The sequence below is a fragment of the Streptomyces sp. NPDC044719 genome (assembly GCF_056433405.1).
Window position 1 is genome coordinate 1 of sequence record NZ_JBWKHE010000008.1, and the last position, 57,671, is coordinate 57,671.

At 71.3% G+C, this 57,671-nt stretch carries 43 protein-coding genes and 1 pseudogene; 19 read left to right on the forward strand and 25 right to left on the reverse strand.

The window, feature by feature from the left end; translation table 11 throughout:
- Positions 1 to 128: 128 nt before the first annotated feature.
- From AC07DF_RS29560 to AC07DF_RS29570, 3 genes are all read right to left on the reverse strand, one after another.
- A complete protein-coding gene (locus AC07DF_RS29560) occupies positions 129 to 884 on the reverse strand; it encodes an isocitrate lyase/PEP mutase family protein (RefSeq protein WP_478977979.1) in 756 nt (251 codons plus the stop codon).
- Between the two features lie 101 nt (positions 885 to 985).
- Positions 986 to 2,689 (reverse strand): DUF2264 domain-containing protein, encoded by a 1,704-nt coding sequence (locus tag AC07DF_RS29565; protein ID WP_478977982.1) that lies wholly within the window; start codon positions 2,687 to 2,689, stop codon positions 986 to 988.
- A gap of 100 nt (positions 2,690 to 2,789) precedes the next feature.
- A complete protein-coding gene (locus tag AC07DF_RS29570) occupies positions 2,790 to 3,818 on the reverse strand; it encodes a rhamnogalacturonan acetylesterase (protein WP_478977985.1) in 1,029 nt (342 codons plus the stop codon).
- A 189-nt stretch (positions 3,819 to 4,007) separates the two neighbouring features.
- On the opposite strand from AC07DF_RS29570, the gene AC07DF_RS29575 reads away from it, so the two are divergent.
- Positions 4,008 to 5,672, forward strand: a complete 1,665-nt coding sequence (locus AC07DF_RS29575; RefSeq protein WP_478977988.1) for a rhamnogalacturonan lyase B N-terminal domain-containing protein — start codon at positions 4,008 to 4,010, stop codon at positions 5,670 to 5,672.
- Between the two features lie 15 nt (positions 5,673 to 5,687).
- Here the strand turns inward: AC07DF_RS29575 and AC07DF_RS29580 are convergent, their stop codons facing one another.
- The 3 genes from AC07DF_RS29580 to AC07DF_RS29590 all read right to left on the reverse strand — a co-directional run bounded on the left by AC07DF_RS29580 (position 5,688) and on the right by AC07DF_RS29590 (position 9,416).
- Positions 5,688 to 7,097: a family 43 glycosylhydrolase gene (locus AC07DF_RS29580; RefSeq protein ID WP_478977991.1), complete on the reverse strand. Its 1,410-nt coding sequence runs from the start codon at positions 7,095 to 7,097 to the stop codon at positions 5,688 to 5,690.
- A gap of 1 nt (position 7,098) precedes the next feature.
- A complete protein-coding gene (locus AC07DF_RS29585) occupies positions 7,099 to 8,196 on the reverse strand; it encodes a glycoside hydrolase family 43 protein (RefSeq protein WP_478977994.1) in 1,098 nt (365 codons plus the stop codon).
- Positions 8,197 to 8,354: 158 nt separating this feature from the next.
- Positions 8,355 to 9,416: a hypothetical protein gene (locus tag AC07DF_RS29590; RefSeq protein WP_478977997.1), complete on the reverse strand. Its 1,062-nt coding sequence runs from the start codon at positions 9,414 to 9,416 to the stop codon at positions 8,355 to 8,357.
- Positions 9,417 to 9,521: 105 nt separating this feature from the next.
- Here AC07DF_RS29590 and AC07DF_RS29595 point away from each other — a divergent pair, with 105 nt between their 5' ends.
- On the forward strand, positions 9,522 to 11,630 hold the full coding sequence (locus AC07DF_RS29595; protein ID WP_478978000.1) for an autotransporter: 2,109 nt from the start codon (positions 9,522 to 9,524) through the stop codon (positions 11,628 to 11,630).
- A 3-nt stretch (positions 11,631 to 11,633) separates the two neighbouring features.
- Here the strand turns inward: AC07DF_RS29595 and AC07DF_RS29600 are convergent, their stop codons facing one another.
- From AC07DF_RS29600 to AC07DF_RS29610, 3 genes are read right to left on the reverse strand one after another with little or no spacing between them, the layout of a single operon-like run.
- Positions 11,634 to 12,461: an MOSC domain-containing protein gene (locus tag AC07DF_RS29600; protein WP_478978003.1), complete on the reverse strand. Its 828-nt coding sequence runs from the start codon at positions 12,459 to 12,461 to the stop codon at positions 11,634 to 11,636.
- A gap of 22 nt (positions 12,462 to 12,483) precedes the next feature.
- The gene (locus AC07DF_RS29605) at positions 12,484 to 13,599 is read right to left on the reverse strand and encodes an aminoglycoside phosphotransferase (protein WP_478978006.1); all 1,116 of its coding nucleotides are present in this window, start codon (positions 13,597 to 13,599) and stop codon (positions 12,484 to 12,486) included.
- 9 nt (positions 13,600 to 13,608) lie between these two features.
- Positions 13,609 to 15,006: an amino acid permease gene (locus AC07DF_RS29610; RefSeq protein WP_478978009.1), complete on the reverse strand. Its 1,398-nt coding sequence runs from the start codon at positions 15,004 to 15,006 to the stop codon at positions 13,609 to 13,611.
- A gap of 128 nt (positions 15,007 to 15,134) precedes the next feature.
- Between AC07DF_RS29610 and mmuM the strand changes: the two genes are divergently transcribed.
- Positions 15,135 to 16,046 (forward strand): homocysteine S-methyltransferase, encoded by a 912-nt coding sequence (gene mmuM / locus AC07DF_RS29615; RefSeq protein ID WP_478978012.1) that lies wholly within the window; start codon positions 15,135 to 15,137, stop codon positions 16,044 to 16,046.
- 154 nt (positions 16,047 to 16,200) lie between these two features.
- Entirely contained in the window at positions 16,201 to 17,259 is a 1,059-nt protein-coding gene (locus AC07DF_RS29620; protein WP_478978015.1) for a LacI family DNA-binding transcriptional regulator, read from the forward strand.
- Between the two features lie 5 nt (positions 17,260 to 17,264).
- Here AC07DF_RS29620 and AC07DF_RS29625 read toward each other — a convergent pair whose 3' ends face one another.
- Positions 17,265 to 17,945 carry a TetR/AcrR family transcriptional regulator gene (locus tag AC07DF_RS29625; protein WP_478978018.1) on the reverse strand — a complete coding sequence of 227 codons (681 nt, stop codon included), beginning with the start codon at positions 17,943 to 17,945 and terminating at the stop codon, positions 17,265 to 17,267.
- A gap of 101 nt (positions 17,946 to 18,046) precedes the next feature.
- Positions 18,047 to 21,901 carry a type I polyketide synthase gene (locus AC07DF_RS29630; protein WP_478978021.1) on the reverse strand — a complete coding sequence of 1,285 codons (3,855 nt, stop codon included), beginning with the start codon at positions 21,899 to 21,901 and terminating at the stop codon, positions 18,047 to 18,049.
- Between the two features lie 260 nt (positions 21,902 to 22,161).
- Between AC07DF_RS29630 and AC07DF_RS29635 the strand changes: the two genes are divergently transcribed.
- Positions 22,162 to 22,980: an AfsR/SARP family transcriptional regulator gene (locus tag AC07DF_RS29635; protein ID WP_478978024.1), complete on the forward strand. Its 819-nt coding sequence runs from the start codon at positions 22,162 to 22,164 to the stop codon at positions 22,978 to 22,980.
- Here the strand turns inward: AC07DF_RS29635 and AC07DF_RS29640 are convergent.
- From AC07DF_RS29640 to AC07DF_RS29655, 4 genes are all read right to left on the reverse strand, one after another.
- Complete coding sequence (locus tag AC07DF_RS29640) at positions 22,957 to 23,730, reverse strand: thioesterase II family protein (RefSeq protein ID WP_478978027.1); 774 nt, start codon at positions 23,728 to 23,730, stop codon at positions 22,957 to 22,959. The genes AC07DF_RS29635 and AC07DF_RS29640 overlap by 24 nt on opposite strands.
- A 99-nt stretch (positions 23,731 to 23,829) precedes the next feature.
- Positions 23,830 to 25,062, reverse strand: a complete 1,233-nt coding sequence (locus AC07DF_RS29645; RefSeq protein WP_478978030.1) for a beta-ketoacyl-[acyl-carrier-protein] synthase family protein — start codon at positions 25,060 to 25,062, stop codon at positions 23,830 to 23,832.
- Positions 25,062 to 25,301, reverse strand: a complete 240-nt coding sequence (locus AC07DF_RS29650) for an acyl carrier protein (protein ID WP_020272690.1) — start codon at positions 25,299 to 25,301, stop codon at positions 25,062 to 25,064. The genes AC07DF_RS29645 and AC07DF_RS29650 overlap by 1 nt, the downstream gene beginning before the upstream one ends.
- 76 nt (positions 25,302 to 25,377) lie before the next feature.
- On the reverse strand, positions 25,378 to 26,388 hold the full coding sequence (locus tag AC07DF_RS29655) for a beta-ketoacyl-ACP synthase III (RefSeq protein WP_478978034.1): 1,011 nt from the start codon (positions 26,386 to 26,388) through the stop codon (positions 25,378 to 25,380).
- A 355-nt stretch (positions 26,389 to 26,743) separates the two neighbouring features.
- On the opposite strand from AC07DF_RS29655, the gene AC07DF_RS29660 reads away from it, so the two are divergent.
- From AC07DF_RS29660 to AC07DF_RS29675, 4 genes are all read left to right on the forward strand, one after another.
- Positions 26,744 to 27,736: an aldo/keto reductase gene (locus AC07DF_RS29660; RefSeq protein ID WP_478978037.1), complete on the forward strand. Its 993-nt coding sequence runs from the start codon at positions 26,744 to 26,746 to the stop codon at positions 27,734 to 27,736.
- A gap of 57 nt (positions 27,737 to 27,793) precedes the next feature.
- Positions 27,794 to 28,492 carry an HAD family phosphatase gene (locus AC07DF_RS29665; protein WP_454366373.1) on the forward strand — a complete coding sequence of 233 codons (699 nt, stop codon included), beginning with the start codon at positions 27,794 to 27,796 and terminating at the stop codon, positions 28,490 to 28,492.
- Positions 28,493 to 28,626: 134 nt separating this feature from the next.
- Complete coding sequence (locus AC07DF_RS29670; protein ID WP_478978041.1) at positions 28,627 to 29,322, forward strand: HAD family hydrolase; 696 nt, start codon at positions 28,627 to 28,629, stop codon at positions 29,320 to 29,322.
- 28 nt (positions 29,323 to 29,350) lie between these two features.
- On the forward strand, positions 29,351 to 30,919 hold the full coding sequence (locus AC07DF_RS29675) for an MFS transporter (RefSeq protein ID WP_478978044.1): 1,569 nt from the start codon (positions 29,351 to 29,353) through the stop codon (positions 30,917 to 30,919).
- A 56-nt stretch (positions 30,920 to 30,975) separates the two neighbouring features.
- Here the strand turns inward: AC07DF_RS29675 and AC07DF_RS29680 are convergent, their stop codons facing one another.
- A complete protein-coding gene (locus AC07DF_RS29680; RefSeq protein WP_478979232.1) occupies positions 30,976 to 31,971 on the reverse strand; it encodes a ScbA/BarX family gamma-butyrolactone biosynthesis protein in 996 nt (331 codons plus the stop codon).
- Positions 31,972 to 32,403: 432 nt separating this feature from the next.
- Between AC07DF_RS29680 and AC07DF_RS29685 the strand changes: the two genes are divergently transcribed.
- Both AC07DF_RS29685 and AC07DF_RS29690 read left to right on the forward strand, forming a co-directional pair.
- Positions 32,404 to 33,183: a LysR family transcriptional regulator substrate-binding protein gene (locus AC07DF_RS29685; RefSeq protein ID WP_478978047.1), complete on the forward strand. Its 780-nt coding sequence runs from the start codon at positions 32,404 to 32,406 to the stop codon at positions 33,181 to 33,183.
- 71 nt (positions 33,184 to 33,254) lie between these two features.
- Positions 33,255 to 33,308: a hypothetical protein gene (locus AC07DF_RS29690; protein ID WP_382596355.1), complete on the forward strand. Its 54-nt coding sequence runs from the start codon at positions 33,255 to 33,257 to the stop codon at positions 33,306 to 33,308.
- Positions 33,309 to 33,447: 139 nt separating this feature from the next.
- Here the strand turns inward: AC07DF_RS29690 and AC07DF_RS29695 are convergent.
- From AC07DF_RS29695 to AC07DF_RS29725, 7 genes and pseudogenes are all read right to left on the reverse strand, one after another.
- Positions 33,448 to 34,845: pseudogene (locus AC07DF_RS29695) on the reverse strand (carboxylesterase/lipase family protein); the annotation flags it as partial.
- A 38-nt stretch (positions 34,846 to 34,883) separates the two neighbouring features.
- Positions 34,884 to 36,131: an alginate lyase family protein gene (locus AC07DF_RS29700; RefSeq protein WP_478978050.1), complete on the reverse strand. Its 1,248-nt coding sequence runs from the start codon at positions 36,129 to 36,131 to the stop codon at positions 34,884 to 34,886.
- 27 nt (positions 36,132 to 36,158) lie between these two features.
- On the reverse strand, positions 36,159 to 39,488 hold the full coding sequence (locus tag AC07DF_RS29705; RefSeq protein WP_478979237.1) for an alginate lyase family protein: 3,330 nt from the start codon (positions 39,486 to 39,488) through the stop codon (positions 36,159 to 36,161).
- A 26-nt stretch (positions 39,489 to 39,514) separates the two neighbouring features.
- Complete coding sequence (locus AC07DF_RS29710) at positions 39,515 to 41,044, reverse strand: glycosyl hydrolase family 28 protein (protein ID WP_478978053.1); 1,530 nt, start codon at positions 41,042 to 41,044, stop codon at positions 39,515 to 39,517.
- A 34-nt stretch (positions 41,045 to 41,078) separates the two neighbouring features.
- On the reverse strand, positions 41,079 to 41,942 hold the full coding sequence (locus AC07DF_RS29715) for a carbohydrate ABC transporter permease (RefSeq protein WP_478978055.1): 864 nt from the start codon (positions 41,940 to 41,942) through the stop codon (positions 41,079 to 41,081).
- Positions 41,939 to 42,934: a carbohydrate ABC transporter permease gene (locus tag AC07DF_RS29720; RefSeq protein WP_478978058.1), complete on the reverse strand. Its 996-nt coding sequence runs from the start codon at positions 42,932 to 42,934 to the stop codon at positions 41,939 to 41,941. Before AC07DF_RS29720 ends, AC07DF_RS29715 begins: the two co-directional genes overlap by 4 nt.
- The gene (locus AC07DF_RS29725; protein ID WP_478978061.1) at positions 42,931 to 44,280 is read right to left on the reverse strand and encodes an extracellular solute-binding protein; all 1,350 of its coding nucleotides are present in this window, start codon (positions 44,278 to 44,280) and stop codon (positions 42,931 to 42,933) included. The genes AC07DF_RS29720 and AC07DF_RS29725 overlap by 4 nt, the downstream gene beginning before the upstream one ends.
- Before the next feature lie 605 nt (positions 44,281 to 44,885).
- Here AC07DF_RS29725 and AC07DF_RS29730 point away from each other — a divergent pair.
- From AC07DF_RS29730 to AC07DF_RS29760, 7 genes are all read left to right on the forward strand, one after another.
- Entirely contained in the window at positions 44,886 to 45,899 is a 1,014-nt protein-coding gene (locus AC07DF_RS29730; protein WP_478978064.1) for a hydroxyacid dehydrogenase, read from the forward strand.
- Positions 45,900 to 46,238: 339 nt separating this feature from the next.
- Positions 46,239 to 47,327: a LacI family DNA-binding transcriptional regulator gene (locus AC07DF_RS29735; protein ID WP_478978067.1), complete on the forward strand. Its 1,089-nt coding sequence runs from the start codon at positions 46,239 to 46,241 to the stop codon at positions 47,325 to 47,327.
- A gap of 375 nt (positions 47,328 to 47,702) precedes the next feature.
- Positions 47,703 to 49,040, forward strand: coding sequence for an ABC transporter substrate-binding protein (locus tag AC07DF_RS29740; protein ID WP_478978070.1), 1,338 nt, complete (start codon positions 47,703 to 47,705; stop codon positions 49,038 to 49,040).
- An 8-nt stretch (positions 49,041 to 49,048) separates the two neighbouring features.
- Positions 49,049 to 49,933, forward strand: coding sequence for a carbohydrate ABC transporter permease (locus tag AC07DF_RS29745; RefSeq protein ID WP_478978073.1), 885 nt, complete (start codon positions 49,049 to 49,051; stop codon positions 49,931 to 49,933).
- Positions 49,933 to 50,850 (forward strand): carbohydrate ABC transporter permease, encoded by a 918-nt coding sequence (locus AC07DF_RS29750; RefSeq protein WP_478978076.1) that lies wholly within the window; start codon positions 49,933 to 49,935, stop codon positions 50,848 to 50,850. The genes AC07DF_RS29745 and AC07DF_RS29750 overlap by 1 nt, the downstream gene beginning before the upstream one ends.
- An 84-nt stretch (positions 50,851 to 50,934) precedes the next feature.
- Positions 50,935 to 52,566, forward strand: a complete 1,632-nt coding sequence (locus AC07DF_RS29755; RefSeq protein WP_478978079.1) for a glycoside hydrolase family 43 protein — start codon at positions 50,935 to 50,937, stop codon at positions 52,564 to 52,566.
- Positions 52,567 to 52,737: 171 nt separating this feature from the next.
- Entirely contained in the window at positions 52,738 to 54,162 is a 1,425-nt protein-coding gene (locus AC07DF_RS29760; RefSeq protein ID WP_478978082.1) for a Gfo/Idh/MocA family protein, read from the forward strand.
- Positions 54,163 to 54,177: 15 nt separating this feature from the next.
- Here the strand turns inward: AC07DF_RS29760 and AC07DF_RS29765 are convergent, their stop codons facing one another.
- A complete protein-coding gene (locus tag AC07DF_RS29765) occupies positions 54,178 to 54,831 on the reverse strand; it encodes a hypothetical protein (protein ID WP_478978085.1) in 654 nt (217 codons plus the stop codon).
- A gap of 13 nt (positions 54,832 to 54,844) precedes the next feature.
- Entirely contained in the window at positions 54,845 to 56,293 is a 1,449-nt protein-coding gene (locus tag AC07DF_RS29770) for an alpha/beta hydrolase (RefSeq protein WP_478978088.1), read from the reverse strand.
- A 261-nt stretch (positions 56,294 to 56,554) separates the two neighbouring features.
- Between AC07DF_RS29770 and AC07DF_RS29775 the strand changes: the two genes are divergently transcribed.
- Positions 56,555 to 57,598 (forward strand): LacI family DNA-binding transcriptional regulator, encoded by a 1,044-nt coding sequence (locus AC07DF_RS29775; RefSeq protein ID WP_478978091.1) that lies wholly within the window; start codon positions 56,555 to 56,557, stop codon positions 57,596 to 57,598.
- The last annotated feature ends 73 nt before the right edge of the window (positions 57,599 to 57,671 follow it).

Here is a 57,671-nt window from a genome sequence, read left to right on the forward strand (position 1 = left end):
CGGCGTCTGGTGCGTGCGATCGCAAGGCGCCGGAGCGTCCTCGTGGCGGAGCCACGTGGGCGGTTCGGCAACGCGGCGAGCGTGCGTGCCAGACGTCGCGGAGCAGGCGTGGATTTGTCAGACAGGCCCTAGCGGGGCGGGGGCAGGGCCACCTCGTCGTACGACGGCGTCATGCCCTTCGGTGGCCGTCCCGCCCGGATGTCCGCCGCCGCCTCCAGCGCCGCGCCCAGCGCCCTCCGGTACAGCAGCGAGCCGAGGCTGATCCGGCGGACGCCGACGTCGGCGAGGTGCGGGACGGTCGGACCGCCGGGCGCGTAGAGGACGTTGAGGGGGATGTCCACGTGGCGCACCAGGGCGGCGATCCGCCGTAGGTCGGTGAGGCCGGGGACGAACACGCCGTCCGCGCCCGCCTGCCGGTAGGCGTCGAGGCGGGTGAGCGTGTCCGTGGTGTCGCCGTCGCCGAGCCAGTGGGTGTCCGTGCGGGCGTTGACGAAGAGGGCGGGTGCAGCCTTTTTGACCGCGGCGATCTTCGCCGCGTGCCGGGCGACGGGCCCGAGGCCGTCCTCCAGGTTGATGCCGGCCGCTCCCACGGCGTGCAGCTCGCGCGCGAACTCCGCCACCTCGTCCGGGTCGTCACTGAAGCCGCCCTCCGCGTCGACCGACAGCTGGAACGGTTCGGATCCCAGGGCGAGGGCCAGCCGGAGCGTCTCCTCACGGGTCGCCGCCACACCGTCGGGCAGTCCGGCGACCGCGGCGACGCCCAGGCTCGTCGTCGCGATCGCCCGGAACCCCTGCCCGGCGAGGGCCCGGGCCGAGGCGTGGTCCCAGGCGTTGGGCAGCAGGAGGGGCTCGTCCTCGTGGTGCAGGCCGGCGAAGTCAGACATGGCGCCACGCTAGGCGCGGATCGCTTCGGCGCGGACCGAACCATGGCCTCCGAGTGCCGTGGCAACCTCCCCCGCCGCCGCGATCCTGAGGATCGCCGGTCTCAAGCCGTGACGTCCACGCCCGACTCCGTCAGCAGGACCCGTGTCACGCCGCCGTCGCTCCAGCGGACCTCCAGTGCTCCGGCATCGTCCGCGCGTACGGAGACCGACTCCTCCAGCGGGGCCGGATCGGGCTCGGCCGTCAGCCGGGCCAGGGCGACGAACAGGGTGGCGTTCTCGCCCACGACGCCCGTCAGGGAGTCCGTGAGTCCGATCGCGGGTACGAGTTCGGCCCGCAGGCCCTCCCCGGCCGGCCAGCCGGTCACCCGGACCGGCGTGCCGGGATCCGCGCCCGTCACCAGATGTGCCCGGACCTCCGCGGCCCCGCGCGCCAGCACGGCGCTCGTCACCCGCGCCCCTCCGCCCGCCGTGTGCCGGGAGGCCACCCAGCCCTCGCCCGCACCGAGGGGTTCGATGCCGGTGCGGCTCGGGTCGCCACCGACGATCACGCTGTTGTCGGGCGGGGCGGACGACGAGGGCGACGCGACCGGGGCCGTCACCGTCGAGTACGCCAGACGCGTGTAGTACGGGTCGTAGCGGACGTCCTCGCTGCCGTGGTTGTGGAGGCGGACGACGCCGTCGGAAGAGGTGGACTGGAGCAGCCAGTTGGGCGGGCCGACGGGAATGACGGCGTCCGCGCGCTCGGCCGGGCCGGGTTCCTCCGCCGCCGTCCACACCTCGTGGTCCGCCGGGAGCAGCAGACCGATGAAGCCCTTGCTCGCCCAGTACGGGGAGGCCGGGCCCGAGTAGCCCTGGAGGACGGAGGCGTCGGGGCCGTGCCAGCCCAGGGACAGCAGGCCCTTGTCGTCCACCGCGCCCCGGTCGAGGAAGTACCGCAGCGCTCCCGAGGCCAGGCGCCGGGTCTCCCCCGGCGACAGCGGCGTGCGGCCGGTCAGCGCGCCCAGCCACAGGGGGGCCGTCGTCGCGAAGCGGTACGTCAGGGAACGCCCCTGTCGCATCGGGGCGCCGTCGCCGCCGAACAGCCGGGCATAGTCGCAGAGGTGACGCGACAGCCGGTCCCCGTACAGGTCCAGCAGGCGCTCGTCGCCCTCCAGCCAGGCGTGCAGCACCGGGTAGAGGTGCATCGCCCAGCCGTTGTAGTAGTCGAACTTGCGGCCGTCGCCGTCGCTGTACCAGCCGTCGCCCACGTACCACTGCTCGATGCGTTCCAGGCCGCGGTCGATCGCCGCGCGGGACGCCTCCGGCTCGTGGCCGACCTCGGCCAGGAAGCCGCCCACCGTGACCGGGAACAGCTCCCAGTTGCAGGGCCACGCCTCGGCGGTGAGCGCGTCGCCGAGCCAGGCGGCCGCCCGCTGCCGTACGCCGTCGTCCAGCCGGTCCCACAGCAGCTCCCGCGTCAGGCGCAGGGCGAGCGCGATCGACGCCGCCTCCACCAGGGGCTGGCCGCGGTCCTCGATGCGGGGCCAGACCCCCGAGACACCGGCGGTGAGGCCGGTGGCGTAGCGCTCGAGAGCCTTCTCGTCGCGGCGGAAGGCGGCCAGCAGCAGGGTGCGGGCGTAGCCCTCCAGGCCGTCGGAGAGCCGCCCCGACCAGCTGGTCCGGTCGCCGGGCAGGTGGTAGAGCGCCCGGTCCTCGGTGGCGTAGGGCTCGACGGCGGTGAGCAGGGCGTCGGCCGCCGCCTCCCAGTGGGCGCGGGTGTAGCCGGTGAACGCAGACGTCGTGCCGTCGGCCGGAGGCAGGTGCATCGGTTCTCTTTCGTACGCGAGGTCGTGCTCAGACGCTTGGATCGGCCGGAACGGGTCGGACCTGGAGCGCCCCGGTTCCGGTCGGGGCGCCCCAGGGGCTCTATCCCACCCGCACCTTGCCCTTCGGCACCAGACGCTGGGTGACGAGTTCGTCGCGGACCAGGCCCGCGTAGGCCGTGGCACCGCTCACGGAGGTGTGCGTGTTGTCCCGCGCCTCGTTGTAGAGGTACAGCGCCTTCGAACCCTCCACGCCGAGGGACTCCACGAGCGCCTTCGTCTTCGCGGTGAGGTCGATCAGCGGGACGTTCCGCGCGGCGGCGACGGAGCGGGTGACCGCGGGGTGGTCGACACCCAGGCCGTTGACCAGGAGCGCGGTTCCGTTGTTCAGCGTGCCGTCCGGGTTGAACCAGCGTCGCACGACGGGAGTGACAAGGACCGGCTGTCCGCCCCGCGCCCGGACGCCATCCACCAGGGTCTCCAGGTTGGCCCGATAGGTGGCCTCGTCCGTGGTCTTGTCGTTGTGGGCGAGCTGGACCAGGACCAGATCGCCGGGGCGGATCAGGGGCCGTACGGTGGCCCACAGTCGTGGGTTCCCCAGATACGAGACCGTACTCTCGCCGGAATCGGCGTAGTTGGCGACGGACACGCCCTCGCGCAGGAACCGGGGCAGCTGCTGGCCCCAGCCGGAGTACGGGTCGCCGGGCTGGTCGCAGACGGTGGAGTCGCCGACGAGGAAGATCTGGCGGGCGTGCCGGGCCGGGGTGACCCTGATGTCGGCGAGGGCGGGTGCGGAGCCGCCGATCCGCAGGTCGAGGCCGGGGGTGCCCTCGGGGCCGGTGGGCTCGCCCTCAGGGGTGCGGACGTTCACGGTGAAGCCGCGGGTGACGCGCTGGCCCGCCGGGACGGCCGTCTCGGGGAGCAGGGCACGGCGGGTCTCGCCGCTGACGCTGGTGGCGGACGCGGATTCCCCCCCGAGCACGACCCGCACGTCGTACGTGCCCGGGGGGACGTCGAAGTGGCAGGTGTCCGCGGCGCACTGTGCGAGGCCGGTGTGGGCCTGAGCCGGTACGGACGGCAACGCGCTCCCGAGGGCCACCGCCGCCACGACGGCGATGCTGAAACGTCTCACTCGGTGCTCCTCCCAGCGGACGACAAGACCTGGAGGTGGACCGTACCGCTCCGGACAAGCGCTTTCTAGACCTCGAGCAGCATTCACGAGATGGACAACTTCACATGACCGAAAGCCCTTTCGCGAAATCGATTCAACTGTCACCCTCACTCCCACCCGAACTCCCCCCACCTCCCGAGGAGGCCCCCCATGTCCGGATCCGCGAACAGACCGGTCGGCCGCCGCGCCTTCGTCCTCGCCGCCGGCGCCGCCGCGGGCACGGCCCTCACCGGCACGGCACACGCCGCCGCCTTCGGCTACAGCGACGACGGCTCGAACTACGTCGTCGACACCGGCGCCCAGCTGGTCTTCAAGGTCAGCAAGTCGACCGGCGACCTGACCTCGCTGGTCTACCGGGGCACGGAGTACCAGGGCTACGGCGGCATGAACTCGCACATCGAGTCCGGGCTCGGCGCCTCCACCGTCGGCATCAGGCAGTCCGGTTCGACGATCCTGGTCTCCGTCACGCACGGCACGCTGAAGCACTACTACGCGGCCCGCAGCGGCGAGAACAACGTCTACCTGTGGACCCACAAGGCCGACACGTCCGTGTCCGCGACCCGGTACATCGTGCGCGTGAAGAAGGGCGCGTTCCTCAACGACGAGCCCGACTCGTACACCTACGCGCCGACCACCATCGAGGCCTCGGACGTCTTCAGGAAGTCCGACGGCCAGACCCGCTCGAAGCACTACTCCAAGCGGCGTGTCATGGACTACGACTACGTCGGCTGGTCCGCCGGCGGCGTCGGACTCTGGGTCGTGCGCAGCAACCACGAGAAGGCCTCGGGCGGCCCCTTCTACCGCTCCCTGCTGCGCCACCAGAGCGCGGACGGCGGCGGCCTGTACGAGATCCTCTACTACGGGCAGAACCAGACCGAGGCCCAGCGCTTTGGCCTCCAAGGCCCGTACGTCATCGCCTTCACGGACGGCGGGGCGCCCTCCTCGGCACTGTTCCCGGGGACGCTGACCACCCCGTGGGCCGACGCGCTCGGCATCTCCGGGTACGTGCCGGCGAGCGGCCGGGGCAAGGTGGCGGGTGTCGGGATCTCCGGCCGGAACACGGCCTACCCGTACACCGTCGGGCTGGCCAACGGGGCGGCACAGTACTGGGGTCCGGCGCGTTCCTCCGACGGCTGGTTCTCGATCGCGGGCGTGCTGCCGGGGACGTACACACTGACCGTCTTCAAGGGCGAGCTGGCGGTGTACACGACGTCGGTGAGCGTGTCGGCGGGCGGGACGACCACCCTGAACACGATCGCCCTGCCGTCCTCCAACGACCCCGCGGGCGCGAGCGCGATCTGGCGGATCGGCGATTGGAACGGCACGCCGGGCGGGTTCAAGAACGCGGACCTGATGACGTACGCGCATCCGTCGGACGTCAGGGCCGCGTCCTGGACCGGGAACGTGGTGATCGGCAGCGGCGGGGAGACGGCGGCCTTCCCCTGCTACCTCTGGAAGGACGTCAACAGCGGCATCCTCGTGTACTTCAAGCTGACCGCCGCGCAGGCCGCCGCCGCGCACACCCTGCGCATCGGCGTGACGACGGCGTACGCGAACGGCCGCCCCCAGGTCACCGTCAACGACAGCTGGACCTCGGCCGTCCCCTCGCCGCCCACCCAGCCGAACACCCGGTCGCTGACCAACGGTTCGTACCGCGGCAACAACCACACGTTCACGTACAGCGTCCCGGCGTCCGCCTGGAAGACGGACCCGAGTCAGTACAACGTGCTCAGGCTCGACGTGGTGAGCGGGTCGGGGGCGGCCGGTTTCCTCAGCGCGGGGACGGCGATCGACGCGATCGACCTGCTGGCCTAGAACCTCTGCGGCTTGTCATGTCCCGCGCGTCCACTGCTGGTTGGTTCCGCCGTTGCACGTGTAGGTGATGAGGGCGGCGGAGCCGGCGGTGGACGCGCCGTTCACGTCCAGGCACTCGCCGGTGGCACGCGACTTGACGTTCACGTACGAGCCGGTGGTGGTCAGCGACCACTGCTGGCTCGTCGTGGAGGAGCAGTTCTCCTGCGTGACCGTGCTCGCGTTCTCCCGCACGCACAGGGAGCTGTTGCGGACCACCAGTTGGTAGTAGCCGCCGCCGACGGACTTGAACCAGTACTTCTGGTTGGCGCCGCCGTTGCAGTCGTACTGCTTGAGCTGGGCACCGGCCCAGAGCGACTGACTCGTCACGTCCGCGCACTTGGAGGAGTGGCGGGCGATGAGGGTGTTGTACGTGGCGCTGGTGCCGGAGACGGTCCCGGCGGCGGTGTCGATGGTGACCTCCGGCGACCAGGACATGGACATCGTGGTCGCGTTGGAGAAGGTCAGGGGCAGCCACACGTACCGCGAGTCGTTGACGGTCCCGCCGAAGGAGTTGCCCCAGCGGTCGCCCAGGTAGAGGTACGAGGTGCCCGAGGTGCCCTGCACGGGCAGGACGAACGCGGTCTGCGAGCCGTAGGTCGTCGAGTCGCCGATGTTCTTCATGGCCGACCAGGGTCCGGCGAGGTTCGTGGCGGTGGCGTACTGCTGCTGGTTGGGGTTCCAGCCCGTGGCGCCCGAGGTCAGCATGAAGTACACGCCGTTCCGCTTGAACAGGGCCGGGGCCTCGCGGTGGCCGCCGGGCCAGGGGTTGGCGACCAGGCTCGCGATGCCGGTGTAGTCGGCGGTGAGGCGGTAGATCTGGAGGTCGTAGTTCTCGCGGGCGGCGGAGATCATGTAGCCGGCGCCGTCGGTGTCGACGAAGACCGTGATGTCCCGGGACATGTGCTGGCCGAGCGGCCGGAAGCTGCCCTTCCAGGTGTAGTCGCCGTCGACCGTGTCGGAGACGGCGACGGCGGCGCGGGCCTCGCTGTAGTCGGTGCCGTTCTCCTTGTGCATCCACATCACGAACTTGCCGGTGGACGCGTTGTACATGACCTTGGGCCGCTCGATGTTGGCGGTCGCCAGCTCCGGGTCACTGGCCTCGGTCAGGACGTGGTTGCGGAACTCCCAGTTCTTCAGGTCGGTCGAGCGGTAGGCGTCGACGTACCGGAAGGTGTTGTCGGCGTTGCGGTGCTCGCCGAACCAGTAGTAGTAGGAACCGACCTTGAGGACTCCGCCGCCGTGCGCGTGGACGGGGTTGCCCGAGGTGTCCGTGAACTGGGTGCCGTTGGCGATGTTCTGGGGCGCGGCCTGGGCGGGGCCGGCGGTGGCGAGGGCGCCGAACAGCCCGAGGCACAGGGCGAGGAGGGCGGTGTAGGCACGTCTCATCTCAGTCACCCGCCGTGGCCGTGTCGGCGACCGGGATGCCGAAGTCCGGGGTGCCGTCCGCCTTCCAGCCGAGCTTCTGGACGCGGGTGTGGCGGTTGGGGTCGTTCAGCGGGTCGCCGTTGATCTCCTTGTACTGGCGGGCGTGGTAGACGAGGACGTCGGTGCGGCCGTCCTCGGCGACCGTGAAGCAGTTGTGGCCGGGGCCGTACTGCTTGGTGGTGTCGTTGCTGGTGAAGACCGGGGTCGGCGACTTGGACCAGCTGATCGGGTCCAGGAGGTGGCTGTCGGCGTCGGCCGTCAGCAGGCCCATGCAGTAGTTGAAGTCGGTGGCGCTGGCCGAGTACGTCATGAAGAGGCGGCCGTTGCGCTTCAGCACGTAGGGGCCCTCGTTGACCTTGAAGCCGATGCGCTCCCAGTCGTACTCCGGGGTGGAGAGCCGCACCTGCGGGCCCTTCAGGGTCCAGGGGTTCGCCATCTCGGAGAGGAAGATGCCGGTGTTGTTGTCCATGCCGGGCTCGTGCTGCGCCCAGGCGAGGTAGCGCTTGCCCCGGTGCGTGAAGGTGGTGGCGTCCAGGGAGAAGGTCTCCCAGGCCGTCTTGACCTGGCCCTTCTCCACCCAGGTGCCCTTGAAGGGGTTGGGGTGGGCGTTCTCCAGCACCCAGATGCGGATGGCCCAGACGTCCTCGGCGGGCGCGGAGGCGAAGTAGATGTACCACTTGCCGCCGATGCGGTGCAGTTCGGGCGCCCAGATGTGCGCGCCCATGTTGCCGGTCGGGTGGGCGCGCCAGATGACGGACTCGGCGGCCGTGCCGAGGCCGTTGAGGGTGCGGGAGCGGCGCAGGATGATGCGGTCGTACTCGGGGGCCGTGGCGGTGAAGTAGTAGAAGCCGTCCTTGTGCCGGTGGATGTGCGGATCGGCCCGGTTGCGGACGAGCGGGTTCACGAAGGGGGCCGGCTTGGGGTGCCCGGCCGGGGTGGCGGCCTGTGCCACGCCGGGGAGGGCGGGGACGGCGGCCAGGGCGCCGGCGGCTGCGGCACCCTTCAGCAGCAGTCTGCGGCTGGGGGATTCGGGCAGAGCGTGGTCGCGGTCGCGGCTCATGCGGGGGGCTGCCTCTCACTGGGGGACACACGGCGTTGCTGGTGCCTGATGCTGCGGCGTCTGATATTTCGAACACCATCTGTCATTACGAACGCCGAAAAGGTAAGGGGGTGACACGTGGAGGTCAACGGGTCTGACGGGACGAAGGCGGCCGGGCCTCAGAAGGGGCGGCTGTAGGGGTACTTGTCCACACGGTCGTGGATCGCGCGCAGCCATGGCTCACGGACGGCGGGCAACCGGGCCAGGGTGTGGAGGAGGATGCCCGGGTCGGGCCGGAACAGCGTCCGCGGGCGCAGTGGGAGGGGATCGTCGCGCTCGACTCCGTCGGGCAGGCCACCGGTGCTGGGCGCGGGCAACCGGTCGGGCCCAAGCGCCAGGTGGAGCCATACGCCGGCGGGCACCGGCACGGTGGGCGCGCTGCCCGACGGCGCCCGCCACACCTCGCCGGTCCGCGGGTGCCGGGGGACGAGGAGGATGTCGGGGGCGGGGCCGGGGACGGGCAGGCCCGGCCCGGCGAGCGCCGCCGCCTTCCTCGGTGCACGCCCCGGCGGGAGCAGCAGGTCCAGCGCACTGCCCAGCGTCTCGGCGAGGAGGCCGTCGGGAACGCTCACCCACCTGCCGGCCGAGGCGGCCAGCAGGTGGGCGAGGGCCGACCCGAGGGCCGCCTCCCACCGGGGTTCCCACCACCCGCCCTGCTGGACGGGTGGGACGGCCTCGCACTCCCGGCCCATAGCCTCCCAGTCCGCGGGGAGTGCGGGTGCGTCGGCGGTGAGAGGGCGCACCGCGTCCGGGGCGAGCCACACCGCCTGCCAGAGCGTGCAGTCGTCGATGCGTGTGGCCACGGCCTGTCCGCACCGGGCGCAGGCCAGATTGGGGCCGCTGCTCCCGTCCAGCCCCAGGCAGTAGCCCTCGCATCGCTCAGGGATGAGAACGGTGCCGCGCACATCGCCGGGCGCGACGACGACCGCGCCGGGCAACCCGAAGGACAGGGCGGGCAAGGGCGCGAACACGCCCCGGGCCACGGCCTCCTCCGCCCCGACCTCGCTCCACCGGCGCCAGGGCGGTCCGGAGGCTTCGGGGTCGACGGCGAAGGTGCCCGGTTCCATCAGGGCGGGGAGCAGTTCATGGCCGAAGCGCTGGCGGGCGTGGCCGGGAAGCGCTACCCGCGACACGGGCACGGTCAGCTCGGCGCCGCACCGCGCGCACCCGAACACGGCCACGCGGCATCCCCCTTGTTCTCCCCTGGTCAGGGGAGTGTCCCGCGCGGCGACAGGCCACCAACCCATTTTCTGTTATCGGCGCCCGCCACTCCCGTCTCCGGTGATGTGCGCAGCCTCACCACCCACACCACAGCAGCGGCCCTGGGCGTCCTCGCGGCGGTCGCGTCGCTCGTCATCGCTCCCCCGGCGACGGCCGCCGGTCCCCGGGACGTCACGGGCGCCGTGCTCACCGGCCGGGACGTGACGCTCACCGGCGACACGACGGTCACCGTGCCGCCCGGGACGACGCGGTACGACGGCGTGTTCCGGGGTGAGGGCACGCTCACCGTGCGCGGCAGCGGGACGCTGATCCTCACCAGGGACAGCGACTTCGCACTGCCCCGCTCCCGGCAGCGGCAGACCGTGCGGACGCTCGGCGGCAACCACCCGTATGTGACCGTGACCCGCCCCGACCCGCCCGCGATCACCGTCCAGCGCGGGGCGACCCTCCAGTACGGCGACGGCGGCACGACCGGGCTCATCGGCCATTTCCCGTACGGCACCCCGGCGTTCCGCCTCAACCAGGACAACATCCGGGTCGACGGCACCCTGCGGCTCGCCCTGATGAGCGCCTACAACCTGGGCACCATCAGCGGCTCCGGGCTGATCACCCAGCCGCGTTTCCTCTGGGGCACCTGGGACCTGCCAGGGACCCACTCCTTCTCCGGAGTGATCGACAACGGCACACAGGCGAACGCCGGCCGGCCGGAGTACGCGACCTCGCTGCCGCGCGTGCGCAAGATCCTCAACCAGGGCACCTGGACGGTCGACACCCCGCTGGGGCGGACCGTCACCATGGGCATGGACTTCTACCAGCGCGAGTACGGCAGCGACATCAACGTCCAGTCGCGGCCGGGCGGCAAGGTCGTCCTGGCCGGGCAGTACAGCTGGTCGGACCAGGGCGGCGACACCGACCCCTCGCTCAGCGACCCGGCCCTGAACTGGACGCCCGCCCGCAAGAACGTCAACAAGCGCGGCACCAACATCAAGGGCGCGAACGTCCGGTGGGGCGACGGCACCACGAACAGGATCTTCATGCCGGGCACCGCGGAGACCGTGTACGTCAACCTCCTCGCGGCCCGGGAGCGTTCGAAGCTCACCTTCGACTACAACGGCCCCGTGACGCTCGGCGCCCCGATCGGCGGCGGCCGGTTCCACGACACGCTCTCCGCCCCCGGCGCCGGCGACATCGTCATCGCGGGCACCTCCGGCAACGACGTCACCTTCGCGGCCGTCCAGTACTACGACGGCTCCACGACGGTCGAGAAGGGCGCGGTCCTGCGCCTGGGCAGCGGCAAACGGGGCGGCGACGGCGGCCTGTACACGCGAGGCGCCCGCTGCGAGGTCGTCAACGACGGCTCGCTCGTCCTGCGCAACACGGACAAGCCCCTCACCCTGTCCCGCGTCGGCGGCAGCGGCTCGCTCACGCAGTCGGGCACGGCCACGACGACACTGACGGGCGGCGCGGTGACGTACACCGGGACGACCACGGTCTCCAGGGGCACACTGGCCCTGCGCGACGGAGCCACGCTCGCCCGCAGCAAGGCGATCCGGCTGACCTCGGCCGGTGCCCGGCTGGACGCGGGCCGGGCGGGCCTGCACGTGGCGACCGCCCTCAGCGGCAAGGGCACGGTCACAGGGGCGGTCACCGGCGAAGGCACCGTCACCACCGGCCTCACGGTCGACGGCCCCTACACGCAGAGCGCGAAAGGCTCCCTGCTCCTGCGGGACGAGCCGCTGACGGTGACGGGCGCGGTACGGCTGTCCGGAGACCTCGACGTGTCCGCCGCCGGGAGCAGGCCCGCCCGTGTGATCCCCGTGCTCGACAACCGGGGCCGCTCCCGGCCCTCGGGGACCTTCACCGGCCTGAAGGAGGGCGCTCGCGTGAAACTGGCGGGCACCGCCTACCGCATCAGCTACCGCGCCGGTGACGGCAACGACGTCGCCCTGACGGCGGTCGGCGCGGCCCCGAGCCCGTCCCCCACCGCGTCCGGCCCGGCCGCGTCCGACGCGGTGACGCCGCGCAGCGCCGGAGCGTCCGGGGATGTCGGTTTCGGGTGGTGGCCCTACGCGCTCGGCCTGGCGCTCGTCGTCAGCCTCGCCGTACCGATGGCCACGCGACGCGGGCGCGGCCGCCGGCGCGGCGGCCGGCACACGGGCCGTGCCCGGCAGTGAGGTTCACACCTCGGACTCGCCCCACAGCGTGACGGCCGCCTCGTCGCCGACCGACACCTTGCCGGGACGGAGTACCGCGTACTTCGTGCCGAAGGCGATGCCGCCCTGGGACGCGCGCCGGTAGGCGGCGAGGGTGCGCAGGGGCTCCGGGCCCGCCCTGGTTCCGGAGCGCTGGTCGACCAGGGTGACCGCGCAGCGGATGGCGAGCTTGGCGTAGCCCAGTTCGGTGTCGCCGATGCGGATGTGGTGGGCGCGGTCCTCGGTGTGGGGGTCGCCCCAGCCGTCGAGCACGAGGTTGGGGCGGAAGCGGTCCATGGGCAGCGGGCGTGCACCGCGCTCGGTCAGTTTCCGGTTGAGCAGGTCGAGGGTGGAGCGGGAGACGACGTGCAGGGCGCAACTGTCGGCGTATCCCGAGGTGCCCGGTGTCATGCCGTCCGTCACCCGGTCGTGCTCCGGCGGTACGCGTACCAGGCGGCTGGGGGCGCCGAGCACGTGCGAGAGCCAGCCGGCTGCCGAGTCGCCCTGGTCGATGCCCTGGTAAGCGGTTCCGAACAGGTCGATCTTCTGCCGGGCGCCGGAGGTGTCCACCCGGAGGTGGAGGTCCTCGGCGTCCGGTGCGCGCAGCGTGAGGTGTTCGCCGTCGGCGGTGACGGTGGGGCGGATGAGCGCCAGCCGGGGGTCCCGGCGCTGGGTCCGGTACACGCCCTCCTCGCTGACGACCATGAAGCAGCGGTCGTACGCCAGTCCGGCGGGTGTCAGCAGCGCCTCCCGTACGGATGTCCCGGCGCATCCCTTGAGCGGGTAGTACGTCAACTCGGCCACGCGGGCCATGGGCTTCCGTCCCTTCTGCGGTTCAGCGGCCGCTCGGCGCCTCCGGAAAGCCGAGTTGTGGCGCCAGCAGCCGCGCCTCCGCGGCCCACTCGGCGAGGAAGGCCAGGGCCGAGCCGCGTTCGCGGTAACGGAGTTCGGCGGGGACCGTGCCCCGGCCACCGTAGGCCACCGGCGACTCGCCCGCCCGGGCGAGCATCAGTGCCGTGAGCCAGTCGTACTTCACGGCCGAGGCGCACACGCCGAGCCGTACGAGTCGTTCGTCGACGGGCCGGCCGCTCTCGCGCAGGCCGTGCACATAGGCGTCGTAGGCCTCCTTGGCCAGGCCGGGGAGGTCGGCGGCGGGGACGAACAGGTCGAAGACGGAGTCGGGGAGGTAGTTGCCGAGGTCCTCGCCGAGCGCGCCGTCACCGGCGAACGCCCAGTCGAAAAGGACGCTGTCACGGCCGTCGGAGCGGACGTTGGCCGGCCACTGGTCGAGGTGGGAGAAGGCACGGGGCAGGGACTCCATGACCGTGAGGAACCACTCGCGGTCGTGGTGGAGGCGGACCATGTCGGCGCGCAGGCCCGCCGGGAAGTACTCCCGGACCAGGGGGTGCCGCCAGGCCTCGTCGTCGTCGAGCAGATCCTGGCCCGTCGTCTTGCCGGCCGTGTAGTCGCGGAGGAAGTGCCGCGACAGCCAGGGGCTGTCCTCCCCCGCTCCCGTCGCGCCCTGCGCGGCACCCAGCCGGTGGGCGTGCTCGACGTGGCGGGCGAGGGGCCAGGCCGTCGCCGGTTCGCCCGGCACGTCCTCCAGCCACAACGCCACATCGCCGTCGGGGCGTTCGGCGCACTCCAGCAGCCTCGGCGCGCGGATGCCGTGCCGCCGCCAGACCTGGGCGAACCCGGACCCGTAGACGTAGGCCTCGCGGCGCCAGAAGTTCCAGTCGCGGGGGTCGTTGGAGGCCGCCCACGAGGCGGTGGTCTCCTTCGTCCGCGTGAGCACCTTCAGCACGGCCGAGCGGTGGCCGCCGGTGACCCGCCACACCCCCGCGGTGACGCCGTTCAGGGGATTGTGCGTGAGCGGTTCGAACACCGCCTGGTCCACGGGGACTCCCAGGACCTCACGTACTTCGGCATCAGCGACAGCGACCTCGGGCATCCCCCGATGCTATGCCGAGGCCTGCGCCGCAGGGGTGTCCTTGCGTCCGCGCAGCCACACGTACACCGGAATCCCGGCGAACAGGAACAGCACGCCCTGGTAGACGGCCGCGTATCCGGCCCCGGCGATCAGCCAGAAGGAGAAGCCGAAGGAGAGGGCGGCGACGACCAGATCGCGGGCGAGTCCTGCCGGGCGGACGCGGTCGCGGGTGCCGCGGGCCAGCCAGTACAGCTGGGCCGCCGCCGACAGCAGATACGGCACGCAGCCGGTGAACGTGGTGATCAGGACGAGGACGCGGAAGGTGGTGTCCGGGCCTGCCGTGTAGTTCAGGGCGATGAGGAGCGAGCCGAGGACCGCGCAGGCCCACACGCCGAAGCCGGGGACGCCGCCCTTGCCCAGCCGCGCGAACGGCGCCGGGAAGAGACCGTCGCGGGCGGCGGCGTAGGGCATCTGCGCGGCCATGAGGATCCAGCCGTTGAGGCAGCCGGTGATCGAGGCGACGGCGACCAGGGCGATGGCGGTGCCGCCCCAGGAGCTGCCGGTGATGGCGTTGACGGCGTCGGCGAACGGGGCGCCGGAGTCGACGAGCCGGTCGTGCGGGACCAGTCCGAAGACGGCGACCGTGCCGAGGATGTAGACCAGGGCCGAGGCCAGTGTGCCGAGGACGCTGGCCCGGCCGACCGTGCGCTCCGGGTCGCGGACCTCGCCCGCGCTGACGGCGGCCGACTCGACCCCGAGGAAGCTGTACAGCAGCAGCGCGGCGGAGGCGGCCAGCGCACCCGAGACGCTCTGGCCGGAGGCGTTGAACGGGCCGAAGTTGTCCGCGTCGACGAAGAACAGGCCGATCGTGGCGAGCAGGAGCAGCGGTACGAACTTCAGGATCGTCGAGACGACCTGCACCGTGCCGACCCACCGGGTACCCGCGAAGTTCGCCGCGGCGGGCAGCCACAGGGCGGCCAGGGCGACGGCGGCCTCCAGGGCGTGGTTGCCCTGCAGGGGTATCAGGACGTCGACGTAGCCGACGACCGCGACGGCCAGGGCGGCGATGCTGACCCAGCACATCGTCCAGTACGACCAGGCCGACAGGAACCCGGCGAACTCGCCGAACGCGTCACGCGGGTAGACGTAGAGACCGCCGGTGACCGGGCTGCGCCGGGCCAGCTTGCCGAAGAGCAGCGCGAGCGCCACGGCTCCCACCGAGAGCACGACGAACGCGAGCAGGCTGACCGTGCCGTAGGGGGCGACGGTGGCGGGCAGGGCGAAGATGCCGCCGCCGATGATGTTGCCCATGACGAGGGCCGTGGCGGCGGCGAGGCCGAAGGTGCGGCGGGGAGCGGGTGCCGCCGCGGTGGCCGGTTCGGCCGGCTCGGCGGGTTCGGCGGCTTCGGTGGGGCTGGGGACGGTCATGAGCGATCCTGTACAAGCGGAGGGGGAGGGTCCTGATCGTAACCGCCATCCCACATGGTGGTCGATCTGTTCATGTACTGGACACAATCGGCTGGGGTCCTCGGCCCGATCTCGATTACCGTCGTCGTATGACGAGCACCATCACCCTCGCCGAAGCCCTCGCCGCCGGAACGGTCGTCCTCGACGGCGGCATGTCCAACCAGCTCGAATCGGCCGGGCACGACCTGAGCGACGAGCTGTGGTCGGCGCGGCTGCTCGCCGAGCAGCCGGAGGCGATCACCGAAGCGCACCTTGCCTACTTCCGGGCGGGCGCGGACGTGGCGATCACCTCCAGCTACCAGGCCACGTTCGAGGGCTTCGAGAAGCGCGGGATCGGCCACGACCGGGCGGCCGAACTCATGGCGCTCAGCGTGGAGTCGGCACGGGAGGCGGCCCGCCGGGCGCGTGTCTCCCGGCCCCTGTGGGTGGCGGCCTCGGCGGGGCCCTACGGTGCGATGCTCGCGGACGGCTCGGAGTACCGGGGCCGCTACGGGCTCACGGTCGACGAACTGGAGCGTTTCCACCGCCCGCGGCTTGAGGTGCTGGCGGCGGCACGCCCCGACGTCCTCGCCCTGGAGACGGTCCCCGACGCCGACGAGGCCGCGGCGCTGCTGCGGGCGGTGCGCGGGCTCGGGGTGCCGGCCTGGCTGACGTACTCCGTCGCCGGCGGCCGTACGCGTGCCGGGCAGCCGCTGGAGGAGGCCTTCGCCCTGGCCGCCGACGCCGACGAGGTCATCGCGGTCGGCGTGAACTGCTGCGCCCCCGAGGACGTGGACGCCGCCGCTTCGACCGCGGCCCGGGTCACCGGCAAGCCGGTGGTCGTCTACCCCAACAGCGGCGAGACCTGGGACGCCGAGGCCCGCGCCTGGACCGGACGCTCGAGGTTCACGGCCGGTCAGGTGACGGGCTGGCAGCAGGCCGGGGCCCGGCTGATCGGCGGCTGCTGCCGGGTGGGTCCGGAGGCGATCTCGGGGATCGCGGGGACGCTCGGGGCGGCGTAGTCCGGCAGCAGGCGCTCTCCTCTCCCTCCGCATTGCTCTCCTCTCCCTCCCCCTCCGCTGCTAGCCTCCGTCCATGGGAACCGGTTGCCATGGCGTTGCCGCAGCTCCCGAGGGGGGCGGGTGCGGACCGGGGCCCGGGAGAGACGAGGCAGGCATGACGAGGAAGAGCGGGGACGCGAGCCGCAGCACCATCCGGGACGTGGCGCTGCGCGCGGGCGTCTCGGCGTCGACGGTGTCCCGGGTGCTGGGCGGCGTGTATCCGGTGAGCGCGGCGACGCGCGGGAGCGTGATGCGGGCGGTCCGTGAGCTGGACTATGTGGCCGACGCGAGGGCGAAGGCGATCGCGGGTGTCGGCACGCCCACCCTCGCCTTCGTACTGGAGGACATCACCGGCCCGTCGTTCGCGCACATGGCCCACGGCGTGGAGCGCGAGGCGACCCGGCTCGGCCATCTCTGCCTGGTGTGCAGCACGGAGGGCGATGTCCGCCACGAGCTGGAGTTCGTCGAGATGATGCGCGCCCAGCGGGCCGCCGCGGTGATCCTGGTCGGCGGCAGCGCCGACACATCCGAGTACCGCGAACGCACTCATCGCATGGCGGACTCCCTCGCCTCGGCCGGTTCGCGCCTGGTCCTGTGCGGCCGGCCACCGCTGGACCCCGGCGCCCCGGTGACGGTCATCGAGTACGACAACGAGGGCGGCGCCTACACCCTGGTCGCCCATGTGCTCGCCCAGGGGCACCGCCGGGTGCTGTTCCTCGGCGGCCGGGCGGACCACACCACGGCCCTGGGCCGCGAACGCGGCTACCTCGCCGCCCACCGTGCCCGCGGCCTCACCCCCGACGAGTCCCTCGTCCTGCACGGCGACTTCACCCGCGACGCGGGCCACCGCCTGATGCGGCAGGCGCTCGAGGACGACCTCGGCTTCACGGCCGTCGTGGCCGCCACCGACATGGTCGCGGCGGGCGCCCTCACCGCCCTGCACGAGGCGGGCCTGTCCGTCCCGGGCGATGTCTCCCTCGCCGGTTACGACGACATCCCCTTCGCCCGCGATCTGCACCCCGCCCTGACGACGGTCCACGTCCCCTACGAGGAACTGGGCCGTCTCGCGGTCCGCACGGCCCTCGAACACGCCCCGGGCGCCGCGGACGAGCATCTGCTGCTGGGCACGCACGTGGTCGTGCGGGACTCGGTGGGCCCGCCCCCGGCCCGGTGACTCGCCTACGCCTGCGACGTCGGTGCGAGTGAGGCGGCGGGAGCCTGCGACGCCGGGACGCCGCGTCCGTGCTGGGAGTACGACAGGACGCCCGTGAGGACGATCCTGAGGACCTCGCGCAGTTCGATGTGGAGGGGCACGCGCCTGCCCGGGTCCTGTGACCAGCGGTAGAGCAGGCCCAGGTAGGAATCACGGAGGATGTTGCCGACCCGCATCGGGTCGATGTCGAAGCTGACCTCCCCGCGCTGGCGGCCGGCTTCGATGATGTTGGCGAAGACCTGGCCCGCGTAGGGCTCCTCCAGGAGGGGCTGTCCGGCCTTCACCCAGGCCTGGAGCATGGCGGCGGTGATCTCGCGCTCGGATTCGTTGAACTCCGCCAGTGCCGCCATGCACCGCTCCAGATGCACCGTCACATCGTCGTTGCGGGACTTCATCGACTCTTCCATGGCCAGCTCCAGGCGCCGCTTCCGGGCCTCGGCCCAGGCGGTGACCAGGTCTTCCTTGCGCTGGAAGTAGTTGAAGAAGGTGCCCCGGGCCACGTCGGCGTGCTCGGCGATCTGGTCGATCGTGGTGCCGTCGTAGCCCTGCTCCGCGAAGAGGGTCAGGGCGGATGTGTAGATGCGGTCCCGCACCCGCTGCTTGCTGCGCTCTCTGCGCCCGAGGGGGCGGGCAGGTTCAGAGGCCATGTGCTTCCTCGCCTTCTCACGTCGTTGTGCGGGCTCCCCCTGGCCCCCAAAAATTATACCACGGTACATCTATGAGTCATGGTCTTCGTTTGCCCATGACGTCAGGGCCCGGATGCCACGGAAGCGGCGATCACACCGATGGGTTCGCGGCCCAGCAGCCGGGTGGCGGGTATGTCGACACCCGCCGTGCGGTGCAGTCGCACTCTGAGTTCGGTCGCCAGCAGTGAGTCCAGCCCCAGGGTCCGCAGCGGCCTGCGGGGATCGAGCCGGGTCGCCGAGAGGCCGAGCACGGTGGCGGCCTGCTTCAGGACGTCGTCGGCGGCGAGGCCGGGCCCGGGGGCGGCGATCGTGGGAGGGGCGGTGGTGGCCGCGGGAGGGGGCACCGGGTCTTCCGCCGCCCGGGCCGCGTCGGGCGCCTCGTGGGGCGAGCCGACCGCCCGCTCGTGCAGGCGTATGTCACGGAACTCCGCGATCAGACGGCCGTCCTCGGCCGTCAGCCACACATCGCAGCGCGCGTCGTCCGTGCCGTCGCTGGGCGTGAAGCGGGCCACGCACCAGTGGTCCCGGCCGACCGCCTCCTCGTCCCGGACCAGGACACGGCCGAAGGACATCGGGACGTAGCCGTCCGGCCTTTCCCCCGCACCCGTGGGGTGCGGCCACGTGGCGAGCATCGTCAGAAGCCCGGCCTCGAGTCCGGTCGCCCCCGCCCCGGCGCGGCGCATGCGAGCCACCGATTCGCCGTCGGAGCACCACAGTTGGGCCACGGTGCGCAGCGAGGCGTCGATGGTGTAGCCGCGGCCCTGGGCACGGCGGTAGAACTCCCCCGCCGGCACGTACGAGGTGCACCGGGTCAGGCCGGCGTCCAGCAGCTCCCCGCCCTGTCGCTCCGCCGCCACGCTCCCGCCGGCCGCGCGGAACCTGCCCGTCATGCACAGCTCGCCGTCCCGGGCGCCGTCCGGGGTGCGCACCGCGGTGACGGTGAACACGAAAGTCCCCTCCTGCGCGGCGGGCGCCAGACACACGCGCACCGCGGCATCGCGCGCCCGCTGCAGTTCCAGGGGCCGGCTTCCGAACTCGACGTCCTCCAGCACGCCTTCACCGCAGGGCGCGATGGCGCCCGCCGCCCGCAGGACGGCCTTGAAGTAGAGCACCGGCGGTACGACGGCAGCGCCGCCTCGCGTGCGGACGCTCGCACCGAGGTCGTCCAGGCCCAGCTCGCGCAGCTCGATCTCGCGTACGTGCTCGGCCGGCTGGGCGGACGCCGTCGCGGGAGCAGGGTCCTTCCTGAAGTGTTCCTGGTCCCAGGCGTACGTCGGCAGCGGGACGTGGGGCGCGGTCCCCTGGAAGAAGCGGCCGAAGTCGACGCGTCCGCCGTGGGAGAAGAGCTGCCCGAGCGCCCGGGTGATGTTCTCGCCGTCGTCCTGGTGGCGCTTGAGGGTGGCCACGGCGGCCGGTGCGGCGCCCTGCTCCGCGAGGACCGCCGCGACGGACTGGACGAGGATCGGGTGCGGGCCGACCTCCAGGAACACCGTCTCCTCCTTGGCGGCCGCCCGCACGGCCTCGACGAAGCGCACCCGCTCGCGCAGGTTGTCCACCCAGTAGGCGGCGCCCAGTTCGGGTCCGTCGACCGGCTCGCAGCGAGTGGTGGAGAACATCGCGGTGCGGGCGGGCAGCGGGGTGAGGTGGGCGAGGGCGTCGGCCAAATCGTCCCGCAGTTCCGCCATGTACGGCGAGTGGGAGGCCACGTTGACCTTGACGTGCCGGCTCTGCACCCCTTGTGCCTCGAGGCGTTCGTGGATGCGCCGCAGAGCGCGGGCGTCCCCGGCGAGGACCGTGCTCCCCGGGGCGTTCTCCGCCGCGACGCACACCGCGTCGCCGTAGGGGGCCACGACGTCCGCCGCGGTCAGCGCGTCGAGTTCGACGGCGAGCATGGCCCCGCGCCCCGCCAGCCGCTGCATCAGGGAGCTGCGCCGGCAGATGACCGAGGCGGCGTCCCTGAGCGACAGCGCACCGCAGACCTGGGCGGTGGCGACCTCACCCATGCTGTGCCCGATGGCGAGGCCGGGGTCGACCCCCTTGGCGCGCAGGAGCGCGGCCAGCGACACCTGCATGGCCCACAGCAGGGGCTGCACCACCGCGACGTCGTCGGGGAGTTCGCTCGGCGTCGAGTCCTCGTCCTCGCCGGTCAGCAGGCCGATGACCGACCAGCCCAGCTCCTCCCGGACGGCGGCGTCGCAGGCGGTCAGGGTGTGCCGGAACACCGCTTCGGAGGCGAGCAGGTGGCGCCCCATCCCGAGCCATTGCGAGCCCTGCCCGGGAAAGACGAAGGCGATCCGGCGGTCGCCGGTGAAGCCGGCGTCGGCCGTCCCTCCGTCCGGGGTCTCCTCGCCCGCGGCCAGGGCGCGCAGAGCGGCGGCGAGTTCGTCGTGGGTACGGCCGACGGCCCACAGGCGGTGGGGGTGGGCGTCACGGCGCGTGGCGGCGGCGTGGCAGATGTCCCGCAGCGCGAAGGCACGCCCCTCGGCACCCTCCAGGAAGGCGGCGTGCCGCGCGGCGAGTCGGCTGAGGGCCGCCGGAGTGCGGGCACTGAGCAGCAGCAACCGCGGTTCCTCGCCGGCCGGGGCGGCCGGCTGCGGTATCGGCTCGTGGGCCGGTTCGGGTACGTACTCGCCGACGATCACATGGGCGTTGGTGCCGGAGAGGCCGAAGGAACTGACGCCCATGAGCGCGGCCCGGCCGCCGGGCACGAGCGGGGTGTTGCGCGAGACGAGTTCGAGGGGGGCGGTGCCCCCGGCCAGGACGGGGTGCGGTGTGCGCAGGTGCAGTGACGCGGGGACGGTGCGGTGCCGGGCGATGAGCACGGTCTTGATCAGGCCCGCGATCCCGGCGGCTGCTTCGGCGTGCCCGATGTTGGTCTTGACGGAACCGATGAGCAGCGGGCGGGACCGGGAGCGGCCCTCGTCGCCGTCCTCGCCCAATACCTGTGCCAGGGCGCGCAGTTCGACGTCGTCTCCGACCGGGGTGCCGGTGCCGTGCGCTTCCACGTAGTCGAGTTGGTCCGGGGTGATGCCGGCGCTGCGGCAGGCGGAGCGGATCATCTCGGTCTGTCCGGAGACGGCGGGCTGGAGCAGCATGCCGCTGCCCTGGCCGTCGTTGGTGACGGCGCTTCCCCGCAGTACGGCGAGGATCCGGTCGCCGTCGCGCAGCGCGTCGGGCAGGCGCTTGAGCAGGACCGCCCCCACGCCTTCGCTGCGTACGAAGCCGTCACCGGAGGCGTCGGCGAACTTGCAGCGCCCGTCGGGTGCGAGCATGCCGCCCTGGGAGTAGGTGACGGCGTCGGACGGTGAGAGCACGGCGTTGACGCCCGCGGCGACGGCCATGTCGCTCTCTCCGGTCAGCAGGCTCTGCCGGGCGAGATGCACGGCCACCAGGGACGAGGAGCACGCGGTGTCGACCACCAGGCTGGGGCCCCGCAGATCGAGGGCGAAGGAGACACGCCCCGCGGTCATCGTCCGCAGCCGGCTGCCCGCCATGCCGTGCACGTCCTGGAACCCTTCGGACTCCGCCAGGTCTCCGTACTCGGCGGTCGCCTGTCCCACGAACACGCCGGTGCGGCTGCCGGCCAGCGAGGACGGGAGGATGTGCGCGTCCTCCAGGGCTTCCCAGACGACCTGGAGGAGGACCCGCTGCTGAGGGTCCATGGCCAGCGCCTCGCGCGGGGCGATGCCGAAGAAGGCGGCGTCGAAGCCGTACAGATCGTCGATGAACCCGCCGTGCCGCGAGACGGTCGTGCCCGGTCGACCGGGCTGCGCCGAGTGGTACCGCCGTACGTCGAACCGGTCCTGAGGTACGGGAGTGACGGCGTCGGTGTTGGCTTCGAGCAGGTGCCGGAACTCACGCACCCCACGTGCTCCGGGAAATCTGCATCCCATCCCGACGATCGCGATCTCAGGCATGCCGCCTTGCTGCACCAGGTCCCCCCTAAGTGATGTGGCGTCAGGATCCAAAAGTACACCAGAGACCAAGTTTGACTTCCAGTCGACTCAGTGAACACCAGGAGACCATCGCGCTACGGACGACTTTTGGCCTGCTTCGCAAGGTTGGTGACCAGTCATTACCTTCAGTATGGCGCAACAGCGGAGAACCGCACGAGTAAAAATATGAGCTACAGTCCATTGATAGACGGCTACACAGCATCCCTGGAGGAGGAGGACGGATGATCGCCAGAGTGCTGGGTCCCCTGCGCGTGACCATGAACGGCGTGTCGGTGGTCCCCACGGCGCTGAAGGCCAGGAAGCTCCTCGCCGTGCTCATCCTGAACCGGGGCCGCGTGGTGCAGCGGGCCGCCATCGAGCGCGAACTGTGGGGCCTCGACGTGCCCATGAGCGCCTCGACGGGCATCCAGAACTGCGTCATGCAGATCCGCAAGAGCATCGGCCGCGCCGTCGACGGCGGACCCTCGGACCGTCTGCCCAAGCAGACGCTGATCACCGAGGCCACCGGTTACCGGCTCGAGGTCCCCGGCGAACATTTCGACATCGTCGGCTACCACCGGCTCGTCTCGGCGGCGGGTGAGGCGGAGGCCAGGGGTGACCTGTCACAGGCGTCGGCCCAGCTGAACAACGCGCTGAAGCTGTGGCGGGACGCACCCCTGGCCGATGTGCCGGCCGGGCCGGTGCTGCATCCGCACGTGCTACGGCTGGAGGAGGACCGCAAGGCCGTACTGAGCCAGCGCGTCGGCCTGGACCTGCGGTTGCGCCGCTACGCCGAGGTCATCGGCGAACTGCACGCCCTCGTGGCCCTCAATCCCTACGACGAGGTGCTGCACGAGTACCTGATGCTGGCGCTGTACCTCTCCGGGCGCCGCAACGACGCGCTGGCGGCCTATCAGAGCCTGCGCGCCGCGCTGACCGACGGGATCGGCCTGGAGCCCTCGCACCGGCTGCGCCGCCTCCAGCAGCAGATCCTGAACTGCGACGACGCACTGGAGCACACCTTCCTGGACGACCGCTCACCCCACCTTGTGGGGGCGTAGCGCTCCCGCTCGGTGAGCGGCCGTCAGGGTCGCGACGAGCTCTTCGAGCAGGACACCCTGACCGTACGGGGTGAAGGGAAAGAAGTGCCCGCCCTCGGCGAGCCGGGCACGGAACGGGCCCGATGTGAAGCGGGCCCACAGCGGCAGCACGCCCGGCGGGACGAGCGGGTCGTCCGTGCCGGCCAGCGCGGTCACCGGCACGGTGAGCCGGAGGGGGTCCACGGCGCGCAGCGCGTCCCGCGCGAGTGCGAGGTCATGGGCCAGGACCTGCCGCGCGGGGCTGAGCGACGCGTCGCTCAGGGCGTCGGCGGGCAGCCGGTGGCTCGCGAGGATCTCCGCCAACTCGGCGGCGGAGCCCGGCTGTTCCGGGCGCGGCCGGCTTCGGGCGCCCGGTTGGGAACAGCTCACGACCAGGCCGTCGCAGCCCCCGCCGCCCGCGTGGGCGACGGCGAGCGCCAGCAGCCCGCCCAGACTGTGCCCGTAGAAGACGGTGGGGGCGGGGGCGAGGTCGCGCAGTTCGCGGCTGATGCCCGGCACGGCGGCGGTCACGGTCGTACGGGGTGCGAGGCCCGCGCGCCGCTCCCGCCCGGGCAGCGTGACGCCCACCACCTCCACCGTGTCCGGCAGTCCGGCCAGGACGCTCCAGTAGCGCTGCGGGCCCGCGCCGGCGTGCGGGAAGACGACGACGCGGCTGTCGCGCCGTTGCGCGGGGCGCAGCACGTGCGTCCAGTCGTCGGAGTGGGGAAGCATGCTCATTCCTTGGCGGGTCGGCGCGGTGGTCACGCGGAACGCGGGCTCTCCGGGCCGGGAGCGTGTGCCCGGCCCGGGGAGCCCGGCCTGCCGTGGGACTCAGGCCGCTGTGATGACGAGCGCGGCGTTGTGGCCGCCGAAGCCCAGCGAGGTGCTGACGGCGACGTCCATCGGGGTGGTGCGGGGTTCGCCGCTGACCACGTCCAGCTCGATGGCGGGGTCCGGGTTCTTCAGGTTCGCCGTCGGCGGCACCGCCCCGTGCTGCACGGCCAGCACCGTGTACGCCGCCTCGATGGCGCCCGCGGCCGCCAGCGCGTGGCCGGTGACCCCCTTGGTCGACGTGACCAGGGGCGTGTCGCCCAGGACACGGCGCAGCATCCGGCCCTCGACGAGGTCGTTCATCGCGGTGGCGGTGCCGTGCGCGTTGACGTGGCGGACGTCCGAGGGGGCGACTGCGGCGTCCGCCAGGGCGGCGCGCAGGGCGCGCTCGATGCCCTCCCCTTCGGGGTGCGGGGCGGTGGCGTGGTGGGCGTCGGAGGAGGATCCGTAACCGCTGACGAGGGCGCGGACCTTCGCGCCCCGGGTTCGGGCGTCCGCCTCCCGTTCCAGGACGAGCACGCCGGCCGCCTCGGCGGCCACAAAGCCGTCCCGTTCCGCGTCGAACGGCTTGCCCGCGTGCTCGGGCGCGGCCCCCGACTTGGAAAGGGCGCCCATCTTGCACAGCCCGGCCATCACCGTGGGGGTCAGCGCGGACTCGCTGGCGCCGGCGAGCACGATGTCGCAGGCGCCGGAGCGCAGCAGGTCGCGTGCGGTGCCGATGGCGGTCGCGCCGGACGCGCACGCGGTGGCGGTGACCAGACTCGGCCCCCGGGCGCCGCAGTCGATCGCCACATATCCGGCGACCATGTTCGGCATGTACTTCGTCACCAGGAGGGGCGAGACCTTGTCGGGCCCGCGCTCGCGCAGTGTTTCGTGCTGCTCCGCGAAGGTGGCCGGGCCGCCGAGCGAGTTGCCGAGCACGACCCCGACTCGGGCGCCGTCCCAGGTCGTGGAGTCCCATCCGGCGTCGGCGACGGCCATTCGTGAGGCCACGAGGGCGAGTTGGACGAAGCGCTCCAGCTGCCAGCCGGCGAAGCCGCCCAGCAGTTCACCGGCGTCGAAGCCCGGTACCCGGCAGGAGAAGTCCACCGACAGCTCGCCGAGTGCGGGGTCGCGGGTGGCGCAGGAGCGTCCTGACAGCAGCCGCTCCCAGTTCTCGGCCACGCCGATTCCGGCCGGGGTCACCAGGCCCAGACCGGTGACGGCGATGGCGTTCGTACGACCGTCCGCCATCAGACCGCCGCTCCCTTGGCCGACAGGAGCTGGACGAGGTCGTCCAGGGTGTGCTCCTCGGTGAGTTCACCGTCCGCTATCTCCACGCCGAACTCCTTGTCCAGGACGAGGCCGAGCTCGATCAGGACCAGGGAGTCGAAGGACAGCTTGCCGAGGGTCACCTCGGACGCGATGATCTCGGGCTTGACCTTGAACTGGTCGGAGAGAAGGACCGAGACCCGCTCCGCGATCGCCTGCATGGTTTTCTCCTTGTGATGCGATGAGTTGAGGAAGGGTGAGAGGTGGCAGTGGCTGTGATGCCGGGAGGGTTCGGGGTCAGGCCGCGGTGATGTCGGGCCAGACGAGGGCCACCGACCCCCAGGTGAGTCCCCCGCCGAATCCGCCGAGCACAACGCGCCGGCCGGGACGCAGTTCGCCGTCGGCCGACGCGTCGGCGAGGACGAGCGGGATCGAGGCGGCGACGGTGTTGCCGACCCGATCGATGTTGGCGGGGAACCGTTCGAGCGGCAGGCCGACGCGTTCGGCGACCGCCGCCAGGATGCGCGCGTTGGCCTGGTGGAGGACGACCTTGTCGATGTCCTCGACGGCCCAGCCCGTGGCCTCGGCCGTCGTGGTCACGGAGGCCGCCATGCGGCGCACGGCCTCCCCGAAGACCGGGCGGCCCTCCATGGTGAAGTAGGCGGCCTCCGCCGGGGCCGGCAGGCCGGTGGACCGCTGCCGTGAGCCGCCGGCCGCGACCTGGATGAGGTCGCTCTGGCCGCCGTCGCTGCCGAGATGGAGCCCCTTCAGGGCACCCGGCTCGTCCGCCTCGCCTGCGCGCAGGTACACCGCTCCGGCGCCGTCCCCGAAGATGGCCCGGGTCGTACGGTCGGCCGGGTTGAGGATGGTGGAGAAGGTGTCCGCTCCGATGACCAGGACGGAGTGCGCGAAGCCCGCCTGGATGAAACCGGCCGCCGTTCCCAGGGCGTAGACGAAGCCCGTGCACACGGCGGCGATGTCGAACGCGCCGGCACCGCCCAGCCCCAAGCGGTCGGCGACCTCGGGCGCGGTGGCCGGGCAGGGGCGGTCCGGAGTGCTGGTGGCGACCACGACGATGTCGGCCCGCTCCTCGCCCGCGGACTTCAGGGCCCTGCGGCCGGCCTCGACGGCGAGGTCCCCGGTCGATCCGCCCGGTTCGATGACATGGCGCCGGCGGATCCCGGTCCGGCTGCTGATCCACTCGTCCGAGGTGTCCAGCTGCCGGGCGAGGTCGTCGTTGGTGACCACGGTGGGCGGGACCCAGCTTCCCAGGCCGGCGACGACCGCCGCCCGGGCCGGGCCGGTCATCCGGCGTCCCCGGCATGGCGGGACGTCCTCGAGGTGCTGCTGTCAGCCACAGCCGTTGTCGCTGTCGTAGCCGTCACTGCGTTGTTCCTCCTGGCTGGTGTCGTGGGGCACCGATGCGCTCCGGCGCTTCTCGGAGGTCTCACTGTGGCAACGCGTCCTCCGCTTTCCCTCACCACCGGCCCACGCAGGGCACATGTGCCGCTCACGTCGGCCGTGAGCGGCACATGAGTGGTGCGTAAGTACGCGTTGCCAGCATGGAACGCGTCCGGCGGCGGCCTGTCCCGCGGTGCAGGCGGATCGCGCTCGGACACCCCTTCACACGACCCGGCTCACGACCGCGCACGAGGAGAACTGAGTGCAGCAACGCAGGATAGGAACCGACGGTCCGGTGGTCTCCGCGATCGGTCTCGGCTGCATGGGGATGTCGGAGTTCTACGGCCCGACCGACGAGGCCGAGTCCCTGGCGACCCTTCAGGCGGCCCTGGACAGCGGGGTCACGCTGCTCGACACCGCCGACATGTACGGCAAGGGCCACAACGAGCGCCTGGTGGGCCGGGCCGTCGAGGGCCGCCGCGACCAGGTGGTCCTCGCGACCAAGTTCGGCATCCGGCGCGACGACAGTGACCCTCGGCAGGGCCGGAACATCGACTCCAGTCCGGAGCACTGCCGGCAGGCCGTCGACGCCTCGCTGCGGCGCCTGGGCGTCGACCACATCGACCTCTACTACCTTCACCGCAAGAGCCCCGACATCCCCATCGAGGAGACCGTCGGAGCCATGGCGGAGCTGGTGCGGGCCGGCAAGGTCGGGCACCTGGGGCTGTCCGAGGTGACCGCGCAGACCCTGCGCCGGGCGCATGCCGTCCACCCCATCGCGGCTCTGCAGACCGAGTACTCGCTGTGGACCCGCGAGGTGGAGCAGGAGGTCCTGCCGGTGGCCCGGGAGCTGGGCACCTCTCTGGTGGCGTACTCGCCGATCGGCCGGGGTTTCCTGACCGGTGCGATCAGCCGGCCCGAGGACCTCGACCCCACGGACTTCCGGCACTCGCACCCCCGTTTCCAGCAGGAGCACCTGGCGCGCAACATCCGGATGGTCGAGCGGCTCCGCGCACTCGCCGCGGACTACGGCTGCAGCCCCGTCCAGTTGGCGCTGGCCTGGCTGCTGGCCCAGGGCGACGACATCGTCCCCATTCCCGGCACGCGGCGGACCGGCTATCTGCGCGAGAACGTCGGCGCCGCCGAACTGCGGCTCACCGACGAACAGCTGACCGCCGTGTCGGCCGCGGTGCCCCACGACGTCGTCTCCGGCGAGCGCTACGACCCCGCGGGCATGGCGACCGTCGGCCACTGACCGGCCCGCCCCCCTGTCACCCCTTCACCGCCAACCCCCGATGTAACGAGGAATCCCATGGCAGACAAGCTCAAGCAGCTCAAGCTGGCCGCCGTCAACATCGACGGCGTCCTGCTGAACGACACGTTCAGCCCCGTCATCCACAACTTCATCGTCAGCCGTGGCGGGGAGTACACCGCCGACGTCGAGCGCAGCATCTTCTCCCAGCCGCAGCTCGTGGGCGGCCAGGGCATGGCGAACGCGGCGCGCGTCCCGTGGACCGCGCAGGAGGCCATCGACGTCTACTTCAAGGAGCGGGAGGAGTACACCCGCGAGCACCCGGTCGAGCTGCTCGACGGCGCGATCGACCTGCTGCGCCGGCTGCGCGGGCTGGGGCTGAAGACGGTCAGCTACGGCGGCCTCGCCAAGTCGCACTTCGACCACTTCCTGGGCGAGCACGCCGACCTCTTCGACGAGCCGGGCTACGTCTGCACCAACGACTTCCGCCCCGGCCTGCGCGAGATCACCACCGAGGTCTTCGGCCTGAAGTACGACGAGGTGCTGTTCATCGACGACGTGGCCCGGGTGGCGGAGGTCGCCAAGGCCCTCGACATTCCCTTCATCGGCCACCCCAGCTCCTTCGAGCACAGCTTCCAGCCGCAGCTGATGCGCGAGACGGGTGCCCGGCACATCGTCGACTCGCTGCACTCCATCGACGAGGAGCTGCTGCGCACCCTCGACGCCGAGGCCGCCGCGCACTCCGTCTGGCGCGACTGAGCCGACGCGCCGCCCGCCTGCCGGACCGGCCGCCCCACCCCGGCCCGTCCGGCCCCGCCGGCGCCCCCTCCCCCGCCCCGCGCGGTCCCGGCCCCTCCGGCCGCGCCTCCCTTCACCCACCCAGGAGTTACGCCATGGACCGCGCCGCTTCACCCCAGACCGTGCTGCTGGACTTCGACGGAGTGCTGAGCCTGAACGCGTCGAGCCTGCTGCTGCTCGCCCTGCACGAGGGCATCAACCGCCACACCGAGTTGCCGATCGAGGCGACGGTCACGCAGTTCAAGGCCATCAGCACCTTCCCCCAACGGGAGAGCCTGCGCGTGCTCTTCGCGGGCCTCGGTATCGAGCAGCACCTGAACGCCGAGATCGACGCGCTCAGGTCGCTGACCTCCGTCCAGGGCACGCCGCTGGCCCTCGGCGAGGGCGTGGAGGTGTTCTGCGCGCAGCAGCGGGCGCGGGGCGTGCGGCTGCGGGTGTTCTCCACGATGGACCGCGCCACCGCGCGTCGCTCCCTGCTCGACGGGCTGTTCGGGCCCGAGGACTACGTGGCGCTCGACCACGCCTCCAAGGCCGATCCCGACACCTACGCGGCGCTGCTCGCGACCGAGGGCGAGGTGGATCCGGGGCAGTGGCTGCTGGTGGACGACTCCCCGCTCGCCCTGCGCGCGGCCAAGATCGCGGGGCTGCGCACGGTGCTGATGCGCGGCGCGGTCTTCTCGGACGACGACGTGTCGGCGTTCGGGTCCTTCATCGACGCGCGGGTGAGCACGTTCGCGGAACTCGGCGCTCTGCTCACCGCCCAGGACGCCTCGCCGGCCTCCCGCCTCTGACAAACTCCACCTCCCCCGATTGGTTCCGATGTCCCAGTCACCTGTTGATTCCGAGCTGTCACCCCCCAGGACCGTCCCCGCGGAACCCGCCCCCGCGGCGGAGCGCGCCGTCGGCCCCACGCGGGTGCTGGTGGCCATCGCCCTGGCCGCCGTGATGCTGCCCATCTCCGTCACAGGGCCGGGCGTCGCCCTCGCCGACATGTCCGGCGCGCTGCACGCCTCGGCCGCCTCCACCCAATGGGTCCTGAACGCCTACAACGTGGCGTTCACGGCCTTCATGCTCGCGGCCGGTTCAGCGGCCGACCTCTTCGGGCGCCGCCGCCTGTTCCTCAGCGGCACGACCGTCTTCGCGCTGGCCTCGCTCGTCGCGGGCACCGCCCCCACCATCCTGCTCGTGGACCTGGCGCGCTTCGTTCAGGGCATGGGCGCGGCAGCGGTGCTGACCAGCGGTTCCGCGCTGCTCGCCCACACGTTCAGCGGGGCCGCCCGGGCCAGGGCCTTCGGCATCTTCGGCGCGTCGATCGGCTTCGGCCTGGCGATGGGGCCGTTCGTGTCCGGCCTGCTCGTGGGCGTGGCGTCCTGGCACGCCGTGTTCCTGGTCAACGTCCTGCTCGGCGCGATCGTGCTCGTCCTGGCCCGGCCGCTGCCCGAGTCGAAGAACCCGGGTGCGCGGCGTATCGACCTGCCCGGCGTGCTGACCTTCACCCTGGCCCTCATGCTGCTCGCCCTCGGCTTCGTCGAGGGGCCCTCGCAGGGGTGGGGCGGTGCCGTCACCCTCGGCTCCTTCGCCGGTGCGGCGCTGTTCCTGGCCCTGTTCGTCGTGGTCGAACTGCGCGTCGCCGAGCCGATGTTCGACCTGAGCCTGCTGCGGCGCCCCACATTCGTCGCGATCATCTGGCAGCCGGTCAGCATCGTCTTCGCGTTCGCGGCCCTGCTGGTCTACCTGCCGCCCTACTTCCAGGGTGCGGGCGGCGCGGGGTCGACGATGTCCGGTGCGATGCTGCTGCCGCTGACGCTGCCGGTCTTCATCCTGCCGCTGTTCACCGGCACGCTGGTGCGGATGCTGTCGGTGCGGATGCTGCTCGCCGTCGGTCCGGCGGTGCTGGCCGTCGCGCTGCTGCTGATGACGTTCACCGACCCGGTGTCGTCGCGTACCGGGCTGTACGCGGCGCTGCTGCTGGCGGGTATCGGCATCGGTCTGGCCTTCGGCGTGATGGACAACGCGGCGGTCAGCGTGGTGCCGGCCGAGCGCAGCGGTATGGCGTCGGGCATGTTCAACACCCTCCGGGTCGCCGGCGAGACGATCGGCGTCGCGTGTGTGGGTGGGCTGCTGCTCACCTCGACCCGTCAGCAGTTGTCGGGCAGCGGGGACAACGCCGGTGGTGCGATGGCCGACGACGTGGTCCAGGGCCGTCTGGGTTCTGTGCGCGAGAGCGGCGGACAGGACCTGGTGGACCGGGCGGTCCAGGGGCTCCAGCACGGGTGGAGCGTCGTCTACGTGGTGCTGGCCTGCGTTGCCCTCGCCGGTGCGGTCGCCATCTTCACCATGGTCCGCGACCGTGACCTGGACCAGTCCTCCCCCGCCCAGGACGGGTGATTCCTTCCGAAAAAGGCGGTCCGGACCCCGTGGGGTCCGGACCGCCTTTTTCGCGGTTACCGCCGGGCGCCGCCGCTTTCCAGCGTGAAGGCCGCCCGGGCGACGGCGCGTCCGCCCTGCTCGAACGTCACGGGGATCGAGGCGGCCCCGGCAGCGGCGTCCGGTTCATGGCCGTCGGCGACGACCGTGAGGGGCTCGTCGAGTTCCGCGTAGGCGTCGAAGGCGGCGTCGAGGCCGGTGACCGCCCACGACGCCGCCGGGGCCCCGTAGAGCTCCTCGGCGGTCAGCAGGGCCGTCTGCCGTCCCGCCTCCATCAGCACCATGCCCGGCACATGGTCCTGGGCGTGGTCGAACAGGCTGGGGTGCCCGCCGGCCACCAGCAGCCGTGCCCGCACCTGCCGGCCGTCGGTGACCGGATCGAGCAGCACCACGTTCTCCGGCCGCGCCCGGCCCACGCGCCCGGGCTCCACGAGGCCTTCCGTGGCCGGCCGGCGGTAGGACTCGGACGTCGGGGTGGCGCCGCCGTCCCGGCGGCCGCGGAGCATCCCGTAGACGCTGTCGGCGACGTACTTCACCCGCATGGTCACCTCGCCGACGGGCTGCCCGGAGACGGTGATCGCCATGCGGTACCGCAGTCCGCGCAGCGAGCCCCCGACCCACTGCGCGTCGTGCGTCGTGGCCGCGATCGTCACCTCGGCCGGCCCATGGGCCGGCTCGAGCGCGGCCAGGCCCGGCAGTTCCATCGACCACTGCTGGAGAACGAACTTGGTGCCGACCGGCGCCCCGAAGTGCGCGTGCACCGCGTGCGTCTCGGCCTGGCGGCAGCACTCCAGCAGAAACAGCGGATCGACCGCGGACCAGGTCGTGTGGTCGGTGTAGTAGGCGTGGGACGGCGGCAGTTGCGCCCCGGCCACGAAATGACTGTCGTCGACCGCCGTGCTGTCGGTCAGGAACACCTCCGACAGCGCCCGGCGGTGTACGAGCGCCTTCGTCACGGTGTGCTCGAACGTGAGCGCACGCAGCGCGGCCCCGACACTGTCCGTCTCGGCCATCACGGTCACGCGAATCCCCTTTTCCCAGACTGTCCTTGACGACGGCCCACGCTCCCAGCGACGGCTCACGCCCACCTCACGCACTCGTCATGCCGCGCGGAACACCGGCCCGGAGGTGTGCGCCTCGGCTGGGGCCAGGAGCTGTATTGCGCGGGGAATCTGATCCAGGCAGCCGTCACCCACCACCGGGCGACCGGGCGACCGGGAGACCCGAGAGGTCGTGCTCTCGCCGCGTGCGGGGAGCCGTGATGGTCACGCGGCCTCGCCCTTCAGGGAGTTCACCGAGGTCGGCGGACGCGTCCAGGTTGGTGATCTCCTGGTAGGTGACGGTCTGTCCAGCGCGGCCGCTCCCTGCTCCTCACCGCCGCCGGTGAGCAGCTGCTACCCCATGCCGAGCAGGCCGTCGCCTCGGCCCGCCTCGGCGCCCAGGCCGTGCGCTCCCAGCTCGACCTCGCCGGGGGCACGGCCACGTTCGGGCTCCTGCGCAACGCGGACTTCTACCTGCGCACCAACCTCGCCCAGCGTTTCCGCACCCGCTACCCGGACGTCCGTATCCGCCTGGTCTGGCAGAACAGCGCCGAGACCGCCCAGGCCGTCGCCTCCGGCACCCTCGAAGCCGGTCTCGTCACCCTCCCCGTCCCCGACGAGGACCTGGACATCGTGCCGCTGGCCCGCGACGAACTCCTCTACGTCACCGCCGACGCCGCCCGCGCGCACACCCCGCCCACCATCGACGACTTCTGCGGCGTGCCGCTGGTCCTGTACGACGCCCACCACGCCACCACCGATCCGGCCCGACGCCGGCTCGACGAGCGGGCCCAGCTCGCGGGCCGGCGCATCGAGCCGGTCATCGAGGTCGAATACCTCAGCAGCGCGCTCGCCCTGGTCAGCGAGGGCTTCGGCGACTCCGTGATGTGCCGGGCCGCCACCCTCTCCGACACCATGCCCGCGAACCTCCGCACCGCCCCGTTCGCCGAGCCCTCTACGACACCCTTGCCCTGGTCCGGCGGCGCGGTCAGATCCTGTCCCCCGCGACCCGGGAAATGGCCCGCATGGCCTGGGACCCGCTCATCGAGCACCAGGCCGGTCCGCACGGCACAGCCGAGATCACCGCCTCCACCGGACAGTTGCGCCGCTTCTTCGCTGGATGAGCCGCAAACCGGCACTCCAGCGGCAGCCAGGAGTGCCGCCCGACGGGGGCACGCGGTGTGACGCTCCTCAGTGCCGGCGGAGTGCGCCGGAGCGACGGAGCCGCCGAACGGCTGACCGCAGTTCCGTACCGCGTGTGGGCGAACCGTCGGCAGGGACCGATGCGAGTGTGGATTCCTCGGGAGTGACGGCGTCGCTCGCCCAGAGGGCGAGTTCACGGTCCCGGGGGCCGTACGCCGTATAGGCCACGCCGTCCTCGGCATCCGGTGCGCGGTCTCCGAAGACGCGCACCGGATGGGCCGCGTCCCAGCGCTCCCAGCCCGGGTCACCGTCCGTGACGAAGCGCACCCACGCGGCGTGCATCGCGTCGGCCAGGTCCTGCGGGGCACCCTCGCCGGCCAGTTTCCGGGACTCGGGGGCCTCCCCGGTGTCGAAGACGAAGCCGAGCTCCAGCGCGTGGCAGGCACCGAGGTCGGGGAGGTTCGAGGGCCAGGCGAACTCGTAGACGTACGAGGGTTCCGTCCGGGCGTCGGCCAGGTGGTGCAGGGGGATGCGCAGGAGGTGGTCGGTGACCAGCTGGCCGACGGTCTCCGCCGTGTTCGCCTCGGGGTGCAGGGCCCGGTAGCCGCGCGGGACCTCGCTGCCGCAGTGGCAGCGGGCCATGGCACCGGCCAGGGCGACGGCTCCGAGGCGGTCGACACGTTCCAGGAGGCCGCCCGGGACCAGCCACAGCCGGTATTCGTCCCGGGTCCAGCCCATCAGCAGCTCGACCCCGGGGGCCGCGCCGCCGTCGGTGAGGGCCTCCAGGGGGTCGCGCGGGACGGTGTCGCCGTCGACGACGATGCCGAAGGCGGGGCCGCCGACCACCGGGCTGCTCAGCTTGCCCGCCTCGGCCTGGGTGCTCAGCAGCAGGTCGCGGTCGACGGCGGCGAAGGCCTCGGCGGTGGCGGGGATCTTCAGCCGGGTGGCCATACGGCGCACCATCCGCCGTACCTTGGCCCGCTCGGACGCCTCGGGCGGCCCGCTCTGCAGGACCGCCCGCCGGACCAGCCCCTGTGTCTGCGGGGCGGCGACGAGGGCGCCGACGCTGATCGCCCCGGCGGACTGGCCGGCGAGGGTGATGCGGTGGGGGTCGCCACCGAAGGCCTCGATGGCCTCGTACACCCAGGTCAGTGCGGCTATCTGGTCACGCAGGCCGGGATTCGGGGGCGTGTCGGGGAACAGTCCGTAGCCCTCGACGCCCAGCCGGTAGTTGACCGAGACACAGACGACGCCGTCACGGGCGAAGGCATGGCCGCCGTAGACGGGTACGGCGGAGGATCCCCTGGTCAGGGCACCGCCGTGCAGCCAGACGACTACCGGGAGGCGGGCTCCGGGGGCCGGCTCAGGGGTCCAGACGTTGAGGTTGAGGCAGTCGTCGCCGGGCACGTCCGGGTCGGACAGATAGTGGGCGAAGGCGCTGGAGTACGGGGGCTTCGGCGGGGTGGGGCCGAAGGCGCCGGCGTCCCGGACGCCGTCCCAGGGCGGAAGGGGGACGGGCGGGCGGAAGCGGCGGGGGCCGAAGGGCGGCGCCGCGTAGGGGATGCCGCGGAAGACCGCCACTCCGTGCTCGTACGTGCCGCGTACGGCACCGTACGGGCTCCTGACCACGGGATCCGTCTGGCCTGCCGTCATGCGCCCACCAGCCCTTCGAGCTCGTGCACCGGTATCACCAGAGCACCACATCGCTCACGGGTATTCCGGTGCACGAGCCGGTTCGACGGCTATTTGGCGTACATCAGGGTGCCGAACCCGAGCTGGTCGTAGCCGCCGCTGTCGCTGCCGTAGTCACCCCCTCCGCCCTCGGGGGCGACGGAGAAGCACATCTGGGAGATGTACTTGTCGTCGAGGAGCAGGCGCCTGCCGTAGTGGTAGTGGAGCATCGCCCATACGGGGCGGACCTGGCCGCGTGACCCGGCGCCGGGCACGGTCTGTGACTGGGGGGAGCAGTTCTGGCCGCTGCCCCAGTTGTAGGTGGTGAAGGGCACGTCCATGTTCAGGTTGTACTTGGCGACGTACTGGGCGGCCTTCATGAAGCGGCGGCCGTCGTACGAGTAGAGGTCCTCGCCCTGGTTCCAGGCCATTTCGCAGATCGCGCCCATCTGGCCCATGCCCATGACGGTGTGGCCCTGGTCGCGGCCGGACTCCTGCCACTGGCCGAGGTCGTAGCCCTCGACATTGCTGTAGAGGAACGGGACGGCGTTCTTGATGGAACCGTTTCCGGCGCCGTTCTTGAAGTAGTTGACGGCCTGGTCGTACTTGGCGCCGTCGTTGTTGAGGATGCCGATGGCCAGGACGGAGGCCATGTTGCACAGGTCCCAGTTGGCCCAGTAGTTGGTGATGCAGGCGTCGTTGTGGCCGGTCAGGAACTGGTTGTTGAGCGGGTAGAAGACCTTGACCATCATCTCCTGGAAGGCGGCGAGGTCGAAGGCGCCGTAGTCCCGCATGAGTTCGGCCGCGTTGGCGAACTGCCAGCCGTAGAGGCCGGCGGCGAGGAACCGGTCGGCGTTTCCGGTGACGGTCGTCAGGGTCGTCGCCCAGGCGTTGAGGATCCGGGCGGCGCACTGGGCGTTGGCCTCGGTGCCGCCGACCTTCCAGCGCAGCGCGTTCTGGTAGGCGGCAGCGATGTCGTTGTAGAGGAGTCCGTAGTTCTGTCCGGTGCCGCCGCGGATGATCGTGGCGGTGGCCCGGGGGCTCCAGGTGGACTGGGAGTGGGAGTTGGCGGTCAGCCTGTTCCAGCCGGACAGCCAGGGTTCGGCGCCCGCGGCGACCCTGACCTTGGCGCGGTTGATGTCGCCGGCGTTGTGGAGCATGCCTGGGTGGGTGAAAGTGCCGGGGGCGGCGTCCGCCGTGGTGGCGGTGGCGCCGGCGCCGAGGGCGAGGGCCGCGGTGAGGCCGCCGGCGGTCTTGAGCAGATCGCGGCGGCTCACCTGGCCGCCCTCGTGGTGCGTGTGGGGGGAAGTGCGGCTCATATGGGGGTTTCTCCCATCGGTGGAGTGCTACCTGGGGGTGATGCTCACCTCGTCGAACTCCGTGGTGCTGCGGGCCAGGGGGTCGCGGGAGCAGACCACGAGGCCCACGTAGTAGGGGGCGTCACCGAAGCCGGGGAGGTCTCCTTCGGCGAGGGGGGTGAAGGTGGCGCCGTCGTCGGTCGAGGCGGATGCGGTGAAGTGCGTCCCGGTGCGCTTCAGCCGCAGCAGGCAGGGGGCGGTGACCGCCGCGTTGCCCGTGAAGGTGGACTTTCCCGCGACGGTCGGGCGCAGCATCAGCTGGGCGCTCGTGCCGCCGGTGACGATCGCCCCGGCCGCCTGGTCGAACGGCGACAGGGACTTGGCCATCAGGAGGCCGACCCGGTCGCCGCCGGCTCCGGCGCGGGAGACCAGGCGGCCGGTGACCTCACAGTCACCGCTGACGGGCCGTCGTACGAACTGGCCCGTCATGCCCTGGTTGTTGACGGTGAGGTCGGTCCCGGCGCCCCGCACCACGAAGGTCCCGTCCTCGTGGGCGGTGGAGCCGGGGGTCCGGACGGCGACCACGCCGAGGGTGCCGTAGGCGCGGTCGTCGAGGATGACATCACCCAGGTCGCCGTAGCTCCAGGGCGCGGGCGGCGGGGTGCCGACCGTGAGGGTGAGGGTGCCGGCGGCGTCCCCGGCGGCGTTCCCCGCGCCGGTGGTGACGGTGAACTCGCCGGTCCGGGTGGGGGTTCCTGAGATCAGGCCGGTGCGCGTGTCGATCCGCAGGCCGTCGGGCAGTCCCTGTGCGGTGAAGCGGACGGGCTCGTGCGTGGCGCGCAGGAGGTGCTGGAAGGGAATGCCTTTGTTCGCGAACGCGACTGCGGATGAGGCGAGTTGAGGAGCCGACGGCTTCGGCATCGTGGCCGTCGCCGGGTCCGAGAGGGGTCCGCGCCCGGAGCTGTTGGTCTTCGCGACGGCGTAGTGGTACGTCGTGCCGGGCTTGCCCGTGGCGTCGGCGTACCGGACGCGGGTGCCGAAGCCGACGGGGCCGACGCCGGTGGCGATCGTCTCGAACGGCCCCTTGGCGGAGGTGGAGCGCAGCACCTTGTAGCGGGCGGAGAGGTCCGGGTCGGTCCAGGCCAGCTCGACCGCGTCGGCGCCCGCGGCGGCCCGTAGGTCCCCGGCGGCCCGGGCCGGGCGCGGCACGGACCAGATGTCACCCTCCGTACGGGAGGAGATGCTGACGTTGTCGAAGGCACCCGTGCCGGTCTCGGCGTAGTCCGCGTCGACGCCGAGACAGGAGGTGAGGGTCAGACCGATGTGCACGGTCTTCTCCAACTCGACGTCACTGCTGCCGACTTCGGTCCAGTGGACGCCGTCCGGGGAGATGGCGCCGGTGCAGCGGTCGCCCCGGCGGGTCACCCGGACCCAGTAGGGCATGCGCAGCCGGTAGCCGTCGCCCGCGCCCTCGACGTACGGGGCCGCGAGCGGGGTCGCCGACTCGGGGAGGTCGCCGAGGGAGGAGATGGGGAAGGCGGCGGCGGTCGTGATCGTCTGCTGCTGCGAGGGCGGCACGGGTGTGCTGCCGGTGCCTCTGACCGCTCCCCCGGCTTTGGTCCGTACGCTCCACACACCGCTCCAGGTGTGCAGGGGCAGGCCCTGGATGAGCATGGCCGCGTGGGCGGCGTCCGCGTCCAGGGCGGCCCGCACGGTGACGCCGATCTTGGAGTACTGCGAGCTGAGCGGCCACACGATCCGGGCGGTGACCGTGCCGTCGCCGCGCAGTGGCAGGCAGGCCAGGCGGTGGGTGTCCGCGGTCCCGGACGCCTCCATCACGAACCGCTCGCCGTCGAAGTGCGCCGAGCCGGGGATCTCGACGTCCCCGACGTCTCGCGTCTGCCAGGGGTCGGGCAGCCCGGGGACCGCCGCCGCCCAGGCGGAACGGACGCTGGTGCCCCGCGAGTTGGTGGCCGTGATCGTGTAGTAGGAGGGCCTGCCGGCGCGGGCGTCACGGTCGGTGAACGCGGGCTTGCCGAGGTCGGCCGCGATCTTCTCGTACGGTCCGCCGGGGCTGGTCGCCCGCAGGACCGTGTACGACTCGGCCCACGCCGACGGCAGCCAGGCGACGGTGACGGACCGGTCGCCGCCGACCGCTGTGACACCGGCCGGAGCCGTGGGCACGGCCGGTGACGGGGCCTTGGTGCCGGCGAAGGTGAGGGTGCCCCAGCTGGGCAGGTCGTCGTTGCTGCCCTCGATGACACGGGCCCCGCCCGCGCCCCGGAAGACGGCCGCTTTGGTGTACGGGGTGTCGAGGCCGCGGACGCCGGCGTAGTGCGCGTAGGCCATCTCGTAGATCGGCGGCATGGTGCCGCGTCCGACGGCCGAGACGGCCTTCTTGACGTACTTGCCCGTGCGGTCGAGGTCGGGGACGAAGGGCACGTCGCCGCCCAGGTTGTAGCGGGCGGCGTACTCGGTGTTCTTCAGCAGCCGGTTGCCGTCGAAGGCGTACAGGTCGACGCCCTGGTTCCAGGCGACCTGCGCGGCGTCCGCGAGCAGGCCGACGGCGAGTTGCTCGTGGCCCTGGTCGCGGCCGGACTCCTGGCCCTGGCCGGCGTCGGTGACGATGCGGTGCCGGACACTGCCGTTGCCGGCTCCGGCGGCGGCGAAGCGCAGGGCGTCCTCGAAGAGGGTGGGTTCCTCGCAGAACACGCCGATGGCCAGGATCGACTGGACGGACGTCAGGTCCCAGTTGCCGTTGGCGTAGAGCATGTAGCCGGAGATCGCGGGATACCAGACGTGCAGGAAGGACTCCTTGCAGCGGGCGATGTCCTCCTCGGTCCAGCCGTCGTAACCGGTGTACCGGAGCAACTCGGCGGCGTTGACGAACTTGAAGACCTGGAGTCCTGCGCCGAGTGGTCCGTCCGCTCCGGTGATGGCGGTGAGGGAAGCCGACCAGGCGTTGAGGATGTCGCGGGACTTGTCCGCGTAGGCCCGCTCTCCGGTGATGCACCACATCAGCGCGGTCTGGTAGGCGGCGGCCGAGTCGGCGACGGCCTGGCTCTGGAAGTTCGTGGGGCCGCGGCCCCAGGTGGTGATCTGGCCGGTGTTCTGGACGGCGTAGGTCGCCTTGGAGCGCGGGTGGGCGGCGAAGGCGAGGAAGCCGTCGTGGATCGGGGATTGCTTGGCGGCGACGGCGGCCTTCATCCGGGCCAGGTCGTCGGCGCTGTGCAGCAGTCCGGGGTGGGTGAAGGCCCGGGTGCCGGTCGTGGCGGCCCGGGCGGTGCCGGGGGCGAGCAGTCCGCTCGCGCCCGAGGCCAGCAGCAGGGCGGCCGCACCGCCGAGGAAGCCCCGGCGGCTCGGTGCGGGGTAGGTCATGGCGCTGTTTCTCACGGGGTCGGTGCTCATGACGCGGCGGCCGCCTCGGCCTCGGCGGTGGTGAGGAACCTGAGGTTCGTCACGTGCTCGTTGACGAACATGGGCACGCCGTCCGAGGCCAGATACCACTTCGGCTTGCCCGTGCTGTCGGCGATCACCCTGCCGTTGACGCGGAGGTTCTCGAAGGTGACGTCCTTGATCGCGTGCTCCGCGTCGAGGCCGGCGATGATCGAGAGGTCGGCGTTCTTGCCGTTGTAGCTGAGGTCCTTGATGTAGACGGACTCGATGCCGCGGCCTGCCGACGTGTTGTACTTCGGGTTGTACTCGACCCGCATGTGGATGAGCTGGCCCCAGCGGAAGTCCTCCACGCGGATGTTGTCGAACCTGACGTCCCGGACGAGGTTGCTGTCGCCGACCATGAAGGCGATGGCGCCCTGGTAGGTCACCTGCGGCTCGCGGTGGTCGAGGATGTCGATGTTCTCGTAGCGCAGGTTCTCCAGCATCTCGGGGGTGTCGGAATTGCCGTGCACGCCGATGTTGATCGGGTGGGCGACGTCGGCCCAGAGGGAGCAGTTCTTGACGGTGATGTTGCGGGTGTCGCCGTAGAAGTCCCAGCGGTGGGTGTAGAGAGCGACGCAGTCGTCGGACGTGCGCAGGAAGCAGCCGTCGATCGTGACGTTCTCGGAGCAGTAGAGCTGGATGCCGTCACCCCATCCCTGGTGACTGAAGGCACGCAGGTTCTTGATGGTGAGGTTCTCGGACTCGGCGACCCTGATGTTCTCGTACCGGGGGTTGAGGATCGTGACGCCGTCGATCGTGATGTTCTCGCACTTGCGGACGAAGACCGCGCCGCCGGTCGTGTCGTAGACCACGCCGCGGCCGATCAGCCGGCAGTTCTCCACTCCCTCGAAGATCACGCTGGAGGTGAGGACGGCGCCCGGGGCCAGGTAGACGGTGGTGCCGGTGGGTACCTTCAGGGTTCGGTCGGGGTGGGTGTGCAGACCGGGCCCGAAGTACATGACCTTCTTGTCGCCCTCGGTGGGCACGTCCTGCTCGATCGGGTTCGCGAACAGGTGCAGACAGTCGAAGATCTTGTCGTCGATCTGGACGACGAGGTTGCGGGGCCGGTCCAGGGTGAAGCGCGCGGTGCTGCCGAGCACCTCGGGCTTGATGCCGTACGAATCCGGGCGGACGCGGACCTTCTCACCGCCGCCCGGGTTGTACGTGACCTCGACCTCGACCGTGCCGGAGAAGTCGAAGGCGGCCCAGGAGGAGCTCTGGGCTCTGTTGCTGCCGGTGTTCGCGTCGATCAGTGCGAGCTTGGCGAGGTAGACGCCGAGCTTCTGCCAGGTGCCGCCGAGCGGCCGGACCTTGACGGTGAAGGAGTTGTTGACAGGCACCTTCGGAAGCGTGGGGTGGATGACCACGCTGTCGCCGGTGGTGCCGTTCTCCGCCGCCGCGGCCTGCGCGGTGCCGGCGATGCTGCCGGCCAGGCCGGCGGCAGCGATGACACCGGCGGCCTGGAGGGTGGACCGGCGTGACAGGGGCGTGTTCATGCGCAACTCCTTGCGAAAGGTTCGGTAAGAGGGGTTACTTCAGGCCGGTCGTGGACATCCCGGCGACGAACCCGCGCTGGGCGATGAGGAAGATCAGCAGGATCGGCACGACGTACATCACGGAGGCCGCGGCCTGGAGGTTGGCGACGGGCGTTCCGGCCGAGGTGACGTAGGTGGACATCACGGCGACGGCCAGCGTGGACCTGTCGGTGGAGAGCAGCAGCTGCGGGGCGATGTAGTCGCCCCAGGACCAGGTGAAGGCGATCACGAAGCTCGCGGACAGCACCGGCCAGGACTGCGGCAGGAAGATCCGCCAGAAGATGGTGCCGTAACCGCAGCCGTCGACGATCGCGGCCTCCTCCAGCTCGCGGGGCAGCCCGGCGAAGAACTGCCGGAAGAGGAAGACCAGATAGGGGGCGGCGGCCAGTCCCCAGAACACCCACGGCCAGTACGTGTCGACCATGCCGAGCTTGGCGAAGATCAGGTACGTCGGCAGCAGGGTGATCATCTGGGGCAGCATCATCGAGCCGATGAGGATGCCGAACAGCGTCTTCTTGCCGGGGGCGTCCAGGCGGGCGAAGCCGAAGCCGACCCAGGCCGAGCTGAGGGTGACGAGCGTGGCGTAGATCAGGGCGATGACCAGGGAGTTGCGGGCGTAGCCGAGGAAGTCGATGAGGTTGAAGGCGTCCGCGAAGTTGTGCCACTGGACCTGGGCGGGCAGCCAGTGCACGGGCGAGGCGGCCAGCTCCGCCGGCGTCTTCAGGCCGGACAGGATCAACCAGCCGAAGGGGCCGATGAACAGCCCGGTGAGGGCGACGAGGACCGTGTAGAGGACCAGGCGGTTGACGCGGACCCGCACCCGGGGGGCGGAGTTCGGGGGCAGGCTGGTGGCGGTCACTTCTTCGCCTCCGGGTCGACGTTGTAGAACACCACGCCGGACGTGAACCTGAAGATGAGTCCGGTCACGATGAGGATCAGGACGAAGAGCACCCACAGCAGTGCGGAGGCGTAGCCGTAGCGGCCGAGCGCGAAGTACTGCGAGAACACATGCATCATGTAGAGGTAGTTGGACTGCGGCAGCGCGGTGACGCCGGCGGTCGTGCCGTCCGGGGACAGCAGCAGCGGCATGATGGTCTGCACCGAGGCGATCACTCCGGTCACCGTCTGGAAGAGCAGCACCGGCGACAGCAGCGGCACGGTGATGCTGCGGAAGGTCCGCCAGGCGCTCGCCCCGTCGATGCGGGCGGCCTCGTGCAGTTCGCGGGGCACGTCCTGGAGCCCCGCCAGCGAGATGATCATGACGTTTCCGGCGGCCCACAGCACGCTCATCAGCAGCACGTAGCGGGCGTAGGGGTCGGCCAGCCAGCCGAGCGCGTCGAAGCCGAAGAGGGTGATGACACCGTTGGCGGCACCGGAGTTCTGGTCGAAGAGCGCCTTGAAGGTGAGACCCACGCCGACCGGGGGCACCACGGCCGGCAGATAGAGCAGGGTGCGGAACAGTCCGCGTGCCTTGATCGGCCGGTTGACCAGGACCGCGAGCCCCAGCCCGGCGATGATCGACAGCGGTACCGAGGTGAGGGCGAACAGACCCGTGCGGCCGAGGGAGTTCCAGGTCTGCGGGTCGGAGAACAGCTCGGTGTAGTTGCCGAGGCCGACATAGCTCCAGTGCGGCGAGATGCCGTCGTAGGTGGTGAAGCTCAGCCACAGCGCGTACGCCATCGGCACGATCGTCAGCAGCAGGAAACCGATGATCCACGGCGAGGTGAACAGGTAGAAGGCGCGATGCCTGCGGGCGGTCATGGAGATCCGGGGCCGCTGGGCCGGTGCCGTGCGGTCGGCGCGCGCGGCCGGGCCGGTCCGCCCCTTGACGGGTATCTGGTCGACCGTCATCCCACCTGCTCCTTACCGCGCTTCAGCTGCTCGTTCATGACCGAGTTCAGGCGGCCGGCCAGGGCGTCGACGGACATGTGGCCGTTCATCGCGGCCGGGGCCTCCTGGTTGAACAGGGCGTAGAGGGAGTCCGCCGTGGCGTAGGGGGTGTAGGCGATCACCGAGAAGTGCTCCAGCTCGGCGTTCTGCACCTTGAGCACCCGCTTCTGGTAGTCCTCCTGGGCCGGCATCAGCGGGCGCAGGGACTTCAGGGTGGGGATGCCCCAGCCGCCGGCGGCGCGGGCCTTGGCCGGTCCCTCGCCGAAGAACCACTCGAAGACCCGCCAGGCGGCGTCCTTGTTCTTCGCCTTCTTCGGCATCCACAGGCCGGTGCCCGCCTGGCAGGGGCTGACCCGCCGGCCGCCCTCGAACACCGGGGCCGGTGCGAGGCGGGCGTGCGGCGCCAGCTTCTTGTCGGAGTTGATCAGGCCGCCGAGCCAGTAGCCGGAGTTCGACATGGCCATGCGGTTCGCCTGGAAGGTGGGCCCGTCCCAGGCGTTGGGGTCGGGCTGGACGATGCTGGGGCCGACCCTGGCCCTGCCGTACTCGATGTACCAGTTCAGCGCCTTGCGGGCCTCGGGGGTGGTGAAGTCGACGCGGGAGAAGTCGTCGGTGAAGAGGCTGCCCCCGGCCGCCACCGTGAGGCTCGCCAGCAGGTTGGGCGTGAGCACTCCGTTGTAGCTGCCGCCGAAGACGGTCGTCTGGCCGCTCTTGCGCCGTGTCAGCCGCTCGGCGTTCTCCAGCCACTCCTCGAAGGTGACCGGCTCGGTCTCCGGCGGGTAATCGACGCCCGCCCGGTCGAAGAGCGTGGTGTTGTACCAGAACATCGAGTCCTGGGAGAAGTCCTTCGCCATGCCGTAGCGGGGGCCCTTGCCCTGGGTGCGGCCGTCGTAGCGCCACAGGTCGTTGACCGGGTCCAGGTCGTCGGCCTCGAGGACGCCGCTCCGGGCGAAGTAGGGGTCCAGGTCCTCCATGACGTCACGCGCCGCGAAGTAGGGCGCGTCCGTGGCGCCGACACCGCGCACCAGGTCGGGCGGGGCGCCGTTGGTCATCATGCCGATGAGCTTGGTGATGTCGTAGCGCACCGTGACGATCTTGACGCCGATGTCCTTCTGGGCCTGCTTGACCAGCTCCGGGGAGAGGTCGTCGGGCTTGGCCATCAGCGTGACGGTCTCGCCGCCGCCGCTGACGCCGCTGGAGACCTGCATCGCGCAGCCGCTCAGGCTGGCCGCGCCGGTCGCGGCGCCCGCTGCCGAGAGGGCGAGGAATCGGCGGCGGCTCAGGGAAGCACCAGCACGTGGGTGCATGAACGCACCACCTCCTTGCGGTTCCGGTGCCTTAGCAACCGGTTGTTGTGCGTGGGGCAGAGCTTCTTCCGGTCAGCATGGCGCGTCAAGAGCCTTGACGAATTTTCGAAAAGACTGTGTAACCTCGGCGTCATCAGCTTGAGGGCGGGTCAGGCCTGTTTTCGGTCGGCGTGATCAGGCCATCGAAGAGTGTTCCGACCGGCATGACCAGGGACGTCTCCGCGGTCGACTTCGGCAACAAATTGGGAACCGGTTGCCGAACGGATCGCCCGGACACCGAGCTCCCGACAGCGGCCACGCAGGCTCCGCCCTCCCCCACCGAAACCGCAGTAATCGATTTCCACGTCCGGGTCTCCTGCCGAGCCACCCCGAAGGGATCCTCTGGGCCCGATCCGCCCGGCCACATCCGGCCCCACTCCCCCCACCCACCGACCTCGCCTCCTCCCGTCGCGTCACGGCCTGCGCTCATCACGGGCGTTGCGCCGAACCGGCACCTCCCGCCGCCATCCGCGCCCAGCCGATTGACCGGTGCTTCCCGGCGGATCTACGGTAGAAGGCGCTTTCTGAAACTGTTTCTGTTCTCCGCCCTCTGCTCCAGGAGAGTCATGCCCAGCCCTCAGCTGCCGCGGACCGTGTTCGCGATGGACCCGGTGCACCTCCCGCTGCTCTTCCCTCCGCCGCTGATGGAGCGACTGAGGCGCACGGCCGACATCGACCCCGGGTTGGTGGTGCGGGACTTCACCGATCCGGCCGCGGCCGGCGCCCTGGCCGCCGCCGAGGTGCTGATCACCGGCTGGGGCTGCCCGCACCTGGACGCCGGTGTCCTCGCGGCGGCCCCGAAGCTCGACGCCGTGCTGCACGCGGCCGGCTCCGTCCGCTCCCTGGTCGGCGAGGCCCTGTGGGAACGCGGGGTCACCGTCTCCAGCGCGGTGACGGGCAACGCCCTGCCCGTCGCGGAGTACACGCTCGCGATGATTTTGCTGGTGGGCAAGGACGCCTTCGACCACCGCGAGCACTTCCGCAGCACCCATGCCTACCCGGGCCCCGCCGAGACCGCCGCGACCGGCAACCTCGGCCGCCGCGTCGGGGTCATCGGCGCGTCCCGTGTGGGCCGCCGGCTGCTGGAGCTGCTGCGGCCGTTCGACCTCACCGTCCTGCTGCACGACCCGTATGTGAGCCCGGCCGAGGCCGCCGCGCTCGGTGCCGAGTCGCTGTCGCTGGAGGACCTGCTCAGACGCAGCGACATCGTGAGCCTGCACGCCCCCGACATCCCCGAGACCCACCACATGCTCGACCGCGACCGGCTCGCCCTGGTGCGAGACGGGGGCGTGCTCATCAACACCGCCCGCGGTGCGCTGGTCGACCACGAGGCACTCACCGGCGAGCTGCTCTCGGGCCGGCTCAGCGCGGTCCTCGACGTCACCGACCCGGAGCCACTGCCCGCCGGCTCGCCGCTGTACCACCTGCCCAACGTGTTTCTCACCCCGCACATCGCGGGCTCCCTGGGCAACGAACTGGAGCGGCTCGGCCGGATCGTGGTGGAGGAACTGGAACGCCTGGCGGCGGGCGCGCGGCCGGTCCACGAGGTCCGGCACGCGGATCTGGCGCGGGTGGCGTGACGCCGCCCGGGCGATTTCGCGCGAGGGGTGTCACCCCGGCAACGGGCGATCTCGCGCCGGTGGCGTGACGCCCGGGCCGGCAGTCGGTTCGGCCTGACGTCGAGGCGGGCAGGTGGTTCGGCCCGACGTCAATGCGGGCACGCCCGTCCCGCACCACGCCCGGCAGGCCCTTTCGGTCCGCCGTCCACAGGCCCTCCAGCCTGGAGTAACGATGGGATACGGTTTCCGCACCGGCGCGGGGCGGGTGCCCGGACGGCGGGTGCGTCGGGGGCGCTGCGAACCGGGTCGCGACAGATCAGAGCGCACGGCATCGGGCCACTACGTGAAGGAGCCGCAAGGGTGAGTCAGCGCAAGGCGACGAGTGACGCCGGCCGGGCGACCATCCGCGATGTCGCGGAGCGCGCGGGCGTCTCCGTGGCCAGCGTCTCGCGGGTGCTGTCCGGTAACTACCCGGTGTCGGAGGAGCTGCGCCGCCGGGTGATGAAGGTGGTCCGGGACCTGGACTACGTCACCAACGCCCACGCCCGCTCCCTCGCCGGCGGCGGCACACCGACGGTGGCGATCCTCATCAACAACATCACCGGCGCCGCGTTCGCGCACGTCGCGAAGGGTGTCGAGGGCGCCGCCACGCTGCGCGGCTGGCTCTCCCTGGTCGGCACGACCGGCGACGACCCGGAGCGCGAGCTGGCCCTGGTGAACCTCATGCGGCAGCAGGGCGTGGCCGCCGTGATCCTGCTCGGCGGCGCCTACGACTACGACGAGTACCAGCTGCGCATGGCCCGCTTCGCCCGTTCCCTGGACGCGGCCGGCTCGCACCTGGTCCTGGTGGGCAGGCCCCCGCTGGAGGGCGACGTCCCGGCGACGACCGTCGACTACGACAACGAGGGCGGCGCCTACGCGATGGCCAGCCATCTGCTGTCGGCCGGTCACCGACGCGTCCTCGTCCTGCCGGGCCACGCCGAACTGACTACCGCCCAGGGCCGGTTGAAGGGCGCACAGCGGGCCTTCGAGGCGTACGGCGTGCCCTTCGACCCGGGCATGGTCCGGCACGGCCCGTACGACTACGAGCACGGCTACGAGGCGGTGGAGGCGGCCCTGCGCGACACACCGGACTTCACCGCGGTGCTCGCCGGCACGGACGTGGTCGCCGCGGGCGCCGCGCAGGCCCTGCGCGCGGCGGGCCTGCGGGTACCCGAGGACGTCTCGATCGTCGGCTACGACGACATCCCGCTCGCCTCCCAGCTCACGCCCCAACTGACCACCGTGCACGTGCCGTACGAGGAGATGGGCCGGGTCGCGCTGCGCGCGGTGGCCGACCGGCGCGAGGGCGGCGCGGGCCGCCGCAAGAGCGCCGACGGCGACCATCTGGTGCTGGGCACCCATGTCGTGGTCCGCAACTCGGTGCGGCCGCCGGCGACACGCGTCTGACACTGAGCCTTCGTTACGTAACCGTTTTCCAGAGACTTTACGGCCTCTCGCGGGGAGCGACGGCGTGCCCGCCGCATTGCGGACCGGCGCCGCTGCCAGCGCTTTGACCTGTACCTAACCGAGTCTGACGCGGGGGCGCGCCGTACGCACCGCGGTAACCCGCCGGCCGATCCGCCGTAACAAATTGACGCGCACCTCTTGCTCTGAGCGGATCCGTCCGCCTACCGTCCCAGCAACCGCTTACTACAGCTTCTGCTTGGCCGACCCCCCGCAACCGCGAGCCGACGGTTTCCGGCCGCCGTTCCCGGCCGGCACCACCGAGCCGCCGCCGTCCTCTCGTTCTGAGAACGTCCTATTCCGAAGGATCACGGTCAGATGAACTTCACCAGCCCCCGGAGAAGGTTCGCCTCCGCCGCTGTCGCGGGTATCGCGCTGACAGGTCTGCTCTCCGCCTGCGGCGGATCCGGCTCGGGCGACGACGCCGCCTCGAAGTCCGGTCCGGTCACCCTCCCCTTCTGGGGCTGGGCCAACGGCCAGGAGGCGGTCGTCAAGGCGTTCAACGCCTCGCACAAGGACATCCAGCTGAAGTACACGAAGGTCACCGACCAGCTGACCATGCAGAAGCAGCTGACCAACGCGGTGAAGGCCGGCAACGCACCCTGCCTGGTGCAGAACACCGCCGAGTACGTGACCAGCTGGGTGTCGCAGGACGCGCTCGCCGACATCACGCGGTACGTCGAGGGGGAGAAGGACAAGTTCAACACCGGCGCCTGGGCGAGTGCGCAGGTGCAGGGCAAGCTCTACGGCGTACCCACCAGTTCGGCGCCCCAGTTCACGATCTACCGCACCGACATCTTCGAGAAGTACGGCCTTAAGCCCCCGGCCACCTGGGACGACTTCATCGCCGCGGGCAAGGTGCTGAAGAAGCACGGCATCGAGATCACCAACTACGCCGGTGAGGACCCGAGCACCCTGGAGGTGCTCGCGATGCAGGCCGGGGCGCACTGGTACGCGATCGACGGCAACGCCTGGAAGGTGAACTTCCAGGACGAGGGCACCCTCAAGGCCGCGAAGGTGATCCAGGAGATCATCGACAACGACCTGAACGCCAAGCTGTCCTTCGCCGACTACGCGGCCGTGCAGCGCAGTTACGACACCGGCGCCACCGCGACCCGGCAGATCTCCACCTGGCAGATGGCCGGCATGGTGCAGAACTTCACCAAGTCCTTCGGCGACTGGGCGCTGGCGCCCTGGCCCACGTACAAGGGCGAGGCGGCCAAGACGCCGGCCGGCACGAATCTGACCGGCAGCGTGACCCTGGTGACCAAGCAGTGCGAGAACCAGGAGCAGGCGGCGAAGGCGGCGCTGTGGATGTCCACGAACCAGGGCGCGGTCAAGACGATGGCGAGCCCGGAGACCGGCAACGGCGTGATGCCGGCGCTCGAGGACAGCGGTTCCTACGTCGGTGAGTCGATCTCGCAGAAGCTGCTCGGCAAGAACTACGAGCCGGCGCAGAAGGTCGTCACGGACAGCCTGGGCACGGTCACCACCGACTGGACCTACGGCCCGAACTGGACCGCGATGTTCACCGAGCTCCAGGCGGGCTGGGCCAAGGTCGTCAACAAGCAGGAGAAGGTCACCGACCTGCTCGCGCACATGCAGGAGTGGACGGTCAAGGACCTGCAGTCCCGCGGTATCAGCGTCAAGGGCTGAGGCATTCGATGATTCGCTCCCTGCGCTGGAAGGGTGCCGCGTTCACGGTGCCCTTCCAGCTCGGCTTCGTCTTTCTGTATCTGCTCCCGATCGGCTACGCCGTCCACGAGTCGCTGTTCACGGAGAAGCAGTCCGGGCTCGGTCTCGGCGGTGCGACGACGGAGTTCGCCGGGCTCGACAACTACACCCAGGGGCTGACGGACTCGGCGTTCATGAACTCCATCCTGCGGGTGGTGCTCTTCGCCTGTGTCCAGATCCCGATGATGCTGCTGATCAGCCTGTTGCTGGCACTGTTCCTGGACGCGCTCACGTCCAGGGTGGCGAGCAGGTTCCGGATCGTGCTGCTGGTGCCGTACATGATCCCCGGCGTGGTCGCGGCGATCGTGTGGGTCAATCTCTACAGCCCGGACGTCGGCCCGCTCACCCCCATCGGCGAGGCCCTCGGTCTCGACTGGAACTTCTTCGCGCCGTCGATGGTGTGGCCGGCCATCGGCAACCTGCTGACCTGGCACGGCATCGGCTACAACATGGTGATCATCTACTCGGCGCTCCAGGGCGTGCCGCGCGAGTTGTTCGAGGCGGCCCGGCTGGACGGTGCCTCCGAGCTGCGGATCGCGCGCAGCATCAAGATCCCGTTCGTGCGCGGGGCGCTGGTCCTGACAGGGCTGCTGTCGATCATCCAGATGCTGCAGATCTTCAACGAGCCGGCGCTGTTCCGGAACATCACGCCGCAGACGGTCAGTGACAGCTTCACCCCGATCATGATCATCTACAACCAGGCGTTCAACGCGGGCGACTACCACTACGCGGCCGCCCTGTCCGTGCTGCTCGCCCTGATCCTGGGCGTCGCCTCCTTCCTCTTCTACCGGCTCACCTCGAAGGAGGCCGACTGATGGTGCTGACCGAGCAGACCGCCACCGAGCGGCCCGAAGTGCGCGGCGTCCGGCGGCTGTCCCGTCCGGATCCGGCCTCGCGCGGGAGGGGCGGTCAGCGCTTCCTCCTCGTCGGGCTGGCCCTGGCGAGCGTGTACAGCCTGTTCCCCGTGTGGTGGCTGATCGTCGCCGCGACCAAGGACCGCACGGCGCTGTACCAGAGCAACGGCCTGTGGTTCTCGGGCTGGCATCTGTGGGACAACCTGCACCAGGTGTTCACGTACCAGGACGGCATCTTCCTGCGGTGGACGGCCAACTCGTTGCTCTACGCCGGGGCCGGTTCGCTCGGCGGCACGCTGATCGCCCTCGCAACCGGTTACGGACTGGCCCGCTTCGACTTCCCGGGCCGTAACGCGATCTTCGCGTGTGTCGTGGGCTCGTTCCTGATCCCGATCGCGCTGCTCACGCTCCCGCTGTATCTGCTGTTCTCGGCGATCGGCATGGTGGACACCCCGTGGGCGATGCTGATCCCCTGCCTCATCAACCCGTTCAGCGTCTATCTGGCCAAGGTGTACACCGAGGCCACGATCCCCTACGAGTTGCTGGAGGCGGCCCGGATCGACGGCGCCGGCGAGTTGCGGATCTTCTTCAGCATCGTGCTGCGGATGATGACGACGGGCGGCGCGACGGTGTTCCTGCTGGCCTTCGTGAACACCTGGAACGCCTTCTTCCTGCCCCTGACCGTGCTGCGCGGCAAGGAGAACTGGACGCTCAACCTCGGCCTCTACAACTGGACCGGCACGCGTCTTGAGTCCGGCATCGACCTGACCGGCCTTGTGCTGACCGGCGCGCTGCTGTCCATCGTGCCGATGGCGATCATGATGGTCGCGATGCGCCGCTACTGGCGGACGGGCGTGACGCTGGGCGCCCTCAAGTAACCCTTTTCCCCCGACTCCCGGGGGCCGTGGGTGACCCTGACTCCCCGCGGTCCCCGGGTGCCCACCCCGACCCGGAGCCCTTCCGTGACCGTCCTGCACAACCCCGTCCTCCGCGGCTTCGCGCCCGACCCCTCCCTGGTCCGGGTCGGCGACTGGTACTACGTGGCGACCAGTTCCTTCGAGTGGTTCCCGACCATCCCGGTGCACCGCTCCCGGGACCTGGCCCACTGGGAGTACGCGGGGCACGTCGAGGGCGCGGCGCCCGGGAGTTCGCTGGCCGGCGTGCCCGACTCGGGCGGCATCTGGGCTCCGTCGCTGAGCTGGGACGGGGAGCGGTTCTGGGTGACGTACACCGTCGTGCGGTCGGTCGGCACGCCGTACTTCGATCTCGACACCTACGTCTCGACGGCGACCGAGGTGGGCGGCGGGTGGAGCGCACCGCGCCGGGTCCCGAGCCATGGGTTCGATCCGGCCCTCTTCCACGAGGACGGCCGGCTGTGGCTGCTGAACCTGCAGAACGACCACCGGCCGGGAGGGCGGCGCTTCGCGGGGATCGTCGTCACGGAGCTGGACCGGGACACACTGACACCCGTCGGGCAGACGCGTCTGCTGCTCCAGCACGACCGGCTGATCGAGGGGCCGAAGCTGCTGCGGCGCGACGGCTGGTACTACCTGGTGCTCGCGGAGGGCGGCACGGGGTGGGAGCACGGGGTGCGGGTGGCCCGCAGCCGGGAGCTGACCGGGCCGTACGCACTCGACGACCGGCCGCTGCTGACGACGCGGGACGACGAGAGCGTGCCGTTGCAGAAGGCCGGGCACGGCGAGCTGGTCGAGACGCCGGACGGGCAGTGGCTGCTCAGTCATCTGACGGCCCGTCCGCTGCACACCGCGCAGGGGCGTCGCTGCACGCTCGGCCGGGAGACCGCGATCCAGGCGGTGACCTGGGACGCCGACGGCTGGCCGCGACTGCGGCAGGGCGGTTGGCACCCGGCGGTGGACGTCGACGTGCCGACCCGGCCGCAACCACTCTCCGCCCGGCCGCACCCGCTGCCGGCCCATCCGGTGCCCGTGCCTCCCGCCGCCCCGCCCGAGGGCTTGTCCTGGCCGTGGAGCACCCTGCGCGAGGCGCCGGACCCGTCCTGGGCCGACACGACGGCGCGCCCGGGCTGGATCCGGCTGCGCGGCCGGCACGGGCCCGAGTCCCGCTGGGCGACCAGCCTGCTGGCCCAGCGTGTCACCGAGCACCGCGCGGAGGCCGAAGTCACCGTCGAGGCACGGCCGGTGACCTTCACCCAGGCCGCGGGGCTGGTGCTCTGGTACGACGCCGAGGCGTATCTCAGCCTGGATCTGACCTGGTCGGAGCCGGAGGGGGAACCGCAGCGCGGACAGCAGTGGAGCGGGGACGGTCGTACGGTGCTCAGTCTTGTGGAGCGCGACGAGGACGGGGTGCGGCAGGTCGCCCTCGTGGACGTGCCGGACGACGGGCCCGTGACGCTGGGGGTGACGGTCGAGGGTGCCGACGCCCGTTTCTGGTTCGTACGGGACGGAGTGCGCACGGCGATCGGACCGGCCCTGGACTTCAGCCAGCTGTCCGACGACCACGGCTCTCGTCTGCGCTTCACCGGTGCGATGGCGGGCATCCACGCCCGGGACCTCATCGACGCGGCGTTCACGGCGGACTTCACGGGGTTCCGGCTGACCTGCGTATCCGGCTGAGGGTGTCGGCGCGTTCGGGGTTTCGAAAGTCGATGCTCGATCCTGCTCGGAACTGCTTCCTAACGAGCACGTATTGACATGTAACCGTCGAAGCCCGCAGAGTCATGCCCCGAAAGTCCCGACAGTGCCCCGGCAGTGATGCAAGCGACCCCCTCGAGGAGTGTTGCCGTCATGTCCAAAACACCCGCTGTCTCACGCCGACTGCTCCTGGGCGGAGCCGTCGCCACCGGTGCGCTCGCGGCCGGGGCGACCGCCTCGGCCCCGGCCGCGGCCGCCGCGACCGGGCAGGCGCCCCGCCGCCGTCCCGGGCAGAAGTCGATGATCGGCGTGCCGTTCGAGGCCCACAGAACCGTCCGCGTCGGGGTCATCGGACTCGGCAACCGAGGCGGCGGCATGGTCGAGGGCTGGGCTGCCGTGCCCGGCTGCACCGTGACCGCCGTCTGCGACATCCGGGCCGACCGGGCGCGCCGCGCCGCCGACCGGCTGGTGAGCAAGGGCGAGCCCCGCCCCGCCGAGTACGGCGGATCGGCCGACGCCTACGCCCGGATGCTCCGGCGCGACGACATCGACCTGGTGTACGTCGCCACGCCCTGGGAGTTCCACTACGAGCACGGCAGAGCCGCGCTGCTGAGCGGCAGACACGCCGTGGTGGAACTCCCCGTCGCGACCGAACTGCGCCAGCTGTGGGACCTGGTCGACACCTCCGAGCGCACCCGCAGGCACCTGCTCCTCGCCGAGAACTGCTCCTACGGCCGCAACGAACTGGCCATGCTGAGGATGGCGCACGCCGGCCTGTTCGGAGACATCACCAACGGTCATGGCGGCTACCTCCACGACCTGCGTGAACTCCTCTTCTCCGACACGTACTACACCGACTCCTGGCGAAGGCTGTGGCACACCCGCAGCACCGCGTCGCTCTACCCCATGCACGGGCTGGCCCCGATCGCGGCGGCCATGGACATCAACCGCGGCGACCGGATGGCCACCCTCACCGCCACCGCGACCGCCCCGAAGGGGCTCGCCGACTACCGCGAGCGCTTCGTCCCCCGGGACCACCCGTCCTGGAAGGAGACGTACATCAACGGCGACCTGGTCACCTGCGTCGTCGAGACCGAGAAAGGCCGGATCATCCGGGCCGAGCACGACGTGAGTTCACCCCGGCCGTACAGCAGGATCAACAGCCTCGCCGGCAGCCGCGGGATCGTCGAGGACTACGCCGGGCCCTCCCCGACCGGCGCGCGCGTCTATCTGGAACCGGACCACGGCGGCCACACCTGGCGCGACTTCGCCGACTACCGCAAGGAGTACGACCACTGGCTGTGGCGCAAGGTCGGTGACGACGCCGCGAACAACGGCGGTCACGGCGGTATGGACTACGTCCTGCAGTGGCGCACGGTCCAGCTGATGCGCGCGGGGCTGGTGCCCGACATCGACGTGTACGACTCGGCCGCCTGGTGCGCGGCGGTTCCGCTGAGCGCCGCGTCCCTGGCGAGGAACGGCCGCCCGGTCGGGATCCCGGACTTCACCCGCGGCGCATGGGCCGGCAAGAGGCCCGGACTCGACTCCAGCCCCTCGGAGATGCCGCCCGCCCGCTGACGCGAGAGCGGCCGCTCAGCCCGCCCCGCCGTCGAGGAGCCAGTGGTAGCGCAGCCGCAGCGCCCGCTCGGTGCTGGCCGTCACGGTGACGAGCCCGACCACGGCGTTAACCCATGCCGGCAGATCAATGGGCGAGGTGAAGGTGCCGACGTACTGGGCGAGGCCCTGCGGATCCTGGGTGATCTGTTCGGCGAGCTGAAGGATCAGGAGAGCCAGGCCGATGACGAGCACGGTCACCGAGAGGAAACCGATCCAGCGGCTCAGGGCGGGGTGCGATCGGTCGAGGCGTGCGCGGCGCCCTTCGGCGGAGGCGGGGTCGGGGACCAGCGGGAACTCGGCCCCCTCGGCGGTGACGTAGTGGCAGCGCTTGAGCCCGAAGCTGCTCGCCCTCACTTCGACCATGCCGCCCCTCACGGGGAAGACGGCGGGGACTCTGGACTCGGCGTGATGCCTGCCGTCGAGGTACAGGTGGGCCTTGACGTAGCCGTCCGACTGGTTCTGATGCCTGACGTCGACGGCGTAGTCCGTCCGCCGGCCGTCGTCGCTCATCAGCCGAAGATGGAACAGTGCGCGGGTGAGCATCTGCCACCAGCGGAAACGCTTCAACGGTCGTCCGTCCCCGGGCTTGACCCGCTGCACGGCCCGGCGATGCCGCCACTCCTTGAACATGGCTCCACTTCCGTTACTTGCCCGGCTCCGCCGCGCAGGCGAGGTCCCGCGACGGGCGCTGCCCGGTGGTCAGGAACGCCGTCGCCGCGTCCTTCACGCAGGTGTTGGCGCCGAACGGATAGACACCGTGCCCGCCCTGGTCGGCCGTCACCATCGTGGCCCGCTTCCCGAACGCCCGCCGCAGCTCCTGGGCGCCGACCAGCGGTGTCGCCGGGTCGCGCTCGTTCTGCACCATGAGCACGTTCGACGGGCCCCGGTCACCGATGTGCACCGGCGGTTCGACCCGCTTGTCCGGCCAGAACGCGCAGGGGCCGATGCCGGCCGTGGACGCGCCCAGCATGGGGTACTTGATCCGGTCGACCGCGACGTTCCGCTGGTACTCCCGGACCGTCTCCGGCCAGCGCGAATCGCCGCATATCACGTAGAAGCGAGCGGCCAGGAGGTTCTCCGTGACCTCCGGCGGGTCGGACGGCAGTGGTTTGCCCTGGTCGAGCGCCTGCCAGTTCTCGGCCAGCAAGGGCATGGCCGCGTCCTTGTAGAGGAGTGCGAACGTCATCCCGCGCAACCCCGTCCCGTCGACGCCGTGGACCGGTTTCGCGTCCAGCCGCTCGGCGAGGTCGAAGTACTTCGCGGTCACCTGCCGCGGTGTCGCGCCCAGACCGTACTCGGGGCGCGCGGCCGCGAACGCGGCGAAGTCCGGGAACCGGTCCTCCAGGCCACGGGCGAGCAACCGCATGGCCCTGGCGTCGTAGCCGCCACGGCCCAGGCTGCTGTCGAGGACGATCCGGTCGCCGCGCTTCGGGAACATCGTCGCGTACACCGCGCCGAGGGAGGTGCCGTAGGAGGCGCCGAGGTACGAGAGTTTCGGCTCGCCCAGCGCCGCCCGGATCCGGTCCATGTCGCGCGCGGTGTTCGCGGTGGTGGTGTGCGGCAGCATCCACGCCGTTCGCGAGGTGGCGCACTGCGCGGCGACGGTCCGCGCGTGCTTCGCCTCCCGCGCGACATCGGCCGCGGTGTACGCGTACGGCGCGAAGTTGCCGCGTGCCTGCTGTTCCGGCGTCAGATCGCAGGTCACCGGCGCACTGCGGCCGACCCCACGCGGGTCGAAGCCGATCACGTCGTAGGAGTCCAGCACCTTCTGCGGCAGCCCCCGGCCGGCCAGTACGGCCGGGTAGGTGAGCCCCGTGCCGCCGGGGCCGCCCGGGTTGGTGAACAGCACACCGCGGCGCTGCGAGGGGTCCTTGCTCGCCAGCCGGGAGATCGCGATCTCGATCTGCCGGCCGTCGGGATTCCGGTAGTCCAGCGGGACTTCGAGCGTCGAGCACTCGAGACGGGGCGCGGCGACGCCTTCCGGGCACGGCCCCCACCGCACGGTGTCCGGCATCGCTGCCACCGACACTCCCGGAAAGGCGGTCGCCGCCACCACGCCTGCGGCGAGGGCGAGGGATAAGGCTCGGTGCATGTGAAGTCCTCCTGAGCAGCAGTGCGGGGCGCACGCCTGGACGGCGAGATCCAGTGTTCGTCCCGTGCGGCCCCGTCGGCAGTGAGAGTTGTCATCACTGAAAGTGACAGACGTCATCGCCGCGCCCCCGATGGGATTCCGGCGATACGGCCTGCCTCGACCGGCGCCCGATCGGCCGGCATTCAGTCAGCCGTCTACCCGCCGTCCTGCGCCGCACCTAAAGTAGGAAGCGCTTTCTGCCGGTCGAGAGGTGGGTTCCCGATGGTCCGTACGGCGAGTGCGAGCGTGGCGGCAGGTCCGACGCTGGCGGTCGTGGCCCGTGAGGCGGGGGTGTCGGTGCCGACCGCGTCCAAGGTGGTCAACGGCCGGGAGGACGTGGCGCCCGAGACCCGCCGCCGGGTCACCGAGGCGCTCGACCGGCTCGGCTATGTACGCAGACCCCGCTTCGACGCGGCGAAGGCGCCCCGGCTGGTCGACCTGGTCGTGCACTCGCTGGAGAGCTCCTGGTCGGGCGCGGTGCTGCACGGGGCGGAGGAGGCGGCGCACGACGCGGGCCTGGAGGTCGTGGTGTCGGCCGCCCTGACCCGCTCCCGGGTCGGCCGCCCGGAGCGCGGCTGGCTGGACAAGCTGGTCGCCCGGGGCTCCTCCGGGGTCCTGTTCAACCTGGCCGAGCTGAGCGACTCGCAGTACGCCTGGCTGGAGCAGCACCGCATCCCCTTCGTGATGATCGACCCGGTCCAGGAGCCGCCGGAGGGCGTGGTCTCGGTGGGGGCGGCGAACTGGCAGGGCGGTCTGACGGCCACCGAGCATCTGCTGTCCCTCGGTCATGAGCGCGTCGCCGTCGTCGCCGGCGACCGGCGCACGATGTGCAGCAGTGCCCGGGTCGCCGGTTACCGCTCGGCGCTCGCGTCGGCCGGGGTCCGGCACCGCGCCGAGTACGTACGGCACGCCGGTTTCGACGAGGGCCAGGCCCGCCGCCGCATGCTGGAACTGCTCGACCTGCCCGAGCCGCCGACGGCCGTCTTCGTCTGCTCGGACCGGATGGCGCTCGGGGTGTACCAGGCCTTGGCCGAGCGGGGGTTGAAGGTCCCGCACGACGTCAGCGTGGTGGGCTTCGACGACCTGCCCGAGGCCCGCTGGGCCTCCCCGGCCCTGACCACGGTCCGCCAGCCGCTGTCGGAGATGGCCGCGACGGCCCTGCGCTCACTGCTGCGCGTGATGGACGGGCACCGCCCGGAGAGCACGCGGACGGAGTTGTCGACACGGCTGGTGGAACGGGCGAGTACGGCGGCACCGCGAGCATAGGGCGTACGTCACGCGCGTGCGCCGGCGGGCCCCTGTCCGGAACACGCCTGCGCACATGGCGAGTTGACGAGAG

Bases quoted from the DNA above. Each gene is read 5' to 3' on its own strand.
- AC07DF_RS29655 (WP_478978034.1), bottom strand. From the start codon at position 26,388: ATGACCGGCCCGGCCCGGGCGGCGGTCGTCGCCGGCCTGGGAAGCTGG.
- AC07DF_RS29580 (WP_478977991.1), bottom strand. From the start codon at position 7,097: ATGAGACGTGCCTACACCGCCCTCCTCGCCCTGTGCCTCGGGCTGTTC.
- AC07DF_RS29750 (WP_478978076.1), top strand. From the start codon at position 49,933: ATGGTGCTGACCGAGCAGACCGCCACCGAGCGGCCCGAAGTGCGCGGC.
- AC07DF_RS29765 (WP_478978085.1), bottom strand. From the start codon at position 54,831: ATGTTCAAGGAGTGGCGGCATCGCCGGGCCGTGCAGCGGGTCAAGCCC.
- AC07DF_RS29635 (WP_478978024.1), top strand. From the start codon at position 22,162: ATGATCGCCAGAGTGCTGGGTCCCCTGCGCGTGACCATGAACGGCGTG.
- AC07DF_RS29725 (WP_478978061.1), bottom strand. From the start codon at position 44,280: ATGCACCCACGTGCTGGTGCTTCCCTGAGCCGCCGCCGATTCCTCGCC.
- AC07DF_RS29600 (WP_478978003.1), bottom strand. From the start codon at position 12,461: ATGGCCCGCGTGGCCGAGTTGACGTACTACCCGCTCAAGGGATGCGCC.
- AC07DF_RS29675 (WP_478978044.1), top strand. From the start codon at position 29,351: ATGTCCCAGTCACCTGTTGATTCCGAGCTGTCACCCCCCAGGACCGTC.
- AC07DF_RS29650 (WP_020272690.1), bottom strand. From the start codon at position 25,301: ATGCAGGCGATCGCGGAGCGGGTCTCGGTCCTTCTCTCCGACCAGTTC.
- AC07DF_RS29565 (WP_478977982.1), bottom strand. From the start codon at position 2,689: ATGCACCTGCCTCCGGCCGACGGCACGACGTCTGCGTTCACCGGCTAC.
- AC07DF_RS29670 (WP_478978041.1), top strand. From the start codon at position 28,627: ATGGACCGCGCCGCTTCACCCCAGACCGTGCTGCTGGACTTCGACGGA.
- AC07DF_RS29710 (WP_478978053.1), bottom strand. From the start codon at position 41,044: ATGAACACGCCCCTGTCACGCCGGTCCACCCTCCAGGCCGCCGGTGTC.
- AC07DF_RS29740 (WP_478978070.1), top strand. From the start codon at position 47,703: ATGAACTTCACCAGCCCCCGGAGAAGGTTCGCCTCCGCCGCTGTCGCG.
- AC07DF_RS29560 (WP_478977979.1), bottom strand. From the start codon at position 884: ATGTCTGACTTCGCCGGCCTGCACCACGAGGACGAGCCCCTCCTGCTG.
- AC07DF_RS29620 (WP_478978015.1), top strand. From the start codon at position 16,201: ATGACGAGGAAGAGCGGGGACGCGAGCCGCAGCACCATCCGGGACGTG.
- AC07DF_RS29700 (WP_478978050.1), bottom strand. From the start codon at position 36,131: ATGAGCCGCACTTCCCCCCACACGCACCACGAGGGCGGCCAGGTGAGC.
- AC07DF_RS29730 (WP_478978064.1), top strand. From the start codon at position 44,886: ATGCCCAGCCCTCAGCTGCCGCGGACCGTGTTCGCGATGGACCCGGTG.
- AC07DF_RS29630 (WP_478978021.1), bottom strand. From the start codon at position 21,901: ATGCCTGAGATCGCGATCGTCGGGATGGGATGCAGATTTCCCGGAGCA.
- AC07DF_RS29625 (WP_478978018.1), bottom strand. From the start codon at position 17,945: ATGGCCTCTGAACCTGCCCGCCCCCTCGGGCGCAGAGAGCGCAGCAAG.
- AC07DF_RS29775 (WP_478978091.1), top strand. From the start codon at position 56,555: ATGGTCCGTACGGCGAGTGCGAGCGTGGCGGCAGGTCCGACGCTGGCG.
- AC07DF_RS29640 (WP_478978027.1), bottom strand. From the start codon at position 23,730: ATGCTTCCCCACTCCGACGACTGGACGCACGTGCTGCGCCCCGCGCAA.
- AC07DF_RS29575 (WP_478977988.1), top strand. From the start codon at position 4,008: ATGTCCGGATCCGCGAACAGACCGGTCGGCCGCCGCGCCTTCGTCCTC.
- mmuM (WP_478978012.1), top strand. From the start codon at position 15,135: ATGACGAGCACCATCACCCTCGCCGAAGCCCTCGCCGCCGGAACGGTC.
- AC07DF_RS29705 (WP_478979237.1), bottom strand. From the start codon at position 39,488: ATGACCTACCCCGCACCGAGCCGCCGGGGCTTCCTCGGCGGTGCGGCC.
- AC07DF_RS29585 (WP_478977994.1), bottom strand. From the start codon at position 8,196: ATGAGCCGCGACCGCGACCACGCTCTGCCCGAATCCCCCAGCCGCAGA.
- AC07DF_RS29760 (WP_478978082.1), top strand. From the start codon at position 52,738: ATGTCCAAAACACCCGCTGTCTCACGCCGACTGCTCCTGGGCGGAGCC.
- AC07DF_RS29720 (WP_478978058.1), bottom strand. From the start codon at position 42,934: ATGACGGTCGACCAGATACCCGTCAAGGGGCGGACCGGCCCGGCCGCG.
- AC07DF_RS29610 (WP_478978009.1), bottom strand. From the start codon at position 15,006: ATGACCGTCCCCAGCCCCACCGAAGCCGCCGAACCCGCCGAGCCGGCC.
- AC07DF_RS29770 (WP_478978088.1), bottom strand. From the start codon at position 56,293: ATGCACCGAGCCTTATCCCTCGCCCTCGCCGCAGGCGTGGTGGCGGCG.
- AC07DF_RS29665 (WP_454366373.1), top strand. From the start codon at position 27,794: ATGGCAGACAAGCTCAAGCAGCTCAAGCTGGCCGCCGTCAACATCGAC.
- AC07DF_RS29745 (WP_478978073.1), top strand. From the start codon at position 49,049: ATGATTCGCTCCCTGCGCTGGAAGGGTGCCGCGTTCACGGTGCCCTTC.
- AC07DF_RS29680 (WP_478979232.1), bottom strand. From the start codon at position 31,971: ATGGCCGAGACGGACAGTGTCGGGGCCGCGCTGCGTGCGCTCACGTTC.
- AC07DF_RS29645 (WP_478978030.1), bottom strand. From the start codon at position 25,062: ATGGCGGACGGTCGTACGAACGCCATCGCCGTCACCGGTCTGGGCCTG.
- AC07DF_RS29605 (WP_478978006.1), bottom strand. From the start codon at position 13,599: ATGCCCGAGGTCGCTGTCGCTGATGCCGAAGTACGTGAGGTCCTGGGA.